Source organism: Streptomyces albus subsp. albus, assembly GCF_000719865.1.
Taxonomy (GTDB): domain Bacteria; phylum Actinomycetota; class Actinomycetes; order Streptomycetales; family Streptomycetaceae; genus Streptomyces; species Streptomyces albus_E.
The window spans coordinates 57,672-110,506 of record NZ_JOID01000021.1 but is presented as its reverse complement, the minus strand read 5'-3'; the positions used below and the strand labels follow the sequence as shown (position 1 = coordinate 110,506).

Here is a 52,835-nt window from a genome sequence, read left to right as displayed (position 1 = left end):
CACCAACGCCGTGATCTTGTTCGCGGCCGTGCGCTCCGCCTCCCAGAACGCCGCGACCGTGGCCGTCACCTCGGACTGGAGCGCGTTGTGCTCATCGATTTTGTCGCCGTCGTACTTCCACTCGTCATCACCCTCCACACTCGCCACGAACGCGGCAGCCTCGGTCTTGAGCCGCTGCAGCTTCGCCGCGAGAGGACGCACCTCGGCGGCATACTCGTCCAGCGCCGACTTGACCTTCTCCAAGTCGTCCGCGAACTCATCCGCCCTGTCCTGCACGGGCTTGGTGGAGGCGAACAGCGCCTCCGCCTCCGGAGCGGTATAGAACGCCGACAGGCCCTGGAACTGGGTGTGGACACCCTTACCCGTCTCGCGGATGTTGTCCGCGTCATTCCCCAGACCGGTGGTGTCCTTCTCCAACTGCTCCAGATTTCCGGTGAACTGGGGTATCGCCTCAGGCTTGATCATGTCCGCTCTCCCCCGTCATGCCCTGGCCGACCCGCGTGCCGCCGTCCGCCTGAACGACCGTGGCGGCGACCGCGATCCGCCCGCGCGGCGGAGCAGCAGCCGGCCTCCCGGCCGTCCGCCACGCACAACACGCTCCCCCGCGCCTGACTTACGTTCAGGTATACCAACCGGCTCGTCGCAAGCCAACGTCATGTCAGACGCCTTTCGAGCCATGACCGGTTCCCGGAGCCCGGACAGGCGAGGAGAGGCCACCCCCTCGCCCTTCACCCTCAACGAGCAGGGCTCAGCCCGTCCCCACAGCCAGTGAGGCGGCGGCCCCGAGGCTGAGTTCGCCGACGCGGACCGCCGTCCCCGTGCGGAGGGAGCGGTTGGCGGCCGGGCCCCGGGCTGCCGGTCGACCCGAGCCGTCGGCACGGGCGACGCTCCCGGCGGCAATCGGTTGACCGAGGACACCGCAGGCGAGCTGGGCCGCATCCTGCGGTACTGGGCCGGGAACCTCCACCACTACGCCCTGCGGCCCGGCGACGGCTCGCCGGTCTACGACTCCGAGTACCGGGAGGTCGGGCAGTGGCGCATGGTCGCGCCGGCCCAGGAGCGAACCGTCGGGCCGGGCTCCCCGGGCGGGCCGCTTGAGCCCGCCGGGGCCGACCGCTCAACCGAGGGCGGCGAGACCCCGGCGAACCGCGGTCGCCGTCTCGTCGAGCAGCCGGCGTTCGCGCACCTGCCAGTCCGCCTCGATACGGAACGGATCTCCCGCGAAGCGGGGAAAGACGTGCAGATGGACGTGGAAGACCTCTTGGAAGGCCGCTTCCCCGTCGGCGAGGAAGAGATTGACCCCCTCGCAGCGCAGTCCGGAGAGCCGCAGCCCCCGGCCGAGGCGATGGGCCGCCCGCCATACCCGCGCGCCAACCTCTTCCGGCAGGTCCTCCAGCCCTTCGGCGTGGGACTTCGGTACGACCAGGAGATGCCCCGGGGTGACGGGCTGGAGATCCATGAAGGCCAGCACCCAGTCGTCCTCGTACACGACGCTCGCGTCGGCCCGGCCCTCCGCGATCGCGCAGAACACACACCCGTCACCCGGCACCTCGACCACCCCGCCCCGCTTCCGACGCACTCGTCCGGCCGCCCACGACATCAGACGCTCGCCTCACCGGGCCAGCGGTTTTCGCCGTCGCCCCGTGACCGGCTCCGTCTTCGGCCGGTGGACCGGACACGGACACTGAGCCCTTTCCGGCCTCACTCCGCACCGCCGACCAGGGGCGACACCCGTTGTCCCCCAGTCGGCGGGCTCCGGCAACAGCCGGAAGGAGTCTCGCTGTCGGCCCTTGCTGCTATTGATGAGCCGTGACCGCATTCCGTGACTTCAACTTCAAGCTCCTTGTCGTCGAGAAGCTCATGTACTGGGACAAGACGCTCACGCCGCCCTTCAGCATGCGGGAGCACATGCGGGCGCGCGGTGTCGAGGACCTTCATACCTACGTCGAGGAGCACGGGTTGGAGTACACCGTCCTCGACGAGGCGCGCGCCTACTTCGAGGCGCTGGAGATCCCGGCCGGGCTGCTCGCCACCGTGGAGGAGCTGACGTTCGACGGCGGCCACCAGGTCTTCATGGAGTGCGCACCGGTCTGGGACGGCGAGGACGACCTCTTCGACGTGCGCAGCCTCGACGATCTCGATCTGCTGCCCAACCTCAAGCTCTTCACCGGGGCGGAGATGCTGGAACTCATGGTCCCCGGCGGGCTGGAGATCCTGACGGCCCGGGGTATCGCCGTGCGCTAGCTGTAATGACCCATGGGCCCCCCAACCCGCGGCAGCAACAGCAGCCGCCGCGGGTTGGGTGACAACGCCTCTCAGTTCGTGGTCACGTTGCGGCGCCTGTTGTGGATCAGAAGAGCCAGTCCGCCGAGCACGAGGACTCCTCCGGCCGCGGCCGGCCACAGGGTCGCGCCGGTGTTGGCCAGACCTCCCGCGGCCGCTCGCGGCTGAGGCTGTGCCTGCTCGGACGGGGTCTCCTCGCCGCCGGTCGCTGCCCCGGCCCCTGCCTCTGCCTCTGCCTCTGCGGAGTTGGTCGCCCCCGACTTCGCTGCGACGCCGCCGGCATCGTCCGATGCCTCGGCCGCCTGCGTGGGAGTGGCCACGTCACGGGGTTCGGCCGAGGAGGGCGGGGTCTGCCGGCCGTCGGCGGCGCCGGGCCCGTCGGCCTGATCCTTGTCGGTGGACGAGTCCTCGGGAGCCGGCTCCGGTTCGTCCCGCGGCTCCTCCGGCTTCTGGGGCTCCTCCGGCTTCTGGGGCTTCTGGGGCTCCTCCGGCTCTGCCGGCTCCTCGGGCTTCTGCGGCTCCTGCGGCTGCTCAGGCTTCTGGGGCTCTTCCGGCTGCTCCGGCTTCTGGGGCTCCTGCGGCTCCACCGGCTGCTGGGGCTCCTGCGGCTGCTCGCCGGCGCTGGCGCCGCACTGCCGCCCGGCGTTGACGCAGTCGACGACCTCGTCCATCAGGTCTTCGTCCATGACGTTGATGAAGTCGTCGTGATCGGTGATCGGCTTGTGCAGCTGCTCCGGGAAGCCGTCCACCGCGTACGGATTCTTCACCCGGCCGTTCTCGACGACCGGCGCCGGTACGTCGTACACCAGGCGCATCGTCAGCTGGGGGATCGCCTTGAAGCCGTTCCGGCAGTTGCCGTCGGCGTCGGCGAAGTCCACGTGCGCGCGATGGTTGGCGCTGTCGATGTTCTGGCCGTCCCAGCAGCTCTGGAAGGCGAACGACCGGACCACGCTGCTGCCCTGCGGGCAGACCGGGTACTTGTCCGTCAGCTGCACCTTGTCCTCGAAACCGGTGCAGCTCCAGTGGGCGTTGGCGTTCGCCGTGCCGTTGGTGAAGGCCTTGGCGTCACCGGTGATGATCCGCAGGAACTTCGGCATCGCCACGACCTTGCCCGTCGGGCTGCCGACGTACTTGATCTCGGCCTGGTCGGCCGCCAGGATCCTGCCGACGTTGCCCTCCAGGCCGCCGCCCTGCTGCCCGGCGTCGAACTCCTGCGTGCCGTCCTGCACGCGCAGGACCGGCCAGTAGTACGAGGACTTGTCGTCCTGCTCCGAGCAGCTGGTGTCGGCCTTCACCAGACTGTCGTTGTCGGCGAAGGCGTCGACGTCCTGGTTGCCCACGTAGTCATGGAGGTGGTGGGCACCGTTGGCCACGCCGGGCGCGACGATCACGTTGTCGGTGTTGAACACCTTGTTCTCGTTGACGCCGCAGTCGACGGTGAACGTACCGGTCGAGGCGTCGCCGGTCTCCCGGGGCTTCGCCTGGACGTTCGGCTGGACCTTCGTGATGTCGACGAAGTCCTCGGCGACCGGCCCGGCCGCGCCGTTGCCGTTGTCGTCCGGCTGTCCGCCGGCCTGGCCGTCGTCGTCCTGTCCGGTGCCGGGGGCGGCGGTCCCGGCCTCGCCGCTGCCGTTGTCGCCGTCCTGGCCGCCGTCGTTCTCCCCCGCCTGGGCGGGGGCGATTTCGGTACAGGCGGCGAGGCCGTCCAGCGATGCCGGGGGCGTGGCGCCCGCCTGCTTCAGAGCGTTCCCGATCTCGCCGATGACCGCGGCGCGCTGTTCGCTCAAGGGCTTCAGGATCGTGTCCCGGACGTGGTTCACGTCCTGCGCCTGCTCCTGGCGGGTCGAGGTCAGCCGGTCGTACGCCTCGGTGATCTGCTGGTCGAGTTTCGCCAGCGCCTTGTCGACGTCCGCGCGCGCCGCGTCCGGCACGTCCGTGAGCTGCTGCCCGACGTCCGGGCAGGAGATCGTGGCCGCCCCCGGGTCGCCGCCGCTCTGCCCCTGGACCCGGGAGCCGCCCGAGTCGCCTCCCGTCGCGGAGGCGACGGCGTTCACGGCCACCAGCCCTCCTCCGCCCAGTATCAGCGCGAACGCTGCGAAGGTGCTGCGCCGTGCGCCCGTGGGGCGTCTGCGCTTGTTGCGTCTCACGGATGTACTCCTACGCGTCGTGACCGGCCGGCGTGATGCTGTGCTTCCTGTACGGAGCGGAGACCGGCGGTGTTCAAACGCGCGCGGATTCACGGCGGGCCTCGTACGAGACGGAGTTCGGGGGACCGCGGAGCCGGGGCCGGGGCGGGCTTCCGGCAAGCGACGGGGGCGGAAGGTGCCCGGGCCAGGTCGCTCCCGGGCAACATCCGGAGTCCGCCGCACCCGGTGGCCCGGGTCCGCTCTTGCGCCCGGGGCCCGATGAGGCACCTCACCGGGCCCCCGACGGGGCAGCGCTCAGGCCGTGGAGCGGGCGGGCCCGAACTCGCCGGTCCGGACGGGCGTTCCGGTCATGCGCGTGTGGCGCGCGCGGTGGAGGTTCTCGTCGACGATGGAGCGGTCGGCCGGTCCCTCACGCGTCAGAGCGGGGCGAGGCGGGCCTTGAGGAGGCAGAACGCGTTGCCCTCCGGGTCGGCCAGGACGTGCCAGCCCTCGTCCCCCGTCTGGCCGACGTCGGCCGGGCGCGCACCGAGCTTCAGCAGGCGTTCGAGTTCGGCGTCCTGGTCGCGGTCGGTGGCGTTGACGTCGATGTGCAGCCGGGGCGTGCCGTTCTCCGGCTCGTCCCTGCGGCTGAGGATGATCGTCGGCTGCGGGCCGCCGAACCCCTCGCGCGGCCCGATCTCCAGCATCTCGTTGCCCTCACGGTCGAGCACGACGAAATCCAGGACCTCGCACCAGAACCGCGCCAGCGCCTCCGGATCGCGGCATTCGAGCACGAGTTCACTGATACGGCATGCCATGAACGAAACCCACTCTCGGCTCGGGGAAACCGCCGGGCAGACCGCACGTGACCGCAGGGGCTGCCGGCAGGCGGACAACCCGGCGACCGTACCGAACGAGGCGAGCACGGGCGACGTGATTTTCGCGGTTCGGCCTCCGCACCGGCGGCCAACCCACTCCCCTGTGCGGCCGTTCCTGCACGCCTTCTTTCGAAGGCCGGTCGCGATGGTGCGGTCGGGCCCGGTGGCGACGAACGGGTTGAGGGCCGGCGAAGGCCGGGCACGGGCACGAAGGGCTTCCTGTCCCCGCCGCGTCACGATGGGCCGGCGCGAACTCCGGTCTCCTTCCTGTTCCGCCGAGCCGGTTACTCCTTCTCCTTCTCGCCCTTGCGGTCCGTGCGCCGGCCAGGAGCCGGACCGGAGGTGAGGAGCCTGGTGACGGCGCCGTTGCCGGCCGAGCTCTGCAGGGAACGCATCCGCGCGACGACCGCGTCACCGGCCGACCGCTGCACGGCCGAGTCCGATGCCGTCCCGCTGCTCCGGCCACCGACGGACGGGGCTGTTTCGGCTCCCGCCGCGAACGCGGCGCCATCGGCCGCCGCCGTCCGTTCGGAGCCCTGGTCCGGACTGGTCACGGTGACCCCGGCGCCGTTGTCGTTCCCCGTCTCGCGCACGCCTCTCAGATTCTTGTCGACGTGCCCGAGTTCGTGACCGATGACCTCCCTGTCGGCGGCCGCCCCCGGGCCCAGGAAGACCTGGGTCCCCACCGTCATCGCCCGGGCGCCCAGTGCTTCGGTCGCGCGCTGCGCGACAGGGTCGTCATGGATGCGGGCCGCGGAGAAGTTGTTCTGGTAGAAGGCGTCCGCCTCGGCCTGCAGTGCCCCGGGAAGCGGCCGGCCCGGCGAGGAGGACACGGCGGACTGCAACAGAGCGCTCTGCGTGGCCGGATCGGCGCCACCGACGCCTTCGTGGCCGCAGCCGGCGCCGTGAGTGTGCTGGTCCTGGTCCTCGGCGCGGGCGACGGCCCCGGGACCCGCCAAGCGCTGGATCAGCGTGATCTCCGCGGAGGTCAGCGGGCCGCGCGCCGGCGTGCCGCGGCCGGGGGGTGCTTGACGTGGACTCCGCGCGCCGGCGGCGTCCCTGTCCGACTGGTCCGACCGCGAGCGCATGCGTTCCACCTTCGTTCGCCGGGATGAAGCTGTTGCACCCTTCATCACGGCACACGCGGTGCCGCGGCGCAAGAGACGGCCGCGTGCGCACACGGGCAGATCCGGATGCCCCGAAGGGCGGTGCGGTGAGCCCCGGCCGGGTTCCGCGCTTCCGCCGTCGCACCGCCGGCGCGGTATCCCGGTCATGTACCCGGCGGGCGGCTTCGGGCCGGCGAGCGCGCCGGGGCGCCTCGTTGCTCCGCGTCAGGACGGGGCGAGGACGCAGAACGCGTGGCCTTCCGGGTCGGCCAGGCACGTCCACGGAACGTCGCCCTGGCCGAGGTCGAGGTCGGTGGCGCCGAGGGCCCGGAGCCGGGCCACGTCCGCCTCCTTGTCGTCACCGGGGTACGGCTGCAGGTCGAGATGGACCCGGTCCGGCACGGTCTTCGCGCCGGGCGTGCGGAGGAACTCCAGGTACGGGCCGACGCCCTTGGCGGAGCGGAACACCGCCTGATCGCCGGTCACCTCGCACAGGGTCCAGTCCGTCGCCTCACCCCAGAACCGGGCCATGGCCGGCGGGTCCGCGCAGTCGACCACGACCGCGGCGACCGGCCCGGTGTCCCGGTAGACCTCCCGGGGCTCCAGCACGCAGAACTCGTTGCCCTCCGGGTCGGTGAGGACCGTCCACGGCACGTCGCCCTGGCCGACGTCGGCGGGCGTCGCCCCGAGCGCCTTGAGCCGCTCGACCAACTCGGCCTGGTGGGCGGCGGAGGTGGTGGCGAGATCGAGGTGCAGGCGGTTCTTCGCCGTCGTCTTGGGTTCCGGGACGGGAACGACGTCGATGCCGAGGGCGGCCGGGTCCGGCCAGGCGAGGCCGTCGACGGATCCGTCACCGGGTTGGCCGGCGGGTCCGACGTAGGTGGTCACGCCGGGGCTGTGAGCGGTCCAGCCGAGCGCCTCCGCCCAGAACCGGCCGACCGCCGGGGCGTCAACCGCCTTGATGTTCACCTGCACGGGTCGCAGTGCCATGCCGGCGATCCTAGGCGCGCGCTCGGCCATCGCGTCCGCAGCCGAAGGCCCGGGGGCGCCGATCCGGTCGCGCCCTGCCCGTCGCACTACCGCTTGTCCCCCTCGGCGACTCGGTACGGTGTGCGGGTCGCACCGATCGGAACGGTGCGGCGGTGCTCAAGGGAGGGGGCCGGGCAACGATGGAGGCGGCGGACGTCCCGCGTGCGGTCGGCGCGGCCAGGTCGATCGCCTCGTCTCTCGGTCTGACGACCGACGACGCGATCGTTCTTCACGACTCCAACAAGCTCACGCTGCGTCTGCTGCCCTGCGACGTCCTGGCCCGGGTGGCACCCGCGGCGCGGCAGGTCGCCCGGTTCGAGATCGATCTCGCCCAGCGGCTCGCCGCATCCGGATGCCCTGTGGCTGTTCCCGATCCACGGGTGGAGCCCCGCGTCCACGAGCGTGACGGCTTCGTGGTCACACTCTGGTCCTACTACGAGCCCGTGACACCTCATGAGATCTCACCAGCCGCCTACGCCACGGCACTTGAGCGGCTGCACGCCGGTATGCGCGGGCTCGATGTGCCGGCGCCGCACTACACGGATCGAGTCGAGCAGGCTCAGCGGCTCGTGGCGGACCGGAACCGGACTCCGGCGCTCGCCGACGCGGACCGGGAGCTGCTCGGCGACACGCTCCGGCGCCTGAGACGGGTGATCGTCGAGCGTGGCGGCGCCGAGCAGTTGCTGCACGGCGAGCCGCACCCGGGCAACGTCCTCACCACGGAGAACGGGCTGCTGTTCGTCGACTTCGAGACGTGTTGCCGTGGCCCCGTCGCATTCGACCTCGCCCATGCGCCCGAGGAAGTCGGCGAGCACTATCCGGGTGTGGACCAGGACATGCTGCGCGAGTGCCGGATCCTCGTACTGACGATGATCACGGCGTGGCGCTGGGACCGGGACGACCAGCTCCCGGACGGGAGCCGGCTGGGCACGGAGTGGCTCGGCAGGATCCGGGCGGCACTCGATCGCGACGGCCCGGATGTGTTTGGCTGATGGCCTGCGTTCACGGCCGCGGCCGACCCGCTGTTCGTCGTGTCGGCGGAGCCGGCCACGTCGGCGACCGACGGGTGGACGGGCCCGCGACGCCTCTGATGGAGGCGGTTCCCCGGGTCGAGAACGTGGCTGCCAGGAGATTCGTCCGCCTGTCGGCTCACCCGCCCTGTCGCTTGCCGGGCCGGAGGGGCAGGCGGGCCACATGGAGGAGTCGAGTCGAGTTGTTGCGTTGTGAAGCGGTCGGCAAGCGTTACGGCGGAGGACTGTGGGTCCTCCGCGACGTGGACCTGCAGGTCCCGCCCGGCGACGTCCTCGCGGTGGTGGGCCACAACGGTTCGGGGAAGTCGACCCTGCTGAGAATCCTCGCGGGGCTGTCCCGGCCGACCTCCGGGAGCGTGTCGGGCCGGCCACCGCGCATCGGTTACGTCCCGGACCGCTTCACCGCCCACGACCGCATCCCGGCGATCTCCTATCTCACCCACATGGGGCGTGTCCGGGGCATGTCGGCACCAGCCGCCAGCGCCCGCGGCCGTCACCTGCTGGAGCGGCTGCACCTGGTGGGCGGGCGGAACGCGCCGCTGCGCACCCTGTCGAAGGGCAACGCGCAGAAGGTGGCGCTCGCCCAGGCCCTGCTCGTCCAGCCCGACTTGCTGGTCCTCGACGAACCCTGGTCGGGTCTCGACGCCTCGGCCCACGGCGTTCTCACCGAGGTCATCGGTGAAGTGGCCGCACAGGGCGGGGCGGTGGTGTTCACCGACCACCGCGAGGCGATCACGGAGTCGCACGCCGACGGCGTCTACGTCATCAGCGACGGCCGGGTCACCCGGCGCGACGGCCGGCAGACCGGAAGCCGTGCCCCGATGGTGGAGGTGGTCCTGACCGCGCCGCCCACCGGCGTCATGCCGGACGAGGTGGACTGGTCCGCGTTGCCGGGTGTGGTGGACACCTCCCGGAGCGGCGGGGAGGTCGTGCTGCGGGTCGCGCGGGAGCACTCGGACGCCGTCCTGCTGACGGCGCTGCGGCACCGGTGGTCGGTGGTCGGCCTGGCCGGGGCCGCGGACGGTCCCGGTTCCCGGGTCGACGCGAAGAGGACCGCGCTGTGATCGCCCTGGTCCGCTACCAGTCCACGGTGCTGCTGCTCTCCCAGCGCTACCTCGCGCCGCTGCTCCTGTTCCTGGGCTTGGTCACCGTGCTGACCAGCAACGACACCGGCCCGCTCACCGCGACCTACGCCGCCGTGGCCGTGGCCGTGTTGCTGTGCTCGGCCTGGCTGACCATGGCCCTGATCGCTCTCGAGGACCAGCCGCACCGCTCGATCGTCGTCGTCAGCGCCGGCAGCCATCTGCGCGTCCTGCTCGCGACGGTCGCGACAGCCGCGGTGTGGTGCCTGCTGCTCACGGCTGCCGGGCTGGTGCTGCCGCTGCTGCTCGGGACCCACACCGCCGGCCCCGAGGACCTGCTGCTGGGGACCATGGCCCAACTCACCTGCGCCTTCACCGGTACGGCCATCGGTCTGGTCTGCTCACGGCTGGTCTTCCACCGCCAGGGCTACGCGCTTGTCCTCGCCCTGGTGCTCCTGCTGTCGGTTCTGCTGGGCAAGGGCGTCTCCCCGGTCAACATCATGCTCACCCATCTGCAGAACGCGCCGGACTCGGCCGCCGCCGTGGCGCCCACGGGCGTCCTGCTCGCCGTCGCCGCGGGCTTGCTGGCGACCGCGGTCGCTGCCACCCGGGCGATCACCCGCAGAAGGGCCTGAGCCCCCGCGGGTGTGCCGGCGCCGGCCGGCCCGAGCGGCCCGCCTCGTCCCGAGTCGCCTCCGTGTCGTCTCCCGCACGGCCGGCCGGTCAGCCGGGGATCCGCCAGAGCTGGGCGCTGTTGCCCGAGGCGCAATCGGTGAGGGTGGGCCGGCGGCCGGCCCCGTGGCTGGTCAGGCAGTCCAGGCCGCCCTTGATCCGGTACATGCCGGAGGACGCGCTCTCCACGGACCAGTAGGGCGAGCCGTTGAGCGTGCCGTACGAGAGGACGACGCCCCCGCTGCTCGTCCGCGCCAGCATGTGGCCCTCGGTGTTGCACGGCTGGAAGGTGTCGTGCGCCTTGCTGATGCGTACCCAGCCGTACCTGGTCACTCCGCCCATGGTCATCCCGGTGCCGGGCTCCAGGCTGTCCTCGGCCAGGCCGAGCTTCTGACCGTCACCGGCGTTGACGACGGACCCCCAGCCGGCGCCCCCGCAGTCCGACGGCCTGCCCGTGTCCGCTCCCCCGTCCGGGGCTCCGCTCCCGGAACCCGCCCCGCCGTCCGGAGACCCGCCCGGCCCGCCCGAACCGTCGGAGCCGTCCGAGCCGTCGGTGGAGCCGCGCGCATCACCGACGCTCTCCCCACCGCCGCCGCTCCTCCCGTCCGGCGCCTCCCGCCCGGCGGCGACCGCTCCCGCCGCCGCGGCCCCGGCTCCGTCCGGCTTCTCCCCGTCGCGGCCGTCGGCGGGGCCGTCACCGCGGGTACCGTCCTCGCGACCGGAGCCGGCCGGTTCACTCGCGCCGGCCGACTCCGGCGTGTTGGACGGCCCGGTGACGGACGGCCTTCCGCCGGATTCACTCGCTTCCGGCTTTCCGTCCGGCGGCGCGAGCCACAGCAGCACCGGAGTGCCGACGGTGACCACCAGCACCATGCCGAAGAAGGCGAGGGCCGGACGACGCCGCGCGGGTGCCGTTTCGTTTTCGGTCTTCTCCTGCTTCCGCTTCTCGCCCTTCCCCCGCTTCTCGCCCTCCCCGGCCTTCTTCTGCCCTTCCTTCCCGGAACCCGGCTCATCGTCGCCGGTACCGGCGGCGCTCACAGGAGGCTTCGCGGTCTCCCCGCGCGCCGCGGCGCGGGCAGCGGCCGCCATCGCCGCCCCGTTCACGAACCGGTCCTCCGGCCGCTTCGCCAGCGCTCTGGTCACGAACGCGCGCACCGGCTCCGGAACGGAGGCGGGCAGGTCGGGCGCCGGCTCACGGATGTGCTTCAGGAGCACCTCGACGGCGGAGTCACCGGTGAAAGGCAGTTCCCCGGTGAGCAGCTGGTAGCACACGACACCGGCCGAGTAGAGGTCGGACGCGGGGATCGCGCCCAGGCCCTCCGCCTGCTCGGGCGCCATGTAGAGCGCGGTACCGAGCACGGAGTGCGCGCCGGTCAGTTTGGTGCCCGCGGGCATCCGGGCGATGCCGAAGTCGGTGACCGCGACCCGGCCGTCCTTGCGGAGCATCAGGTTCGACGGCTTGATGTCACGGTGGACGACTTTCCGCAGGTGGGCGACGTGCAGCGCGTCCAGAACCTGCGCGATCAGCTCCAGCGCCCGCTCGGGCGGCATCGGCCCCTCTTCGAGACGCACGTCCTCCAGCGAGCGTCCCTCGATGTGTTCCATGACGATGTACGCCATACGGCCACGGGAGGAGGAGTCCTCCCCGCCGGCACGGTGCTCCCCGCCGGCACAGTCCTTTCCCCTGGCGCGGTCCTCCTCGTCTCGCCGCGCCGTCGGCCGCCTCTCCTCCGACCTCTCCTGCGAGCTCTCGCCGTAGTCGTGGATCCGTACGATGCCGGGGGCGTCGAGCGCGGCCAGTGCCTTGGCCTCGCGCCGGAACCGCTGCACGAACGCGGAGTCCGACATCAGCTCGTGCCGCAGGACCTTCACCGCGACCGGGCGGGAGAGGACGGTGTCCTCGGCGCGCCATACGTCCCCCATCGCGCCGCCGCCGATCGGCTCGATCAGCGCATAGCGCCCGCCCAGCACCGTGCCGCGCCGCATCATGTCCACCCCCGTGGCCCACAGGCCGTCGGCCGTCCAGATCGAGGGGCAGTCTGCCAGAGCAACTTCCCCATCCCGTAACGGAGTTGATATGACGAGACGACTGTCTGTACTGGGCGGTGGGTGCCGGAACCGCTCGGCCACCGGGCCCGGTCGCTGCCCCCTATCCTGAACCGTGTGCTGCTGAACGGGGATCTCGAGGGCGAGGCACCGAGCAGGCGTGTCCCTGCCCCCGCGACCGGGTCCGGCGCGGCGGTGCCGCGGTTACCCGGCGGCCGGGGCTGAGCCGGCCATGACGACCACGGGGGACGGCGGCCCGCGGCCACGCGGCACGTGGTGGCGGGAGGGAGCGGTCACGGCGACGGCGTTCGCGCTCTGTCTGCTCGGCGGTATGGCGCGGGCCGACGGCACACTGTCGGCGCCGCCCGCCGCCGCCTACGTCATCGCCGTGGTGTCCTGTGCCGCGTTACCGATACGGCACCGGGCGCCCCTGGCCGTCCTGGCGGCCACGACCGTGGCCGGTGTGCTCGTGCAGCCCCTGGGTCTCCTGATGAGCCCGGTCATCGTGGCCCCCGCCGTGATCAGCGCCTACTCGTACGCGCTCGCCGCGGGCACCGAACGGCGCGCCGCGAGCGCGGTGTCGATCGGCTCCGCGGTGCTGCTGCTCACCTCCGTCCCCTGGTCCGGCGGCCTTTCCTGGCAGGACGCGAGCAGGACGGGAGCGGTGGCGGCGTTCCCGCTGGTGGCCGGCGTGCTCGGCCGCTCGGTGCGGAACCGGCGGGCCTACCTGGCGGCCGTGGAGGAGCGGGCCCGGCGGGCCGAGGAGGAGCGGGACCACGAGGCGCGCCGGAGAGTGGCCGGGGAACGGGTGCGCATCGCCCGAGAACTGCACGACCTCGTGGCCCATCAGATCACCCTGGCCAACGCGCAGGCCAGGGTCGCCGCCCACTTCTTCGACACCCGCCCGGAGCAGACCCGCAGGAGTCTGGGGGAGCTCGTCGAGACCACCGGTCAGGCGCTCGACGAACTGCGGGCCACGGTCGGCCTGCTGCGTCAGTCCGGCGACGCGCCCGGGGACGGGTCCGGGGACGCGTCCGGACCTGCCGAACCGGCGCCCGGGCTGTCCCGGCTTCCGGCGCTCCTCGAGTCCTTCCGCCGCGCGGGTCTGGAGGTGTCGGTGCACCAGAAGGGCATGGTCACACCGCTGCCGCCGGGCGTGGACCTCACGGCCTACCGCATCGTCCAGGAGGCCCTGACCAACGTGACCAAGCACGCCCGTACCGGCAGCGCCCGGGTGCGCCTCCGCTGGAACCGCGATCGCGTGACCATCGCCATCGCCGACGACGGCGGGGGCGCCGGTACGGGGCCGGCCGACTCCACGGGGCCGGCCGCCTCCACCCCACCGACCGCGTCCACGGGGCGGGACAGTCCCCCCGGATACGGCCTGATCGGGATGCGGGAACGTGCCACCGCGGTCGGAGGACACCTCTCCGCGGGGAGGCGCCCGGAGGGCGGCTTCCTCGTCTCCGCCGAGCTGCCCCTCCCCTCCGCCAGGGACGCGGCGTGGCGGACTGACGGAGCGACAACCATTGAGGAGGAACGGATGGCCGTCGGGACGGCGGACGGCACGCGGTCGGGCGACGTGCGGGCGGGCGGCGGAGAGGCCGGGGACGCGCCGTGACGCTCCGGGTGCTGCTCGCCGACGATCAGGCGCTGCTGCGCGGCGCGTTCCGGTTGCTTCTCGACACCGCCGACGACATCACCGTGGTCGGCGAGGCCGGCGACGGCAGGGAGGCGGTGCGACTCACCCGGGAGCTGCGTCCGGACGTCGTGATCATGGATATCCGCATGCCCGGGGTGGACGGGCTCACCGCCACCTCGGAGATCTGCGCGGACCCGGAACTGGGTGCCACCCGCATCCTGATCCTCACCACCTACGAGACCGACGAGTACGTCGCCCAGGCGCTGCGCGCGGGGGCCGGCGGCTTCATCGGCAAGGGCATCGGGGCCGGGGAACTGGCGGACGCGGTACGGACGATCGCCGACGGCGACACCCTTCTGTCCCCCGCCGCCACCCGTTCCCTCGTCGCCCGTTTCCTGGCCACACCGGACCCGAGCACCGCCCCGTCGGGCCACTCCGAAGAGCTCGCCGCGCTCACCCCGCGCGAACGCGAGATGGTGGCCCTGGTCGCGACCGGCCTGTCCAACCAGGAGATCGCCGAGCGGCTGTTCCTCAGCCCGTTCACCGTCCGCGCCCATGTGCAGCGCGCCATGACCAAGCTGGGGGCCCGCGACCGGGCCCAACTCGTCGTCATCGCCTACCGGACAGGCCTGGCCCACGCGGGCCCGGACGGCGGCCCCGGCACCGGCCGGTAGGCGGGTAAACCGGTAGGCGGGCACCGGAGCCCTCCAGCAGGGCCCCGCGGCCGGCCGCGCGCTCACCTCCGCGACCGGCTCACGAGTGCTCACGTCACCTCACGGCACGTCAGGGCACGGGGGCGAACTCCGGCAGCACGAGCGCCGAGTGGGCCGGCGGCGCCGGTGCGGCGGGCAGGGTGACGAGGTCGCGCAGCATGGCGTTGCGCTGCTCCAGGTCCCGCGCCGTGACGGGGAAGAGCGTGGCCGCGCCCTTGCCGACCAGTGCCTGGTTCAGGGCGACGAACTCGCGGACGCCGCGTTCGTAGGCCGTGAACGCCGCCGTGTGGTCCCGGTGCGTGGCCAGGGCGTGGGCGAGCATGTAGGCGCCGGCCAGCGCGAGGCTCGTGCCCTGCCCGGTGAGGAACGAGGGCGCGTACGCGGCGTCGCCGACCAGCACGACGCGGCCGCTGGACCAACGGGGCATCCAGATCTGGGCGGCCGTGTCGCAGAACAGGTCGTCCGCGTCGCGCAGGGCCTTGACCATTCCGGGGACCTCCCATCCCGCGCCCGCATAGACCCTGGCGACCAGTTCCCGTTGGGCGCTCGGGTCGCGGAGTGCTCCGAGCGGCGCTTCCGGCTGGTGGAAGTTCAGGAAGGCGTGCAGTTCCTCGTCGTCGTCCCCGGCGGCGTAGAGGGCCGCGGCCTTCCCGGGGGTGTTCCACATCACGAGTTCGCGGGAGAGACCGAAGGTGTTCGGCATGGTGAAGACGGCGAAGCAGTAGCCGAGGTAGCGGTGGAACCGTTCCTCGGGGCCGAAGACGGACTCCCGGGTCTGCGAGTGCATACCGTCGGCCCCGACCACCAGGTCGAACGTGCGCTGCCGACCGCTGCGGAACGTCACGTCGAGCCCTTGTCCGTGCTGGTCGAGGGTGTCGACGGAGTCGTCGAACAGGAATTCCACGTCGTCGCGCACCAAGGCGTGGAGAAGGGCGGCCAGATCTCCGCGGCGCACCTCCAGGTCCTGTCCCCCGGCACCGCCGGCGAGGGCGCGCGGGTCGACCGAGGCGACTTCACCGCCGTCGGCGTCGAGGAAGGTGAAGCGGCGCGAGGCGATGTGCGCGTCCCGAAGTCGCGGCAGGATCCCCATCCGCCGGACCACCTCCGTCGCGGTACCGCGGATGTCGATCGGGTAGCCGCCGTGGCGCGGTGCTCCCGCCTTCTCCACCACGGTCACCGCGCATCCGGACCGGTGCAGCCAGTAGGCCAGCGCGGGTCCGGAGATACCGGCCCCGGAGACCAGAACCCTGCGCTTCCCGGACGTCCCAGCATCCATCGTCAGCCCCGTACGCGTCGTCATGCCCGGGCCCCCTTCCTGGTGATACGGACAACGAGCAGGGACAGTGCGGCGACGAGGCCGGCGGTGAGGAACCCCGTGACGAAGGCCGGTTCGCCCGGCAGACCCGTCACCGGGTCGGTCCCGGCGGCGAGTATCGCGCCGCCGATCTGGACGCCCAGGGCGAAGCCGATCACGCGGGTCACCACGAGCAGGCCGGTGACGACGCCGGTGTGCCCGGCCTCGACGGCGGTGGCGGTGCCGGCGAGCAGCGCCGTCGTGGCGGCGCCCGCGGCGAACGCGGTCAGCGTCTTGGCGAGGACGAGCTGCCAGGCCGCGCTGTGCAGCGATGCCAGGGCGAGCAGCGTGCCCGCCGTGACGACGGTGCCCGCGACGACCACGGCGCGCGGACCGAAGCGCCGCGCCGCGAGACCGCCGACCGAATCGCTGACGGCCCCGGCGATGGCGCCGGGCAGCAGGAACAGCCCGATCTCGGTCGTGCCGGCTCCGAAGCCGTACCCGTCGGCCGGTGCCGCGAACAGTTGCGGAAGCAGGAGGAGCACCATCCCGGCACTGGTGGTGATGACGAGGGTGAACACGCACGCACTCCACATCGCCGGCCTCGCCAGCATGCGCAGATCGACCATCGGCGAGGCCGCCCGGCGCTCGACGACGACCCACCCGGCCGCGAGGCCCGCCACGACCGCCCCGATACCGGCGAGCGCGAGCGGCGGCAGGCCGGCGCTCGTCACCGTCACGAGCCCGAGCATCAACGCGAGGAGCGTGCCGCTCAGCAGCACCGCGCCGGCCCAGTCGATCCCGTCCTCGTCCGGCCGGACCGGCGGGTCGTGCGGCATCAGCCGCGCCACAGCGAGCGTCGACGCGACGATCGCGATCGTCGGCAGCACGAACATCCCGTGCCAGGACAGGCTTTCCGCGATCGGCCCGGCAACCAGCGTGCCCACGATGCTGCCGCCCGAGAACAGCGCGAGGACCACCCCGATCGCCACCTGCGACTCTCTCACCGTGAGGTGCTTGCGCACCAGGATGAAGGAGAGGGGCAGCACGCCCACCATGACGCCCTGCAGCACCTGACCGAGCAGCAGCACCGGCAGGTTCGGCGCCAGACCGGCCAGCAGGCCACCGGCCGAGACCACGGCCATCAGCCGGACCAGCACCCGCCGTCCGCCGTAACGGTCGCCGAGTTTGCCGGCGAGGGGCGTGACGACCGCACCGGTGACGAGTAACGCGTTGCCGACCAGGGCCCCTTCGGCGGGACTGACCCCCAGCTCGCGTTGCAGCAGCGGAAGAGCGGGCTCCACCACGGACTGCAGGGTGCCGAGGGCGAGCGCCAGGACGCCGAGAGCGGCGATCGCCGGTCTGCCGACGCGGACGGGGGAAGAGGAATGGGATGGGGAAGAGGAAAGGGTTAACGCCACGTGTCGGTCACTCCAGACACCGTTGGGGCAGTGGGGAATGCGCGAGACCCGCGCACCACCCACACTCCCCTCCGGCGCCCCCGCCGGACATCGTCCCCCGGCGCCGTCCTCCCCTGGTGCGCCGGGACCAGCCACGCACGCGTCCTGGTGCGTGCGCACTACGGGCCGAGCCTCTGCCGGGCTCGTCGGCGCGCGGCGTGTCACCGCCCCTCTTTGACTCGCTGTGACCTGCGGAGAGAGGGTGCCGCGCGGCTTCTCAGAGTCCGCGGATTTTCCGTCCGGTCTCCGTGGCCGGGTAGAGGATCGCGTCGGCCACGCGGCCGCCGGAGTCCTTGACGCCGCCGCTGAAGTTGAGGCGGCCGGAGGCGCCGGTCTTGGCGGCGACGCCGTCCCAGTACGCCGCCTCCCGCTCCCAGCGGATGCCGCCGAGCAGGCGGTCCAGGTCTTCGGGGCCGATGCGGGAGGCCGCCTCGCTCCACGGCGTGGTGTGGTGGGCGGCGATCCCCACCCCGGCGAGAACGGCCGGGGCGGTGAGCGCGCTGCGGCTCGCGAAAGCGGGGAAGCGCTCGGAGATCAACCGCGCCAGCAGCGGCACGACGAAGCCCTCGACCTCCTCGGGCCGGGCACCGGCGGGCAGTTCGTCCTCATGCACCGACTCGGCGGAGCGAGTGAGGCCGCTCCGCCCGTAGACGGCGGTGACGACGAGGGCGCGCAGCGCGGAGAGCGTGACGACCTCGCGGTCACCAGCCGCGGTCTGCCGCTTGCTGGAGTTGACCAGCCGCCCGAAGGGCACCGGCTGCCCGTCGATGTCGACCTTGACGGAGTCGGCGACCCGGTGCGCGAGCCGGGTGCCGAAGTCCCGCTGGTCCATCGACATGGCCAGGTTCTTGGCGACGGCAACGCCCCGCACGTTGCGGTCGTAGAAGATCTGCCGCGCGTCGGCCGGGGCGAGGTCGGCGTAGAGCTCGAACGCGACACGCACGCGGGCGAGTTCGGGGTACGTCAGGCCGTACGGCTCGGGGTCGTCGTAGAGGTCGTGCCAGGCGGCGGTCTGCGTCTCGCCGTCGATGGCCACGACCATGGTGCCGGGCGCGATGGTGAGGGTGCGCAGGCCGCTGCCCGGCACGAGTTCGTCGCTGATGGCGGCGAGCGGCCCGGCGTGCCACAGGGTGATGGGCGGTGTGGACCAGGCGGCGCCGAGTTCGCCCTTGAGCCCGGCGGCGATGTACTCGGCGTACGGCCGGACGTTCCTGCCCTTCTGGGACGACTTCAGCGTCCGCTGCACGGTCGCCCGCAGTTCGGCGTGGCGGCGCACCAGGCCGGAGGCGGTCTTCAGCCTCCTGGGGTCCTCCTCGGTGCGCGGCGACGGCACGAGCTGGACGAGCGCGGGCACGGACATCGTCCCGACGACGGCGTCGTCACGGAACGGCATGACGGTGAGCTGGGTTCCCTCGACGACGCCGGTCAGCATGGTCGGGCTCATGGCGAATCCCCCCGGAGTGCGGTGAGCGGGCACGGGCGGTGCCCGCGGTGATGCCCCGGCGTGCCGGTCGCGGCCACGGCGGGGGTGTCACTCCCACCCGTCGAGAGCGGAAGCATTCACAGGTAAGCATGTCAGTGAAAGCATCGTCAAACGGTTTGACAGATTTGACGAGTGCTATAGGTTGTTGACGTTCCCTCCCGAGAGGCCCAGGACTCCGCCCATGCCCCCGCCATCCGCCCAGGTGACCGCCGCCGAGATCTCCCGCATCGCGGGGGTCACGCGCGCCACGGTCAGCAACTGGCGCCGCCGGCACGACGATTTCCCGGCGCCGTCCGGCGGCACGGACAGCAGCCCGCTGTACGACCTGGAGTCCGTGCGCGCCTGGCTGGCCGCGCGCGGCCACGCCTCGGCGGCGAGCCCGTCCGAGGAACTCCGTACGGCCCTCCGCCTCCGCCCGCCGGCCGGCGGCGGCACGCCGGACCTCCTGCTCCTCGTCCTCGCCGCGGCCGGCTGCTCACCGGACGAACTGACCGCCGCGACACGGCTGCCGGACGCGGATCTCGCCACCCGCGCGCAGCACGACGCGGCTTCGCCGGCCGGGGAAGCCGTGCCGACCGCCGGCGCCCCGGTCCGCTTCGCGCCGGGCGACGCGGCGGTGCTGCGCGCCCTGTACACCTGCGTACGCGACGAGGGCGGCCAGGCCGCCCTGGCCGTGCTCGCCGAGCGGGAGTTGGAGGACAGCGCCGCCTCCGGCGCCTACCGCACCCCCGAACCGCTCGCCGACCTGCTGGCCCGCCTGCTCCCCGGCACCCCGGCCCGCGTCCTCGACCCGGCCTGCGGCAGCGGTACCCTCCTCGCCGCCGCCGCCCGCCAAGGCGCCCGCGAGCTGTACGGCCAGGACGCGCTGCCCGTGCAGGCCCGGCGCAGTGCCGTGAGCCTGCGGCTGACGGCACCGGAGGCCGAGGTCACCGTGCGCGCCGCCGACAGCCTCCGCGCCGACGCCTTCCCCGGCCTCACCGCCGACGCGGTGCTCTGCAACCCGCCGTACGGCGACCGGGACTGGGGCCACGACGAGCTGGCGTACGACCCGCGCTGGGCGTACGGCGTGCCGCCCCGCGCCGAGCCGGAGCTGGCCTGGGTGCAGCACGCGCTCGCCCACCTGGCGCCCGGCGGCCACGCCGTCCTGCTCCTCCCGCCCGCCGTGGCCGGCCGCGCCTCGGGCCGCCGCGTACGGGCCGAGCTGGTGCGGAGCGGGGCGCTGCGCGCGGTGATCGCGCTGCCGCCCGGGGCGTCGGTGCCGCTGCACATCGGCCTCCAGATCTGGGTGCTGCAACCGCCCGAACCGGGCGGTCCGGAGCGCAAGTCGGTGCTGTTCGTGGACACGGCGGCCGGCGCCGTGACGGGCACGGGCACAGGCACGGCGGTGGGTATGACCACCGGCACGGCACCCGGCACCGCCACGGCGGCCGGACGCGGCGGCCCGGCGCCGTCCTCACGCACGCGGGGCGGGAGCCGCTCCGCCACCGTGGACTGGGCCCGGATCACGGAGCGGGCCCTCGGCGCCTGGCGGGCGTTCACGGAGAGCCCGGACACCTTCGAGGGCGAACCCGGCGTCGCGCACGCGGCCGGCGTGGTGGACCTCCTGGACGACGTGGTCGACCTGACCCCGGCCCGGCTCGTCCGGGCGTCACGGTCCGAGGCCGATCCGGCGGCCCTGTCGGCGGAGACCGACGCCGCGCGCCGCCACCTCGTCCAGGCCGCCAAGTCCCTTGCGCGGACGGCCGGCCGAGAGGACTGGAGCGCCGCGGACGCCACGGCCCGCGAGTGGCGGACGGCGACGGCGTCCGACCTCGCCCGCGGCGGCGCGCTCACCCTCCTCCGCACCGCACCGGACACCGCACGGGGCCGCGCGGACAACGGAACCGACAGCAACGGCGGCAGCGGCGAGCCGGAAACCCGCCCGGTCCTCACCGGCGCGGACATCGCGACCGGCTCCGGCCCCACCGGCGACCCGGCGGAGCTGCGCGGCAGCGGCATGGCCCCCGTGATCGCCGCCGGGGACGTCCTCGTACGAGCCGTCGCGGGCGGGGGCGGCCCAATGGCCAGGGTCGCGGGCGAGGAGGACGCCGGGGCGCTGCTCGGCCCCCACGTCCACCTCTTCCGGCCGGACCCGGCCCGCCTGGACGCCTGGTTCCTCGCCGGGTTCCTCGGCGCGGAGGAGAACATCGCGGGCGCGTCGACGGGCAGCACCGTCCTGACGGTCAGCCCGGGCCGGCTGCGCGTGCCGCTGCTGCCGCTGGAGGAGCAGCGGCGGTACGGGGAGGCGTTCCGGCACGTCCACGAACTCCGGGCGGAGGCACGGCGGGCGAACCTGCTCGCGGAGGAGACGGCACGGCTGCTGGCGGGCGGCCTGACCGGTGGGCAACTGCTCCCGAACGGGGGCGCGAGCCGGGACCGGGACACCACGACGGGCGACGGCCCGGGCGGGGCGCGCTCGCGGGGCGGCCAATCCTCCCGTTAGCCATACGGACCTTCGTCCGCATAGACCACACTTGTCGGCATCCGCGCCGGCCGGCCACCCGGCGGCGCGGTGGGGCGGGACAGCGGGACAGAACATTCGGGAAGGAACTCGGGATCCAGGTGAACAGCAGTAAGCACACGGAGATGGCGAACCACGCGTGGTCCGTCGCGGACCTCCTGCGGGGGGACTACAAGCAGTCCGACTACGGCAAGGTCATCCTGCCGTTCACGGTGCTGCGGCGCCTGGAGTGCGTGCTGGAGCCCACGCGCGAGAAGGTCGCGGAGCTGGCGGAGCAGTACAAGGACACCGACATCGACCCGGACCGCTTCCTGCGCCGGGCCGCTGGCCACTCCTTCTACAACAAGTCCGGCCTCACCCTGAAGAAGATCGCCGCCGACCCGCAGAACGCGGCGAAGAACCTCCAGGTGTACGTGGCGGAGTACTCCGACAACGCGCGGGGCGTGCTGGAGCGCTTCGAGTTCGCGCAGCAGATCAAGCGGTTGGACAGCGCGGGGCTGCTCTACCAGGTCATCGGCAAGTTCACGGACCTGGACCTGCGCCCGGAGATCGTGCCCAACCACAACATGGGTTACATCTTCGAAGAGCTGATCCGCCGCTTCGCCGAGCAGTCGAACGAGACGGCCGGTGAGCACTTCACCCCGCGCGAGGTCATCCAGCTCATGGTGCGGCTACTCGTCGCCCCGGACGGCGACGGCCTCCAACTCCCCGGCGCCGTCCGCACGGTGCTCGACCCGGCCTGCGGCACGGGCGGCATGCTCTCCGCGATGGACGACCTCATCAAGGAGCTCAACCCGGACGCCACGGTGGAGGTGTACGGGCAGGAGCTCAACCCCGAGTCGTGGGCGATCTGCCGGTCCGACCTCATGATCAAGGGCCAGGACCCGGAGAACATCGCCTTCGGCAACTCCTTCTCCGACGACGGCCACAAGCGCAAGACCTTCGACTACATGCTGGCCAACCCGCCGTTCGGCGTGGAGTGGAAGAAGGTCAAGGAGGAGGTCGAGGCCGAGCACAGGTCGCTCGGCGAGGCCGGCCGCTTCGGGGCGGGGCTGCCGCGCATCAACGACGGCTCGCTGCTGTTCCTCCAGCACATGATCGACAAGATGAAGCCGGTGGACGTGAACGGCGGGGGCGGCTCGCGCCTGGCGATCGTCTTCAACGGCTCGCCGCTCTTCACGGGCGCGGCGGGCTCCGGCGAGTCGGAGATCCGCCGCTGGATCCTGGAGAACGACTGGCTGGAGGGCATCGTCGCCCTCCCGGACCAGCTCTTCTACAACACCGGCATCTCCACGTACTTCTGGATCCTGACCAACCGCAAGAGCCCGGACCACAAGGGCAAGGTCGTGCTCCTGGACGCCCGCGACCAGTGGCAGAAGATGCGCAAGTCGCTCGGCGACAAGCGCAAGCAACTGGGTAAGGACCACATCGCGACGGTGGTCAAGCTGTACGGCGAGGCCCTGGCGGTGCGGGACGACCCGGAGCACCCGCTGCACGGCAAGGTGAAGGTCTTCGCCAACGAGGACTTCGGCTACCAGCGGATCACGGTGGAACGCCCGCTGAAGCTGCGCTTCGAGGTGACGGAGGAGACGCTGACGGCGCTGGAGGCATCGAAGCCGATCCAGAAGCTGCCGCAGGCGGCGGCCCTGGCGGACGCCTTCGAGTCCCTGATGGGTACGGGCTGGAGTACGAAGCAGGAGGCTTGGCTCGCGCTGAAGGACGCGGTGGTCCAGGCCGGCGGGACGTGGCCCACGGGCGCACCGTTCAATAAGGCGCTGCGGGAGGTCATCGGCGTCCGGGACCCGGAGGGCGAGGTCCAGCTCATCAAGGGCCAGACCGAACCGGACCCGGAGCTGCGGGACTACGAGAATGTGCCGCTGGGCGAGGACGTCGAGGAGTACCTGAAGCGGGAGGTCCATCCGCACGTGCCGGACGCGTGGATCGACCACAGCAAGACGAAGATCGGGTACGAGATCCCGTTTACACGGCACTTCTATGTGTACAAGCCGCCGCGGCCGTTGGCGGAGATCGATGCGGAGTTGAAGGCACTGGAGACGGAGATTCAGGGTCTGTTGGGGGAGGTCGCGGAATGAGAATTGACCACCTCCCCTTGTGGACGATCCTCCGCAGCCGAGAAGAATTCGGAGGAAAAGACCTACCCCTTCTAACGGTGAAGTCAGATTCGGGCATCGCATTGCGGGACCTGTCCCTTGGCCGACAGCCAAGTGAGGACATGTCGACGTATCGAACCGTCCGCGTGGGCGACTTCGTCGTCAACAGACTATGGGCTAGATTTGGGGCCTACGGCACCTCGCAATACGACGGCGTAATCTCACCGGCCTACTGGGTAATGAAACTCAGCAAGGAGAGAATCCAAGCCCGATACCTGCACCATCTTCTGCGATCTGAACCATATCGGCAGGAAATTGGACGCCGCTCAAAGAACATGCCGCCCAATGGGTACGATCTCCCATGGGAACAGTTCAGAAAAATAGAAGTACCAATTCCACCACTGGAAGAACAGCGTAGAATTGCAGACTTTCTGGACACTGAGATGGAGCGCATCGACCGATTGACGAAGGCACGCCAGACCCAAGCGTCCAGACTCGCTGAGCGCGACTACGCTTCGATCTCTGAAGCTCTAATTCCTGGATCACTCACCAAGAGGGCGGACAAAGGGATCTTCCCTTGGCTCCCCCCACTACCGCAGGATCGCCCCCTGGTGAGGCTTGGGTACATCTGCCGCATCCAGAATGGTCTTACAGTCGACGGCAAGCGTGACGTAAGTGGAGATGCGGTGACACGCCCTTACCTCCGGGTCGCAAATGTGCAGGCAGGTCATGTTGCGCTTGACTCCGTAACGGAAATCACGGTGCCTCGTGCCGTTGCACGACGCAGCACACTTCGCGTCGGCGACGTACTCATGACTGAGGGTGGTGACCTCGACAAGCTAGGCAGAGGCACGGTGTGGAACGGCGAACTTCCCGACTGCCTCCACCAGAATCATGTATTCGCATTGCGTCCGGCGAATACTGTTCTCGACGGCCACTATTTGGCACTTATGACTCAAACGGTGCATGGGCGCTGCTATTTCGAGAGCACCGGCTCTAGAACCACAAACCTGGCTTCCACGAATAGCAGTAAGATCCTTGGGTTCCCCATCCCACTACCTTCTCTAGACGTCCAGCGTTCCCTCGTCAACCAGGTATACGAGAAGCTCGAAGCAACGGCAGGTGTGCGCAGACTACTCAATCGGCAGCTCGCCCTGATGGCCGAACACCGCCAAGCCCTAATCACCGCCGCCGTAACCGGCCAGTTCGACGTCTCCACCGCCAGCGGCCGCAACGTCACCGACAACCTGCCCGAGGGAGTGACCCCATGAGCCCCGTGCACGACGAGTCCGCCTTCGGGGACGCCATCGTCGCGGCCCTCTGCGAGCGCGGCTGGCGGGAGGCGAACCCCGAGGACTACCGCCCCGACCTCGGCCTCGACACCAACGAGCTGTTCACCTTCATCGGCGCGACCCAGCCCGACGAGTGGAACGAACTCCTGACGGTCTACGGCGGCAACCCCAACGAGGCCCAGCGCGGCTTCGCCCAGCGCCTCGACCGGGCCATCGCCGACGACGGCCTCCTCCACGTCCTCCGGAACGGCGTCAAGGATCGGGGCGTCCGCCTCCGCGTCGCGTACTTCAAGCCCAACCTCATCTCCGCCGACTCCGTGCTCGACGGCTACCGGGCCAACCGCCTCACCGTCGTCCGCGAGCTCCCCTACGCCACCAAGCAGGCCGACTGGGGCCACCGCCTCGACCTGGCCCTCTTCCTCAACGGAATCCCCGTCGCCACCGCCGAGTTGAAGAACCCGCTCACCGGCCAGGGCGTCGAGCAGGCCAAGGAGCAGTACCGGACCGACCGCGACCCGACCGAGCTGATCTTCACCCGCCGGGTCATCGCGAACTTCGCCGTCGACCCGGACCTCGTCTTCGTCACCACCCAACTGCGCGGCAAGAGCACCCGGTTCCTGCCGTTCAACACAGGCTCCAACGGCCCCGGCCTCCCCGGCGGGGCCGGGAACCCGGCGCCAACCGCCCACGGCACGTACGCCACCTCCTACCTCTGGGAGCAGGTCTGGCAGCGGGACAACTGGCTCGACCTCCTCCAGCGCTTCGTCCACCAGCAGAAGCACAAGACACCCGGCGGCGGCACCACCAAGTCGACGATCTTCCCGCGCTTCCACCAGTGGGACGTGGTCCGCAAGCTCACCGCCCACGCGGCCACCCACGGCGCCGGGGAGAACTACCTGGTCATGGCGTCCGCCGGCTCCGGCAAGTCGAACACCATCGGCTGGCTGGCCCACCGTCTCAGCGATCTCCACGCCGACAACGACCCGACCGCCCTCGACGCCGAGGCCGTCGCCGCCCAGCGCATCAAGGCGGGTGAGCCGGTCTTCGACAAGGTCATCGTCATCACCGACCGCCGCAACCTGGACGCCCAGCTCCGCGAAACGGTCGGCGGCTTCTCGCAGACGGACGGCCTGGTCGTCAAGGTCGACGAGAAGCACGGTGCCAAGAGCGAGCAGCTCGCCCGCGCCCTCTCCCGGGACACCGGGAAGATCGTCACCGTCACCCTGCACTCGTTCCCGGCGCTGCTCGACTACATCAAGCGCAACCCCACCGAGATCAAGGGCACCCGCTTCGCGGTCATCGTGGACGAGGCACACTCCTCCCAGTCCGGTGACGCCGCCACCGCCGTGAAGTCCGCCCTGCGCGACCTCGGCCTGGACTCCGACTCGGACGACCAGGGCGCGACCACTATCACCGTGGACGAGAAGCTGAAGTCGAAGGCGGTGGCGCGCTCCCGCGCCGCCAACCTCTCCTACTTCGCCTTCACCGCCACCCCCAAGGCGAAGACCCTCGAACTCTTCGGCACGGAGGGCGTGGAGAACGGCAAGACCGTCTACCGGCCCTTCCACACCTACTCGATGCGCCAGGCCATCGAGGAGGGCTTCATCCTCGACCCGCTGCGCAACTACGTCACGTACAACACCTACTGGAAGCTGGCGAACCTCAACCACGACGAGAAGGAGGTCGATCCCTCCAAGGCGAACAGCCTGCTCGCCCGGTTCGCGCTGATGCACGAGCACACGGTGTCGCAGCACGCCCAGGTGATCGTCGAGCACTTCGTCGCCCACACCCGCGGCCGGCTCGGCGGGCGGGCCAAGGCGATGGTGGTCACGGCCTCCCGGCAGTCCGCCGTCGAGATGGCCCGCGCCATCCGCAGCTACATCCGGGACCGCGACTACGACACCAAGTACCCGGACCTGGGCGTCCTGACGGCCTTCTCCGGCTCCCTCACCATCGACGGCGAGGAGACCACCGAGAGCAAGGAGAACGGCGGCCTGTCGGAGAGCGCGCTGCCGAAGGCGTTCGCCTACACCCGCGCCGACGACAAGGCCGCGAAGGCCGGCGGCAAGGGGCAGCAGGAATACCGCATCCTCGTCGTCGCCGAGAAGTTCCAGACCGGCTTCGACCAGCCGCTCCTCACCACGATGTACGTCAACAAGACGCTGACCGGCATCGCCGCCGTGCAGACCCTGTCCCGCCTCAACCGCACCCACGACCGCAAGTCGCAGGCCGACCTCGCCGTCCTGGACTTCGTCAACGAGGCCGAGGACATCCAGGACGCCTTCCGCCCGTACTTCGAGGAGGCGCACACCCTGCCCTCCGACCCGAACCTCCTCTACTCGGCGCAGAGCCGGGTCATGTCCGCCCCGGTCATCTCCGAGCAGGACATGGACGCGTTCGTGGCCGCGTACTTCACGGCGCAGGAGAAGGCGGCCGGCTCCCAGGCGAAGTGGGAGAAGCTGCACGCCGAGCTGTACCGGCTCCTCTCCCCCGCCGTCACCCGCTTCACGCAGCTCCTGGAGAGCGACGAGGAGGAGGACACCGAGGCGGCCGAGGACTTCCGCGCCAACCTCAACGACTACGTCCGCAAGTACGGCTTCCTCGCGCAGATCGTCCCGTACCAGGACGCCGAGCTGGAGCGCCTGTACCTCTACGGGCGCTACCTCCTCAACCGCCTCCCCCGCCTCGCGGACGGCGGCGTCGACATAGGCGAAGTGGACCTGAGCCATCTGCGGGTGGAGAAGACCGGCGAGCACGACGTGTCCCTCAACCCCGAGGGCGCGGCCGAACTCATGGGCTTCGGCGACGGGGTGGGCGGTGCCAAGGACGCCGAGAAGTCACTGCTGTCCGAGCTGATCGACAGGTTCAACGCCAAGTTCGGCACGGAGTTCACCAAGGAGGACGTCCTCCCGGCCTTCAACGCCACCAAGGAGGACCCGAAGGTCCGGGCCGCCGCCCTCGTCAACGACGAGCAGAACTTCGGCATCGTCTTCGACAAGAAGTTCGAGGAGAACATGATGGACCACGTCTCCACCATCGACACCCTCGGCAAGCGCTACTTCGGCACCGACCGGGACTTCAAGTCCACCCTCGACCGCAGCGCCCGCCGCGCGGCCTGGCGCATGATCCGCCGCGAGGAGGGCTTGGACGAGATCTGACGGGCGGCGCCTGGCCCGGGCCACGTAGCGCCGGGCGCCGTCCTCAAGTCGTCCCGGCAGGTCCGCCCCACGATCGACGGATTTCCGTGATTCGGCCACCAGGCCAACAGCAGTGTCATTACCGTGTGTATTCGATCCATCACGAGCCACAGACTCCGCCGTGCCCGCAAGGAATCGGGCCGGTCGGCGCCTGTGGGCTCGGAAGACCGAGTACGGGCACGAAGGGCTTCCGGGGTGGTCGGGGACGGCCGGTCCGGGGCGCCGGAGGGGAGTCACCTTGCCGCAGCGACGCCTTGTCACGGGCCGCAGCCGGGAACCGCGCCAGCGATTCGCCGAGGAATTACGGCAGTTGCGGGCAGGCAAGGGCGTCAGTCTCCGGCAGCTCGGCGAACGGCTGGGCTGGGACTGGTCCCTGTTCGGCAAGATGGAGAAAGGCGAGACGCTGGGCGGGCCCGAGGTCGTCCAAGCGCTCGACACCTACTTCGGCACCCCTGGCATGCTCCTCGCCCTGTGGGAACTGGCTCGCGCGGATCACACCCAGTTCCGCGAGCAATACCGCCGTTACATGGAACTGGAAGCGGAAGCCACCAGCCTCTGGCACTTCGCCGTCAGTGTCCTGCCGGGGCTGTTGCAGACACCGGGATATGCGCGCGAGGTTCTGGCCGTGGGCGGCAGCAAGGGTGCCGAGCTCGATCAACAGGTCGAGGCGCGGATGAGCCGCCGGGAACTGCTGGAGGGGGACGACGCGCCGCCCTTCCGGTCACTCCTCTCGGAAGCGGTACTGGGCACACCTGTACGCGATCGGGGAGCGTGGCGGGCTCAGTTGGAGTTTCTGGCCGAACTTTCGGAGCGCGACAACGTGACGATTCAGGTGCTGCCCATGAGCGCGGGGCCCCATGGGCTGGTGAGCGCCGCCGTGATGTTCCTGCGGCTGATGGATGCGCGCACGGTGGTGTATGCCGAGAATGCGTTCTCCGGTGAACTCATCGAAGACTACGGCACGGTTGAACGCCTTCAGCGCGCCTACGATGCGGTACGCGACTTGGCTCTGTCACCCGCCGAGTCACGGAAGTTCATCCTGCGCACCCTGGAGGAAGTACCGTGCGACCCCTCAACCTCGGCGTTGTGAGCTGGCGCAAGAGTTCCTACAGCAATCCGGACGGCGGTGAGTGCGTCGAGGTCGCTGACGGCTTCGCCGTCGCCGTTCCCGTACGCGACAGCAAGAACCCGCACGGACCCGTGATCACGTTCCCGGCAGACGGCTGGGACACGTTCATAGCGGCCGTGAAGCACGGCGACCTGGGCGCCTGATCCGAGCATCGCGGGCAAGCGTCGAACCGCGATCGACGGCCCCTGGCCCACCTATCAGGTGGACGAGGGGCCGTCGCCCTGCTCGGCCGGTTCGGGTCCAGGGCTGAGGATGATCGTCGGCTGAGGACCGCCGAACCCCTCGCGCGGCCCGATCTCCGCCATGTCCTCGACCGGAGCGCCCGCCGCGCGGCCCGGAGCTTGATCCGCCGCGCGGAGGGCCCTGGACGAGATCTCACGGCGGCTCCCGGCTCCCGGTTGGGGGACGCGGCGCCGGCGGCGCCCCTACTCGTCCCGTCCCGGCAGCAAGCGCCCCACGACCGACGTATTCGGAGTTCGGCCATCGCGCTGACATCGACTTGGTCACCATGTGCAGTTGATCCATTACGCCCCAGAATTCGCCGTGCCGCTACGCCGGGACCAGCTCGGGACGGACAACCGTACGGGCCCGCTCATACAAAGTTTGCGCGTCATGGTTGCGGACGTGCGGCCGGATCAGGTTAAACATGTCCGTCATGCGCTTGTCGATACGGCCCGAGTTGACCAAGGGGTAATCGTCCAGCGCGAGCCCCCACGTCCGGCACGCGGCTTCGAGGTGCCCTACGGATAGTTGCCGCTCGGCGAGGATCGCCCGTTCTTTGACGCGCGTCCGTCGATAGATGCTGTACCGAAGCCGGTCCGATTCCTGCATGGCAGCTACGGCCCCGCGCACGTCGCCCATTTCGAAGCGCACTTGGCTGGTGTGGTAGTTGAGCGATGCGGGGTCGTACGAGCCGAACACCTTCCCGCGAGACTCCGCCTTGTCCATGGACACTTCGGCTTCCTGCAAGTACATGAGCGCGGACCGCCGGTCCCCGATCTGCGCGGCGGCGTGTGCTTGCTGACCGGCGAGAAAGGCGCGCATCCGCGGACCGGCCTGCGGCGAGGATGCAGCGGCAGCATCGGCGAGTCGCTGGGCCATCGGCCCCTGGCCCAGGTCTACGGCCTGCACGCTCATGCCGCGGAGCGTGGTGCAGTACGTCAGGTGGTCTTCCGACGCTCCCGCGAGCTCCAGCGCTTTGAGGTAGTAGCGCTGTGCGAGACCGTGCAAGCCCTCGTCAACAGCCATGTACCCGGTGAGATAGCAGAGATCGGAGGCCGCGGACATCATGGCTTTCCGTACGTCCTCGGGACCGTCCGTCCGCAGGAACGGGACGACGGTGTTAACGAGAAAGGTTGCGGCGAGTGGACGAGCGGTGCGGCCCCCGAACTGGTCGTCCATGGAGGAGAGCTGTTCCGTCATGGCAGAGACCGTGTGCACGTCGGACATACCGATACGGGTTCGCGTGCCTTTCTGTGCAGCCTCCATCCGCCCCACCACATCCGGCCACTCGGGGACAGTCAGCGCGACGGAGAAGAGAGCGACACCCAGGACGCTACGGCGAGAAGGGTCCATGTCCAGCCTTCCAAGATCGGTGATCCCGTCCACCGCGCTGGATGGTGTCGCCTCCGTCCGGCTGTCAGGGGCCGGGAAGTCAACCTCCGCGTACGTGACGGGTCGTCCAAGTCGTCGGGCGAACGCTTCCAAGATCAGCGACCGGGCATCCTCGCGCGGAACGCTCCCGCTCAACCACTGGTGAACGGAAGGTGCACGGTACTGCTTCGGGGTGCCGCGCTCGGTTCCAACCCGGTTGACCGCCTGCGCGCACTGCCGCAGCGTCCACCCGGTCTCGCGGAAGAGACGCTCTAACGCTGTGTTCGGCTCGCTGGTGCCCACGGTCGTCAACTCCCCATGCGCGACTGCGCCAATCGCTTAACGCTCTTAATCCTTGAGCCCTTCCCAACAGTACCGCCGAGCGTGACCAGACGGTTACCTGGAGCGAGAAGCTGAGATCGCAGCGGAAGGGGACGGGCAAGTGAGTGCAGAGCTGGTACCGCCCTCCATGGGAGTGCTGATGATGGACACGAGCTGTGACCGTGTCGGGGAATTCCGCGGGGTCGCCGGCCCGTATTGGTCACTGCGCCCCATCGGTGGCGGAACCGAGTGGGAAGCGGAGCCCGAGCAAGTGCGTCCCGTGGACCCGATAGAGCGTCTGCACGCGGAGACCGCCCGCGCGAACGCCCGGAGTCGGGGTGAGTGGCTGTGACCACCACGGCCCGTCACACGCTCGTGTTCGTCGACTGGACGTTACGGCCCGATCAGGACGACGACGGACTGCACGTACGCCCTGTCCGTCTGGCCCGTCCGACTTCCCGTCGATGAGCCCGGCCAGGCGACGTCCGAGCCGATAGCCCACCGAATCGGCTGACTGTCGCACCCCCTGTACGTCCCCGCTACGGACCCGTGGACGTAGCGCGCTGATACTCCCGCTCTCGCCACACAGGACCCGGAACAGGACAGCACGGGTCCGCGACTCGCTCTGTGGCAGGGGGCGGGACTCAACCCCGGTCGGCCGTCGTGCCTGACGGTCTGGCTGCCGACCGGCCCGGCAAGTCCCGAACACCCGTCAACCGAAAGGAAGTTTCACCGTGACCGCCATTCTCGAACCGCCCACCGCAAGCCCGCTCGCTGGTATCCGCTCGCTGGAGCTGGAGATCACCGGTAAGTGTCAGCTCACGTGTACGCACTGCCTGTCCGAGTCCAGTCCGCAAGCGAGCCACGGCACCATGACGCCCGCGGACTGGCGCACGGTCATCACGGATGCTGCCGCGCTCGGCATCCGCACCGTTCAGCTCATCGGAGGTGAGCCGACCGTTCACCCGTACTGGCGTGAGTTCACGGAACTCGCGCTCTCCCTCGGGCTGCACGTGGAGGTCTACAGCAACCTGTTTCACGTCGCCCCCGACTGGTGGGACGTGTTCACCCGCGAGGGCGTGACCCTCGGAACGAGCTACTACAGCGACGACCCCGCCGAACACGACAAGATCACCGGGCGGGAGGGCAGCTACGCCCGCACCCGATGCCACATCCGCGAGGCAGTCAGCCGCGGGGTCACGGTCAGGGCTGGACTCGTGGACATCCTGCCGGGGCAGCGCGTTGCCGAAGCCCGCGCTGAGCTGGAATCCATGGGAGTGAGGCACATCAACACGGACCGAGTGCGTGCGGTCGGGCGTGCCGCTCTGCCGGGGCAGTCGCCGACGCTGGACGAAATGTGCGGGCGATGCACCCGCGGACGCGCCGCCATCCTGCCGAACGGGGACTTGGCCGGCTGCGTGCTCTCGCGCGACTTCCCGGCGGGCAACGTGCGGGAAACCCCGCTCGCCGACCTGTTCGGCGGAGCAGCATGGGCGGAACTGGCCGCGAGTGTGCCCCCGCTGCGTGCCAACGCGTGCCCGCCCGACGATTCGGGCGACTGTGACCCCGCCAACACGGAAGCCTGTGACCCCGCTTACTGACCTGAAAGGCTCGCCACCATGGATTGGGAGAGCAAGGCAAGCACCCTCGCGGACCAGGTGACCGACCCGGATTCACGGTGGCTCGCCCCTGTGGCACGTGTCGCCCGTCACGAGCTGGTGCCCCGCTGGTGGGACGTGGACGACTCGGGCCGGTGGGTACTGCGCGACGGACGGAGCGACCCGGAAGCGTGGATGGACGCCGCGTATGCGGACCGGTCCCTGATCACCAGGGTTGGCACGCTGCACGCCGACCACGCTGAATCCGGAGACCAGCCCGAGGGTCTGCCCACGTCATCCGCGACCATGCCGAGCCTGGTGGTGCGGATGCTGAGACACGGGCGCCTCGGGGACGGGCTGTCCCTGCTGGACTTGGGCACCGGAGCCGGCGGGCTCACCGCCTACGCCTGTCACCGACTCGGGGACAACCACGTGACGAGTCTGGACGTGGACCCGTACCTGGTCAGTGCAGCCCGGGACCGGCTCGCCGACATGGGGTACCGCCCGAAGATGATCTCGTCGGACGCCATCAAGAACGTGCCCGGCTCGTATGACCGCATCGTGTGCACGGTCGCCCTAGCGCCCGGTCCGGGACTCCGCGCGGTGCTCGCCGCGCTGGAACCCGGCGGACGCATTGCGACGACCCTGGCGCGCACGTCCCTGATCATCACCGGGTGGAAAGACCGGAACGGGGACGTGGTGGGCACGGTCGCGCGGGACATGGCGGGCTTCATGCTCAGCCGGTCCGGCGACGACTACCCGCCCGCCCTGGCCGAGCTGTTCGCCCTCGCCCGTGAGGCAGACGGGGATGAGACCAGCACGGGCCGCTATCCCGTAGTGGACGTGGCGAACGCATGGGAACTCCGGTCCATGCTGGAAATCACGGCACCGGGTACGGAACTCGGATACGAGACCAGCGGGCGGACGCGAACCGCCTACCTGGTGCACCCGGACGGATCATGGGCACGCGCGTCCGCCGAGTGGACCGACCCGCCGACCGTGCACCAGGGCGGACCGCAGCAGCTCTGGTCCGCGCTCGAACGCATCCGCAACCGGCTGAACGCGGAAGGCTCGTTGCCGTTGCTCGGTGCGCGCGTGCGCATCACGCCCGATGGGGTGTGCCACCTGTCCCGGGGACGGTGGCGCGCATCCATGGGGGCGCGATAGCCCCGCGGTACCGCGGACCCTCCTAGCACTTCCACGTGCCGGTCCCGGCACCCGATCCGACTCCGCTACCCCCGAAGCGGTGAGGGTGCCACCCCGGCCCCGTCCATGTGCTGCCTCTGTGGCCCATGGGCGGGGCTCGGACGGCGGTGAGTGCGTCAAGGTCGCTGACGGCTTCGCCGGCGCCCGCGCGGTATCCGCCCGTGACCTCACCGGGATCGGCTGTCCTCGCCGAGCCGCGAGCACCCACTTCGAGGAGGCTCTGCATCTGCGCAAGTCCGGCTTCGACCGCGTGAAAGTCGTGGACCGCGTCGGCCTCGCCGCCGCACTGTTCAACGCGGGCGAGCCGGATCGGGCTGCCGCCGCAGCCCACCAAGCGCTCGACGATGCGGCCCGTATCGACTCCACGCTCATCGCCTCCCGGCTCAACACGCTGCTGGACGCGGCCCGCCCGTACACGACCGCTGCGGTCGATGACGTACGGACCCGCGCGAAGGACCTCACCGCCGCCAGACCGACCACGATCGCGGCCTGAGAGCATCAAGGCATGGGCAAGCACAGCCGACCCGGGCCGTCGAACCAGCCGTCGCGCGCCGTCCCGCGCGTGGACGCCGACAACCCGTTCGCCGCGTACGACAAGCGGCGCCGCCCGCCGATGGACATCTACCGGCGCCACCGGCCGGTGCACGGCGGCGCCGGTCACCTCCGACCCGACGAGCCGCGCGTCCTGGAGGAGTGGAGCGGGTTCGCATACGAGCCGGTCGGCACCGCTCCCAACCTCGCGGCCGCCCAAGAATGGGAGAACGAGCTGCGGCTCGGCAACGACCCCACAGCATGAGGACCCCATAGCGAAAGGCATCCCGGTCCACAGCCGGTGCAATAACTCATCGAGTCGAGGCGCTGAGGGCTTCACCGTCGCTGTGCCCGTACGCGACCATAGCGGCCGTGAAGCGCGGCGAGTTGAGCGCCTGATCCGAGCACTGCACGCGCCGAAACATGAACGCGCCCCTCGCTTACCGAACATTCAGGCGCGGGGCCATCGTCGTGCTCGGCAGTCCCGGGGCTGGCGCTACTTCTTGGCGGCGCGGCGTCCACGGCCGGCGGTGGGCTGGTCACGACTAGGCGAACCACAAACGCGCCGAGTCGATCCAGGAGACCCAAGCACAACGAGGCCGCACGTCAGGCCGAGCGAGGCCGACGCCACCCACTCAGCGATACCTCGGGGCCGTCAGAAAGATACCGATGCAGTGCGCTGGCGGTAGTGTCCACGAACTCCTCGGGGATGGCGTCGGCGTCGACCCAGCGGACCTGGGCGTGCTTGCGCGGTTCGCGGTTCTCGGGTTCGCCCGTCCACTCATGTGCGGCGAAGACGACGGTGAGGAAGCCGTTGGGGGCTTCGACGCCCCATGCGCCGTGAATGATGTGCGCAACCTTGAGGGACTCGTGCTTCACGGTCAGGCCGGTCTCCTCATACAGCTCGCGCACGGCGGTTTCGGTGATGGGCTCACCGGCTTCGCTCTTGCCGACAGGAAGGTCCCACATGCCCTGGGCGAACTTGGCGTTCTGGCTGCGCTGGAGGAGGACGACACGGTTGGCGGCCAAGTCGTGGACGATGACGGCGGCTACCAGCAAGGTCATGGATTCCAGTGCGGGCTGGAGGGCTTCGGGCTGGTTGTCGGTTGTCCGCTGGTTCACAACTGGGTCCCTTCGTCGTCCGGCTGGTGAGGTTCTTCGGGGTGCCGACCCGGCTTTTCGACCTGCCGTAAGAGCCCGGTCACGACCTGCTCGGCACCAGCCCCACTCTCGGTTCCATCCGCGTCCTGCGCGAACTTGACGGCCTCCGGCGCCTTCTGGAGCGCCACAAGGCGTACGGGCCGGTGCGTGAGTACCTGGTGCGCTTCGATGACGCACAACGCGCCAGAATGCTTCTGCTGGCCGACATCATTCCGTCGTCACCGGGAGGCACCCCCGCATGACGCCCGCCGCAGACACTCCCACACCTGCCGACCCGGAAGCCTGGAACGCCTACCTTGCAGAAGGCAACGCCAAGCAGGCCCGCAAGCGGGTTGCCGCGGACATCCTGCTGCGCGACCCGTCCGGGCACGTCCTGCTGGTGAACCCCACCTACAAACCGGACTGGGACCTGCCCGGAGGGATGGCGGAGGACAACGAGCCACCGGAACGGACAGTTGAGCGGGAGCTGATGGAAGAGCTCGGCCTGCGGGTGACCGTGCGCGGACTGCTGGTGGTGGACTGGGTTGCGCCGCACGGACCTTGGGACGACCAGATCGCGTTCATCTTCGACGGCGGCACGATCAGTCCGGAGCAGGCCGGCCGGCTGAGACCCCAGGACGGAGAGCTCTCGGAGATCGCCTTCGTCCCTCCTGCTCAGACTCCGAGGCTGCTGGGAGCCCGCACGGGCCGCCGCCTCACCGCCGCGCTGGACGCCCTCGCTGCCGGCCGGGCCGGGTACCTGCGGGACGGGATGCCGGTGGCCTAGAGCCCGGCCCCGCTGCTCCGATACCCCGGTGCCCGGCCCCCGGCTGGACGCCCCGGGCCCGTACCCCTGAAACTGATGAGCCATCACGTACAGAGACGACTGCGAACGCCCGGCGGGGCGGGGCGGGAGCCAGGTGCCGGAGCCACAGCCACGGCGGATCGCGGGGCGCTACGAGCTGCTGGAGCGGTTCGGGCACGGCGGCATGGGGGACGTGTGGCGGGGCTATGACGCCGTCCTCGACCGGCCGGTCGCCGTGAAGCTCATCCGGCCGCAGGCCGTGGCCTCGCCCTCGGTGGCGGAGGAGTTCGAGAAGCGGTTCCGGCGCGAGGCGCGGATCACCGCGCGCATCCAGCACCCGGGCGTGCCGCAGGTGTACGACGCGGTGCTCGACGAGTCATACGAGCAGCTGTTCCTGGTGATGGAACTGGTCGACGGCGTGCCGCTGACCGCGTACGTCCACCCGCACCGTCCGCTCCCCGTCAGCTGGGCGGTGGCCGTGGCGGCGCAGGTGGCGACCGTGCTGTCGTACGCCCACGACGTGCCGGTCGTGCACCGCGACCTGAAGCCGAGCAACATCCTCGTCGCGCGCGACGGCACGGTGAAGGTGCTGGACTTCGGCATCGCGGCGATCCTGCGGACGGACGTCACCAAGCTGACCGCGACCGGCAGCCCCGTCGGCACCCACCAGTACATGGCACCGGAACAGGTGCGCGGCGCGCGGGTCACACCGAGCACCGACCTCTACGCGCTCGGCTGCGTGCTCCACGAACTGCTCTGCGGCTGGCCGCTGTTCAACGGGGACAGCGAGTGGCAGCTGATGACGCAGCACGTCAACGCGGCACCGATCCCCCTGCGGGAACTGCGTGAGGACGTGCCGGCGGAACTGGAGGAGCTGGTCCTGCACCTGCTCCGCAAGGCGCCCGAGGCGCGCCCCGCGGACGTGCAGGAGGTGTACGAGCGGCTGCGGCCCTTCCTGCCGCCACCCGGGGAGCCCGGGGAGGAGTCCGCGCCGGAGGAGGCGGGGCCCGCCGGGACGCCCGACCCGACCGGGATCTTCCGGCGCCCCTACGCGCCCCGGGCCCGTACCGGCACCGGCACCGGCACCGGTACCGGCACCGGTACGGGCGGCGCCCGGCCGGCCGCGCCCGCCGCCGGGCCGGACGTGTCACCCGCGCTACCCGCGGCCGAGCGGGAGGCGCTGCGGGAGCGGATCCGCGAGGTCCACGCGCACTACGCCGCCCTGATGGAGGAGGAGCGGTACGCGCAGGCCGCCGAGGTGGTGGGCGAGATGGTCGAGCCGGCCGCGCGTGCCCTGGGCGCGGAGAGCAAGGCGGTGCTCGGGCTGCGCAGGCGCCGGGCGTTCAGCCGGCAGCTGGCGGGCGACTACCGGGCCGCGCTGCCCGAGTTCGAAGCGCTGGCCGACGCTTACGGGCGCGTGAGCGGTCCGGGCAGCGAGGACGCGCTGGACAGCCGGGCGCAGGCGGCGCGCTGCCGTGGTGAGCTCGGTCAGGTCACGGAGGCACTGGCCGGGCTGCGCGGCGTCCTCGACGCCGTCCGCGCCGTCGACGGCGACGTGAGCGAGACCGCCGTGGAGCTGCGCCGCGACATCGGCATGCTGCTCCTCGCGCAGGGGCGGGCGACCGACGCCCTGGGCGTCCTGGAGCCGCTGCACGCGGACCTGTGCGTGGTCTTCGGCCCGGACGACGAACTCACCGCCGAGGTGGCCGAGACCCTGGCCGTGATCCGGCTGGATCTCGACGGCAGCGCTCCCGGCGCCCCTTCCTGACCTGTCCGTTCGCCCGCGTCGCAGCCCGCCCCGCCCCTAGGATCCCTGCATGCCGCAGCTCGCCTTCGACATCGGCTTCTTCGCCGAACTCCCCAAACTCCAACCGCCCGTGCGGAAGGGCGTCCTCGACGCCTGGGAGAAGTTCGGCCGGCTCACCCTCGACCAGCTCTTCAGAGACCAGGGGCTGAAGCTGGAGAGCCTGACGCACGCGAAGGACCAGCAGATCCGGACGATCCGCATCGACCAGTTCTGGCGCGGTGTCGTCCTCGCCCCGCCCTCCGGTGACACCTTCGTGCTGCTGCGGGTCATGCAGCACGACAAGGCCATCGCGTGGGCGAAGAAGCAGAAGTCCAGCATCAACGAGGTGACACGGGCCGTCGAGATCCGGGACGCGGCCACCCTGGACGAGATCACCCCGGCCTACGAGCGGGTGGCGGAAGCCTCGCCGAAGCAGCGGCTGTTCGCGAAGTTCTCGGACGGGGACCTGACCGCGCTCGGCATCGACGCCGAGACGCTGCGGCAGGCCCGGACGCTCGTCGACAAGGAGCAGCTGGAGGTCTTCGCACCGCTGCTGCCGCAGGACCAGCGCGAGGTGCTGCAGTACCTCGCGGCGGGCTGCACGGTCGAGGAGGTGTGGCAGGACATCGTGGCGCCCGCGCTGCAGGCCCAGGCGTCAGTGCCGCCGGACGGCACCGGGGACTACGAGACCGCGATCCGGCACAGCGGGGCCCGTATCGCGCTCGTCACGGCCTCCGAGGAGCTGCGGGAGATCCTCGACAAGCCCTTCGCGGCCTGGCGGGTGTTCCTGCACCCCTCACAGCGGAAGGTGGCCTACCGGGCCTCGTACTCGGGGCCCGCGCAGGTCAGTGGCGGCCCGGGGACCGGCAAGACCGTCGTGGCGCTGCACCGCGTCAAGCACCTCCTCGGGTATCTGCGCGACGGCGACCGCATCCTGCTCACCACCTACACCAACGCGCTGGTCAACGCGCTCCGTTCCGGCCTGGAGTCCCTCGTGGAGGACCCGGAGCTGCGGGAGCGCGTGGACATCTCGACGGTCGACGGCTTCGCCAGCCGTGTCGTCGCCGAGGAGACGGGCGCGGTGGCGCTGCGGCCGCTGACGCACCAGGAGGAGGAGAGCCGCTGGGGCGAGGCCGCCGAGGCGACGGGCTTCGCCGGCAGCGCGCAGTTCCTCGCCCAGGAGTACCGGCACGTCGTCCTGGCCCAGGACATCAGGACCCTGCCCGACTACGAGGCGGCGGACCGGCGCGGCCGCGGGAGCCGGCTGACGGCGGCCGAGCGGCCCCTGGTGTGGGAGACGGTGGAGCGGTTCACAGCCGGCCTGGCCTCGGACGGGGCCCGCACCTGGCTGCAGACGTGCGCGGAGGCGGCACGGCTGCTGGAGGAGACGGGGCCGCGGTACCGGCATGTGGTGGTGGACGAGGCGCAGGATCTGCACCCCGCGCAGTGGCGCCTGCTGCGCGCGGCCGTCCCCGCCCGTCCGGACGACCTGTTCATCGCGGGCGATCCGCACCAGCGCATCTACGACGCGAAGGTGTCCCTGAAGTCGCTCGGCATCAAGGTGACCGGGCGGTCGGTGAAGCTGCGCAAGAACTACCGCAGTACGCAGGAGATCCTGCGCTGGTCCACGGCGCTGCTCGTGGGCCGTCCGATCGCCGAGCTGGAGGACGAGAACCGCCCCGACACGCTGCTCGGCTACCGCTCCGCCCTGCACGGCGATGGGCCCGCCCTGCACGCGGCGGCGGACGAAGAGGCCGAACTGGACGCGCTGGTAACTCGGGTGCGGGCGTGGCTGGAGGCGGGCGTCGGCGCCGGGGAGATCGGGGTGAGCACGCGCTTCAACAAGACGTGCGCGAAGGCGGTGGCGCGACTGAAGGCCGCCGGCATCCCCGCCGCACCCCTGCGGGCCGCCGACACTGCGGGCGAGGCAACGACCGTCCGGGTCGGAACGATGCACTCGTTCAAGGGACTCGAGTTCCGCTGTGTCGCGGTGATCGGCGTGAACGACGGCGCACTGCCCTTCCCGAAGGCGGTCACCCCGCCCGGGGTGGACGCCAAGCAGCACGAGACGGACCTGATGGCGGAGCGCTGCCTCCTGTTCGTCGCCTGCACCAGGGCCCGCGACAGCCTGTACGTCTCCTGGTCTGGCGAGCCGAGCCCGTTCCTGGTGGAGGCGGGCGTGTGACGTCAGGGGGACGAGGCCATGGCCCACGCACAGCGACGCATGCCGCTCTACGCCGTCTTCGGTCCCGCCGGACCCACAGGCTCCCGGAGGGACACACGTACGTCAGGCCCACACGATCGGTGCGCCAAGGAGTCCTGAGTTCGCGGCTCCGGCCCAGCCGCTATCGAATGCTCTGCAGGAGATTCCCCGTGGCAGTGACGGTCCAGAAGGACCAGCCGTCGCGAGCCGGATTAACGTGCGGGTTGAGGGCTCGCACCACTGCTGCCGCCGATCCGCTGGGAGTCCCGTACCGGCCGTACGGCGTCAAGGCCTCGTGCGGCGTTGGTGGAGGTCCACAGCCGCGTCGAGGACGCGGTCGATGCCGGTGGCGATGCCGGTGTCCGTGTTGTTCAGGTACCGCACGATCGCCGCGCCCGCTCCCGACACGGCTGGGGGAGGCACGGTGACGGTCCGGAAGAGCGGCGGCACTCCGTAGATCTGGCGGAGGACCTCCTCGACGACGAACTCGTTGACTGGACGCCGCTCGCTGCGGTGCGTGGCGGCGACCTCGGCGCTGAACTCCGCGAGCTCCTCGACGCGGCACCGGTCGCCCAGCCGCGGAGCGAGGAGCACGGCGACCACCGAGACGAGGAAATCGTTGAAGGCGATCCTGTCGCCCGGTGAGAGGGCTTCGTCGAGCGCCTTCGCCCTGCGGTCCTTGAGGACGAGGCATCTGATCTGGTCGCGGAATCGTGGCTCGACACGCATGCCGGCACCTCCTACTCGACGTGGGTGAAACTCATGAGGACGGCGAGCACGGCGTCCTCGAACGACTCGTGCCGGCCGACCTCGTCGGAGCGGAAGAGCCCGTGGGGTCGCACGACGGCGAAGGCACACCACAGTCCCAGGTGGTGGTCCACATGGCCGGCGTGGAACGTCTCCTCACCGTTGTCGAGGACGACGTGGACGGTCTCCTCGCCGGGGCGCACGTCGGGCTGCGGCCGGAGCGAGAACCGGTGGCGTTCGAGGGACTGCCGGAGTGCCGTGCCGACTTCCGGGATCGCCATGCCGCACTCCTTGTGTGTGGGGTGGTGTGGTGGTGTGGTGGTGGTTCCGTTCGGATCACTTCGCCCGGCGACGGAGCGCGGCAGCGTGATCGCGGAGGTTCCCCGGGCCGACGGCCTCGTAGTACCGGCGCGCCGCGCGCGCGAGCTCCGCCCTGGGGGGCAGCTGTGCGGCGAAGTCGGCGAGGACACGTCCGCGTTCCGCCTCGTCGAGGGCCGCCCACTCGCCGTAGGGCCCGCCGCAGGCGTCGGTGAGGACGTCGAGGCAATCGGCGAACGCCAGCGACTCCATGCCGTCCCAGTCGGCAAGCCAGCGTTCGCGCAGTACCTCGAAGGCGAGACCGACGACGTTGTTGCCGGTCGCCGACGGCGGACGCGCCGGTTCCGACTGCTCGTCGCCCTCGTCCCCGGGCTGCCGGGGCGCGTCGATCCCGAGGCGGACGCGCTGCTCCAGTCCCGTCAGCCGTTCCTGTGCCGCGCTGTTGCCCCGGCGCACGGCGAGGGCATACCAGTGCAACGCCCGGTCCTGGTCCTTGTACTGCTCCTCGTAGAGCTGTCCGAGATGCAGCGGGCCGACAGGGTCGCCGGCTTCGGAGGCTTTCGTGTACCACTGCGTCGCCTCCAGGAGCGCCGCGCCGTCGACGGGCCCCGGCTCGATGCCCTGCATCCTGGCCTGGACCCGGCCCTCGGCGATCTGCCCGAGCCGGTTCATCGACGGCGTGTGTCCGGCCGCGGCCGCGGCACGGTACATCGCAGCGATCACCGGCAGCCGCTCGACTCCCTCCTTGGTCTCACGGCGGTACGCCTCGCGGTAGACGGTGTCCGGGTCGGCGCCGGGTTCCGGTGGGGCGTCGGGGGCGTTGTTGGAGGCGAACACCCAGCCGGCGGCGTGATCCTCGACGCGGCGGCCCGGCTCGGGTCTGCCGTTCCCGACGAGCTGGTCGGCGACCACGCCGAAGATGTGATCGAACGTGAGGCCGGCCGGCCCGCCGGGGACGCCCTCGTGCACGGTGTCCACGAGGGCCTTGGTGAAGTACGTCTGCGCGTCGGCGACGGCCTCCAGTTCGTACCAGGAGGTCTCGTACGCGCTGCTGCTCATCATCAGGTACGCGCCGGTCGCCGGGAGCAAGCGGTCGGCGGAGAGGCGGCCGTACTCCTCCGTGGCGAGGCCCGCGTAGCAGCAGTCGAGCACCGCGATCTTGACCGCGGCCGGGCTGGAGCGGAACGCGTCCCGCACCGCCTCGAAGGACAGCCCCGTGGCGGCCGTGTAGTGCGCATCGGTCCTGGTGTCGCCCACGGTGAGGCACAGCCGCTCGCGGTGATCGTAGATCCCGTGTCCGACGTAGTAGAAGAACGCGACATCCGTGGCCTCGCGGAACGCGTCGATGAGCTCGACATGGGTCCTGCCGAGCGTGGGGCGGTTCTCGAACCGCACGATGGACTCCTCGGGCCACGGGCCGCACACCGGGTCCAGGAGCAGGTCCCGCATCCGGTTGAAGCTGCGTTCGACCGCGCGGACGTCCTGGAAGTCCGTGTACTCCCAGGTACCCATGAGGACCGCGCGCGAACGGGAGTAATCCCGGCGTGCCGGGTCAGTCATGGCCGAGCAGGCGGTCGGTGATGTCCAGGATCTTCTGCGGGTCGTCGAGGTTCTCACCGGTGAGGGTCACGGACCGGTCGTCCCGGGTGATCGTCACGGTCACGGACGAGCGCCGGGACTTGATGAACACCGGCAGCGTCCGGATCGCGACGGCGAGGACGGCCGAGGACGGCACGAGCAACTGCAGCACCTCGGTGACGCCGAGCTCGCCGCCACCCGGGCCGGATCGCCTTCGGGTGACGGTCGCGCCCGGGACGGCACGCAGACGGCGGAACAACGGACCGACGTCGGCCGGCTCGGAGACCGTCAAGCCGAGTTCGAGCGGTCCCCCGGCAGCGTTCGCGGGAATCTCGGGTTCCTGTGAAGTGTTCGGTCCAGGCATCGGGGCCTCCCCAGCCGATGGTGTGCTCCGTCCAAGCGCGGTGTTCTCCGCGGCGTTCAGCTCATGGGTGTCCTCGGCGTCCCGGTCCCGGCGTTTCACGGCCTGTGCTTCGCGGTACCGAAGGCGCACCCGTTTCCCCGGCCACGCCCTCGATCCACCGCCTCCACACACCGGGGGCAGGACGCCCGCTCAAACCTCCACCCGCCGGTCCCGGTTGTAGTAGAGCGCGACATCCTCCGGAGCGTGCAGGCGGATGTCCTCGCCGTCGGCGCTCACCATGGAGACCCAGCCGGGAGGAGCGGAATCGGGTGGTGTGAGGATGAACGGGCCGTCCCCGTTTATCGCATACACCGTGCTGCCGAAGCCCACCGTGTGCCCGTCTTTCGTGCGATAGCTCGCCATGGAGCAGTCGTACCACTGCTTCTATTCGCCCCGTGGCCCTTTCACGGAACTCCAACAACCTGTGGAGAGGGGCCGCCCGAAGGATGGTGTTTCCCGGCTCGCGGCGCCGGGACCGCTCGCGCCGGCGGCCGATCCGCTCACCGGCAAGGTCGCCCTGACGGACCGCTGACGACGGCGGCCGGGTGGGCAGGGACGACTCCCCTGCCCGCCCGGCCGCTCGCACCGGTCCTCAGAGCCCGCCGGCTGTGGCTCCCGGCGCGGAACGCCGTTCGCCCGCGCCGTCCGGAGCGCGGTCCGGCTCGTCGCCGCCTCTGTTGAGCCAGGCCTCGATCGCGCCGTTGCGGGCGATCCTGACCCAGTCGGCCCGGCCGTCGCCGTCGAGCTCGGGCAGGGCCACGACGCCGCCGGTGCCTGTCGCGATCTGACCCCGCTCGGTCCACCGGCTGCCGCCGGTGTTGAACCAGGCCCTGGGCACGCCGTCGGGATCGATGGCGATGTAGTCGGCCCTGCGGTCGCAGTTGAGGTCGGCGAACTCGATCTGCTGGTTGGCACGCGGCGGGAGGTTGGTCAGGATGGCGCCGCCGCTCTCCCAGCCGTTGCGGTCGGGTGTGTCGCCGCCGCGGTTGTACCAGACGTCGATCGTGGTGCTGAAGTCGATCAGACGGATGTAGTCCGCCCGTCCGTCACCGTTCACGTCGGCGAATCGGATGCGGTCGACGGGGGTGTCGGTGCCCCGGCCGTAGTCGAGGTGCGGATCGAACCTGGCGCGCCAGCCGTCCTCGTCGGAGGTGTCGCCCCCGCGGTTGTAGTAGGCGTCGATGGCGTTGTCCGGCCGGATGACGATGTAGTCGTCGCGGCGGTCGTTGTCAAGGTCGGCGAAGAAGACCCGGTCGGGCCCCAGGCCCGTACCCGCGGCGATCTCACCGCGGTAGACCCAGGTGATCTCCCCGTCGGCATCCCGGTTGAGCCAGGCGGTCGCGGCGCCGCTGGGAGAGATCCACACGATGTCGTCCCGGCCGTCGCCGTCGAGATCGGCGTACTTCATCGAACGGGCGGCGTCGGGGTTGCCGGGAAGCCCCTCCCAGATCAGCCCCCTCCCTTCGTATCCCCGGCGTGCGGTGCACTGCTCGGGGGGCTGCTCGACTCGGGCGGGCTCCGTGACCCAGCCGTTGGCGAGCGCCGTCCGGGTGCCCGCGTAGAACGCGTCGGCGATCTTCTCGTATCCCGCGTCGTTGGGGTGGACCACATCGTCCAGATCGGCCTCGGTGACGGCGCTCAGGTCCACCCGGACCAGGTGGTCCCCGTCGGCGATGCGCCCGCCCAGCATCGTCCAAACGGATGCGTTGTAGGCGTCGATCCGGTTCTGGATGGTGTCGTCCCGCGACGGGGGCAGTGTGCCGACCACGACGGCTACCCCGGGCGACCAGGCGTAGATGTCGTCGATCAGCCCGCTGAGCCTGTTCGGGGCGTTGCCCACGTCGACGTCGCGGACCATGTCGTTGGTGCCGGCCAGCAGCGTCACGACGTTGGGCCGCCTGGCCGCGACGGATTCGCCGACCGTGTCCCGGATCCGGTCGATGGTGTACCCGGCCCAGCCTTCGTGGTCGTCGTCGGGGATGCCCTCACCATGCTCGAGTTGGCCCACCAGGTCCAGGTTGTCCAGGGACTCGTAGAGCAGCGAATCGTCCGGAGTGCCCAGGAGTTCGCCCACTCTCACCTGGCCGAGGGATTCCTGGATCTCGTCACGCGCGCCGGAGTTGTCGCTGCTGCCCCACCCTTCCGTGATGGAGTCGCCGATCGGCATGAGGCGGATGTCGGAAGGGAGGTCCGGGGGTTCCGCGCCGGCATGGAGCCGTCCGAGGCCGACCGGCCGGTGGTCGCCGGGCGGCTGGCGCTCGTGGAGCCAGGCATCTCCCAACGTGATCGCGGTATTGATGTCGTCGGTGACGAAGTAGTCGAGGCGGCGGCCGCTGTTGTGGGTCGGAGTGTCCGCGTCGGTGCTCACGACGCGGGCGACCGGAAATCTGTCGCGCTCCGCCTGGAGGACATTCGGTTCCACGTTGAAGTCCCCACCGACGACCCAGCGGTACGGGAGGGGTTGACCAAGCGACCACTCCTCCACCGCGTCGTCGATCGCGTCCAGCAGCCCCGCCGAGTCGCCGCCTCCTCCGGACAGCGCGTGCACGGTGAAGTACCAGTACACGCCGTACCGCACGCCGAGCGCGGTACGGCCCGCGTCGAGCGGGTTCGCCACAACGTTGATCTCGTCGGGTTCCTCCGTGACGATGAGGGCCAGATTGACCCGCCGCTCTCCTGCCTGCGTCTGCATGAAGTAGATGTCCCGGAAGCCCGTGCTCTGGTCCGCCGTCTCCGGCTGCCAGCGGTGGTGATTGATCGTGTGGGTACGGGGGACACCCGTGCTGTCGTGGGTGACGCGGGTCAGGTCTCTCAGGTGAGGGGCGCTGGCGACCGCCGAGGGACCCGCTTCCTGCAGCATGATGATGGGGAATTGCCGTGAGTACTCCGGCAGATAGTTGTTCCACTTGCTTTCGCCCTGGTCGGTGGCGCCCTGCATGTTCCAGGTCAGGAGCGGCGTGCTCGACAGCGGCCGGTCGACCGCGGCGGCCGGGGCGGCGGGCAGGGCCACGAGCAGGCCAGACACCAGCGCGGCGACGACCGCCAGAGCTCCGCCCCTCCGCAGTCGGCGCCACAGGTGGGTGAGACGGCTCATGCCGAGTCACCCCCGTCGTTCCGGTACCCCACGACAGTTCCGTCGCCGGCCATGACCAGGTAGTCGACCCTGCCGTCACCGTTCAGTTCGGCGAGCCTGATCCGGTCGGCCGGATCGCCGGTGCCCCGGGCCAGGACGACCCTGCGCCCCACCCAGAAAACACTGTCGACGATGCCGAGGTTCACATCGGCAAGCAGGACGCTGCTCCCCCTCAGGCCCGTGCGGTCGTCCCGGCCGTCGCAGTCGACATCGGCCAACTCCCAGCGGAGGTCCGTATCGCTGTCCGTGCTCAGCAGGTGCGCCCAGAAGGCCCAGCCGACATGCCCCGGCCGGTCTCCGCCGTCGTTGCGCCAGGACGTCATCAGCCCTGTGGAGGACTGGCTCACGTAGTCGTCGTCCCCGTCACCGTCGAGGTCTCCGAAGTAGATCCGGTCGGGGGAGGAGCCGGTGCCCCTCGCGATCTGTCCCACCCCGCGCCAGCCGGGGGTGACCCCGTCCGGACCGGTCAGGTCACCCCCCTCGTTGATCCAGGCGTCGAGTGCGCCGTCGTCCTTCACGACGAGGTAGTCGTCCCTGCCGTCACCGTCCAGGTCGGCGAACTTGACTCGCTCCGGCGGGTATCCGGTGCCCGCGGCCACGCGCCCCCGGTACGACCATCGCCCGTCCCGGTCGTTGCGCCACTGCCGGACGCCCCCGATCTCGTCCAGCAGCAGGCGGTCGTCGTCCCCGTCTCCGTCGAGGTCGGCGAAGCGGACGAGTTCGAAGTCGGTGACGCCGGGTACGGCCGGGGCCACCTGCCCCAGAGGGGTCCATCCGCCGCCCAGTGCGCACCGTTCGGCGGCTTCGGCCTCGGGGCCGGTCATGGTGAAGGTCGTCCCTGCCGCGAGCAGGGACAGCGCGAGAAGGCAGCATCTGAGTCGCCGCGATGGAGTCGTGTCATCACGCGCCACGACGGCCTCGGGTAAGGACATGGACGGTCTCCTGAGAAGTGAGGGAACGTGTGTTCCGGACGGTGGTGGTGGGCCCGGCCCGGCGGCGGAGGTGCCGGCGCCGGGCCGGGCCCGGTTCGTCAGCCGTGACCGCCGCAGTACGGCGAGCTCCTTCCCGCCCGCCGCGTCCGTCCGTCAGTCCGTACGAAGACCGCCCCGCCGGCGCCGTGTGTTCCGCGCCGGTGACGACGGCGAACCGCGCGGTTGCCGGACGGGGAACGGGGACGGGACGGTCCGTGGCCATGTCCTCCACGGTGCACGGCACCGGCGGGCGGAACCAGGGGATGTCATCCCCTGGCTCGGCGGCCGGGCCGGTCCCCGTCACGGTCCGGTGGCGGATCCCGTCAGGCGGCGCCAGGCGAGCAGTGAACACAGGGCGAACCCCAGGGCGTTGCCCACGCCGTGGGTGGCGGCCGTCCAGGTCAGGGAGAGGTGGGGGAGGCCGGTGGCCTCGCCCAGGGCCCAGCTCAGGGCGAGCGCCATGGTCGCGACGAGCACCGCCGCCGAGACGGTGAGCAGCACACGGGTCGTGCGGTCGGCGCTGCCGGCCCGTGGCCCGCGCCAGACGGCGTACCCCACCAGCCACATCCCGGCGGTGAGCACGGCGGCCCCGAGGAGTTCGGCCCAGTCGCCGAGGAAGTAGCCGACGAGGACGAGCAGGGTGCCGACCGGCACGCTCCATGCGGCGGCCCGGGCCGCGCGGCCGCCGTCGGTCCGGCAGACCAGGCCGGCGACCAGCGCGGCGGCGAACCCGGCGAAGTGGAAGTGCGGCACGGTCAGCGCCAGGATTTCCAGTTCGAAGCCGAACAGTTCGTACCCCGCGCGTTCGGCGACCAGCGCCACCCCGGCGACGGACGGCGCCGCCAGCGCGGTCAGGACGGCGACCTCGGCGGGCGCCAGGGACCGGGTGCGGGCCAGCCGGAGCGGGGCCTGCGCGGCGAGGGCGACGGTGGCCAGTGCGTACAGCACGGCCAGCGCGGTGGCGGGACCACCGCGCGGCAGCCACAGGGCCAGTGCCCCGGGGGCGGCACCCAGCAGCCACCACGGGCGCGCCCGGACCGCTTCGGGGCCGCCGACGAGCGCCAGCCCCATCGGCACGACGGCGAACATGCCCAGCATGACGACGAGGTTCACCAGCACGGTCAGAGCGGTCATGACGGAGCCCCCCAGCAGCCGACTGCCACCGAGCCCAGACCTCGTCCGGGCCGCCATTCCCCCCGGGGCCGCCGGAGTGCCTGGCCCTCCGGAGCCTCAACTCCCGTCGGCGCAGGGCCCGTCGACCCGCGCCGCCCCCGGAGTGCTCCCGACCGCCGGAGCGCTGTCACCAGCGACGGCGGGGTGGATGGACCGCGCGGCCGAGCCGGACGCCGAGCGACAGGTCGTACAGCAGTGCCTGGCCGTTCAGGCCGCGCACCGTGGTGACGCCGTTGGCGAAGAACAGTTGGGGTTCTGTCTCTTCCTGGCCGCTGCCGTGCGCGTGGGAGTCGATGAAGCCGCTGACTACGAACTCGCCGCGCCCGTCAACCACTTCAGCGCCCGCAGGTACTCGGCCCGGCGCGCGCTGCCGATGGCGGCGATCCGTTCGCCGCGCACCAGCACCGTGACATGGCGCTGCGGCCCGGCTCCGGTCGCGCCGATCACCGCGGTTCCGGTGAGCGCGACGGCCGGGACACACCTGGCTGGACGCGGGCCTTGGCGGCTGCGGTCGGCCGGCTGCTGAGGCAGGGGTCAGGGCGAGCAGTCGGCCTTGCCGGGGCGCATGAGCCGCTCCATCGCGTCGAGGGCCCGATTCCACGGAAAGGCCCGGGCGTCCCCCGTCTTCGGCGGATGCGGCTCGTACCCGTCCTCCCCCAGCAGGACCCGCACCCCCTGCGACCGAAGTGCCTCAACGCTCCGCGGCACCGCGGGCTGCGCGGCCTGCGCCTGGTTGAAGAACGGCATCACCGCCACGGGCACACCCATGTGGACCGCTTCCGACGGGATGCCCAGCGCCACTGTGTCCGCGATGCCCGCACCCCACTTGTTCAAGCTGGTGCACGAGAGGGGAGCGACCAGCATGGCGTCCGCCTTCGGCAACGCGTCCTTCTCCCACGGCAGCTTGTACCGGAACCGCACGGGGTGGCCGGTGAGTCGCTCCAGTTCTCCCATCCGTGGCTCCCACCAGGCGGCAGCCGAGGGGGTGAGGATGACGCACACCTCCCAGCCGCGCCCCTGGGCAAGTCGTACGGCCCGGTCGAGGTACTGCGCAGGGCCGGCCGCGCAGGCGATCAGGTAGAGCACTCGGGTCATACACGGAGTCCACACCGCCGGGCGAGGCCGGTCAACTCCGGGCGCGGGGTGGGCACGAGTTCCACGAGTTCACCGACCAGTCCCGTGACGGATGGCCGCCGGACTTCCTCAGGAGCAAGCCGTTCGGCCTCCAGCAGATCGCGGACAGCGCCGTCGCGGTTTCTGGTCAGAGCCGCAGCGCCTGCGGTGGTCACCAGATGCCGTGCCTGCCGTTCCCTGCCCAATCCGGCCAGCGCCGCCGCGTCGATCCGCTGTGCCGCCTCGACAGCGGACCACGCGTCGTCAAGCCGGAGCAGCACATCCACCTCGTAGAGTCGCACGTTGGTGGGGCCGAAGTCAGTGAAGTCCGCCCCGCGCTCGCCCTGTTGGGCGGCCACCTCTCCGGCTTCGCCGAGCTGCTCCGCCGCGGTGGCCACAGCCTGGCGGGACCGGCCTGCCCCGGTCGCGCCGATTGCGGCCACCAGATGCAGCATTCCCAGAGTGGACAGCCCGGCTGAGCCGGACCGCTCCAGGTCGGGGCGGAGGGTGGTGGCGGTCGTGCCGGCGTAGTCGGTCGCGGCGGCGTGCCGCTGCTGGTGGATGAGGCCGCGTGTCACCCGCCGGGCGGCTGCGCCGATGGCCACGGGGTCGCCGGAGGTCTCGGCAGCCGCCAGTGCCCGGTCGGCGGCGAGCACGGCCGGTGTACGGGCAAGCGCTCCGTACTTGAAGAGAAGCGACGCGGTGAGCTGGTAGGCGCGGGACAGCAGGACAGCGGCCTCGCTGCTTGCGACGGCGGTGCGGTGCGCGTCGGCGAGGACCTCTGGAAGGTCGCGTGCAGCGGCGGCGTAGTGGCACGAGGCCCATGCCTGGCAGCAGAAGGTGACGCGTCGCCGCAGGTGGCCGAGGTCAACGACGCGACCTCGCGATGCGAGGGCATGAAGGGAATCAGCGAGAGCCGCCACTTCCACGGGTAATGCCGCGGAGGATCCAGGCCGCGGCACGGGGTGGTCGGTCATGAGGCGTTCCAGGGGGATGCGAAGGACATCGGCCGCCCGTTGGAGCACCGACAGACGCGGGTCGGTCTGCCGGTGCCCGCCTTCGAGGTCTTGTACCCAGCGCCGGGACTTGCCCATGAGACGTCCGAAGTCGCCTTGGGTGTAACCCCGCCGTTCCCGAAAGCAGGCGATGCGCCGGCCGATGCGTTCAGTGTCCACGACAGCCCCCGGAGCCAAGGCACGCACTGTGCGTACTCGCCAGGGTTCTATCTCGCTCTACGTTGCAATACAACAGCTTCCCGTCATCAGACGACCAGTCTGACCTGGGCTGCCGCCATCGCAACTCCCAACAGAAATAGGTAATTCGGATGACTGCTGTTGACGGCTCGACCGTTCGTGATCCCGATACGCTGCGTGCGGACATGGTCCGTGCTCTCCGTGACCGGAAAGCGATCGCTTCCGAGCCTGTCGCCGCTGCCTTCGCTGCGCTGCCCCGACACCGGTTCGCACCCGACGCGCCCCTGGACCTCGCCTACGACATCCACCGCACCGTGCCGGTCAAGAGGGACGAGCAGGGGCTGGAGACGAGTGTGATGTCCGCGGCTCACCTCCAGGCCGTGATGCTGGAACAGGCCGCCGTCGAGCCCGGCATGCGAGTCTTGGAGATCGGCTCGGGCGGCTACAACGCCGCGCTCATCCAGGAACTCGTGGGCTGTGACGGAGCGGTCACCACAGTCGACATCGACCGTGACATCGTCGACCGTGCCCGCAGGTGTCTGGACGACACCGGATACGACCGGGTGAGGACGGTGCTCGCCGACGGAGAGGCCGGTGTTCCCGATGGAGCGCCGTATGACCGCATCATCGTCACTGCGGCCGCGTGGGACATTCCCCCGGCGTGGATCGGCCAGCTCACGGAGAAAGGCCGGCTCGTCGTTCCGTTGACCTTGTGCGGGACCACCCGTTCGGTCGCCTTCGACCGCGATGGCGAGGGTCTGCGGAGCCGCTCCTACTGCCTGGCCCGCTTCGTGCCCATCCAGGGCGAAGGCGCAGCCGAAGAACGCAAGGTGGCTCTGCGCGACGGCATCGCCCTGCAGACGGACGACAAGCGCGTCGCCCTCGAGCCCACAGCTCTGGACCAGGCGTTCGACACTCCTCGGTTGGCACGCTGGTCGGGGGCGGCCTACGACCTGCCGGACGAGTTGGAGCTGTACCTGACGCTCAGTCTGTCGCGGCCGGCCCGGCTGCACGCGGCTGAATACCTCGTCGAGCAGGGGCTCGTGGACGCGTCGGCTCTGCTCGGCGTGCCCGCCTTGGTCGCGGACGGCAGCATCGCCTATCGCACCCGCCGCGAGAACGAGAACACCGGCGGTTTCGAGAGCGGCGTCATCGCCCACGGGAACCGGGCCGAAACGCTCGCGGACGAGTACGTGGCCCTGCTGCGTCGCTGGGCCCGGGATCACCGTCGGCAAGGGGCCGCGACCTTCCGGTATCTGCCGGGGAACGTCCCCTCTCCCCTCCCCCAGGGCGCCGTGCAGAAGCGCCACGGCATTGTCACGGTGACCTGGAACTGAGACTCCCGGCCCGCCCTCGGGCCCGGGGGACACCACACCATCAGCCAACTGCCCCGAGGAGGAATGCATGACCATGCAACTGGAAGGCCCGGTCGCGTCCGCACAGCCGGCCGTCGAATTGCGGGAGTCCGACGACTTCGACCTGGACGTCACCATCGCCGAAGGCGGCCCGGCTGCGGACCAGCTCATCCGCCTGACGAACGACGGCTGCAACTCCACCTGCGCGACCGCCTGTGTGAGTTGCCCGTAACAGAGCCGAACCGCGTTCACTGCGGTGTCCGGCCACGCCCCGTCCACGGGTGCGACCGGACACCGCGCGGCCACAGGAGAGGTCTTGTATCGCTACGTTGACGCAGCAATGGTCCGGGCGGCCGCGTGGAGCGATGACCGTCCGGTTGTCTGGCCGGATCTGACCGGCCCGTCCGCAAACGCGGCTTCGTCGCGAGAGTGGCTGCAACACACGTGGCGCGCGGTCGGCTTCGCGGTCGCTGTCAGAGCCGCCAGCCCTGACCTCGCAAGCCGGGTGGACGAGATCTGTGCCGGCCGATCGCTGCCGGACCCAGCCGTACGCCGTGCGGTGCTCTCCGTACTGCGCTACCTGCTGCGTGCCCG

General features: G+C 70.8%; 46 protein-coding genes and 1 pseudogene (1 of these 47 only partly in view). 23 read left to right on the top strand and 24 right to left on the bottom strand.

Going from position 1 to position 52,835, the window contains the following annotated elements:
• Positions 1–465: pseudogene (locus tag IF83_RS0121955) on the bottom strand (hypothetical protein); the annotation flags it as partial.
• A 652-nt stretch (positions 466–1,117) separates the two neighbouring features.
• Positions 1,118–1,549, bottom strand: coding sequence for an HIT family protein (locus IF83_RS0121950; protein ID WP_030546759.1), 432 nt, complete (start codon positions 1,547–1,549; stop codon positions 1,118–1,120).
• Between the two features lie 260 nt (positions 1,550–1,809).
• Here IF83_RS0121950 and IF83_RS0121945 point away from each other — a divergent pair, with 260 nt between their 5' ends.
• Positions 1,810–2,244: a DUF6892 domain-containing protein gene (locus IF83_RS0121945; RefSeq protein WP_030546757.1), complete on the top strand. Its 435-nt coding sequence runs from the start codon at positions 1,810–1,812 to the stop codon at positions 2,242–2,244.
• Positions 2,245–2,315: 71 nt separating this feature from the next.
• On the opposite strand, the gene IF83_RS30545 is transcribed toward IF83_RS0121945, so the two are convergent.
• The 4 genes from IF83_RS30545 to IF83_RS0121925 all read right to left on the bottom strand — a co-directional run bounded on the left by IF83_RS30545 (position 2,316) and on the right by IF83_RS0121925 (position 7,383).
• A complete protein-coding gene (locus tag IF83_RS30545; RefSeq protein ID WP_037680772.1) occupies positions 2,316–4,430 on the bottom strand; it encodes a DUF1996 domain-containing protein in 2,115 nt (704 codons plus the stop codon).
• 416 nt (positions 4,431–4,846) lie between these two features.
• Positions 4,847–5,227, bottom strand: coding sequence for a VOC family protein (locus IF83_RS0121935; RefSeq protein WP_030546754.1), 381 nt, complete (start codon positions 5,225–5,227; stop codon positions 4,847–4,849).
• 344 nt (positions 5,228–5,571) lie between these two features.
• Complete coding sequence (locus tag IF83_RS0121930) at positions 5,572–6,375, bottom strand: eCIS core domain-containing protein (RefSeq protein WP_078843723.1); 804 nt, start codon at positions 6,373–6,375, stop codon at positions 5,572–5,574.
• Between the two features lie 243 nt (positions 6,376–6,618).
• Complete coding sequence (locus IF83_RS0121925; RefSeq protein ID WP_030546750.1) at positions 6,619–7,383, bottom strand: VOC family protein; 765 nt, start codon at positions 7,381–7,383, stop codon at positions 6,619–6,621.
• 179 nt (positions 7,384–7,562) lie between these two features.
• On the opposite strand from IF83_RS0121925, the gene IF83_RS0121920 reads away from it, so the two are divergent.
• The 3 genes from IF83_RS0121920 (at position 7,563) to IF83_RS0121910 (ending at position 10,170) form a co-directional block, all read left to right on the top strand.
• Positions 7,563–8,414: a phosphotransferase enzyme family protein gene (locus IF83_RS0121920; protein WP_030546748.1), complete on the top strand. Its 852-nt coding sequence runs from the start codon at positions 7,563–7,565 to the stop codon at positions 8,412–8,414.
• A 224-nt stretch (positions 8,415–8,638) separates the two neighbouring features.
• On the top strand, positions 8,639–9,517 hold the full coding sequence (locus IF83_RS0121915; protein WP_051723096.1) for an ABC transporter ATP-binding protein: 879 nt from the start codon (positions 8,639–8,641) through the stop codon (positions 9,515–9,517).
• Positions 9,514–10,170 (top strand): hypothetical protein, encoded by a 657-nt coding sequence (locus IF83_RS0121910; RefSeq protein ID WP_030546745.1) that lies wholly within the window; start codon positions 9,514–9,516, stop codon positions 10,168–10,170. The genes IF83_RS0121915 and IF83_RS0121910 overlap by 4 nt, the downstream gene beginning before the upstream one ends.
• Positions 10,171–10,258: 88 nt before the next feature.
• On the opposite strand, the gene IF83_RS31330 is transcribed toward IF83_RS0121910, so the two are convergent.
• Positions 10,259–12,193 (bottom strand): serine/threonine-protein kinase, encoded by a 1,935-nt coding sequence (locus tag IF83_RS31330; protein ID WP_158711093.1) that lies wholly within the window; start codon positions 12,191–12,193, stop codon positions 10,259–10,261.
• Between the two features lie 292 nt (positions 12,194–12,485).
• On the opposite strand from IF83_RS31330, the gene IF83_RS0121900 reads away from it, so the two are divergent.
• Positions 12,486–13,874 carry a sensor histidine kinase gene (locus tag IF83_RS0121900; RefSeq protein WP_030546741.1) on the top strand — a complete coding sequence of 463 codons (1,389 nt, stop codon included), beginning with the start codon at positions 12,486–12,488 and terminating at the stop codon, positions 13,872–13,874.
• Complete coding sequence (locus IF83_RS0121895; RefSeq protein WP_030546739.1) at positions 13,871–14,569, top strand: response regulator transcription factor; 699 nt, start codon at positions 13,871–13,873, stop codon at positions 14,567–14,569. Before IF83_RS0121900 ends, IF83_RS0121895 begins: the two co-directional genes overlap by 4 nt.
• A 109-nt stretch (positions 14,570–14,678) precedes the next feature.
• On the opposite strand, the gene IF83_RS0121890 is transcribed toward IF83_RS0121895, so the two are convergent.
• The 3 genes from IF83_RS0121890 to IF83_RS30540 form a co-directional block, all read right to left on the bottom strand.
• Entirely contained in the window at positions 14,679–15,908 is a 1,230-nt protein-coding gene (locus IF83_RS0121890; RefSeq protein ID WP_030546736.1) for an FAD-dependent monooxygenase, read from the bottom strand.
• Positions 15,905–17,323 carry an MFS transporter gene (locus tag IF83_RS0121885; protein WP_030546734.1) on the bottom strand — a complete coding sequence of 473 codons (1,419 nt, stop codon included), beginning with the start codon at positions 17,321–17,323 and terminating at the stop codon, positions 15,905–15,907. The genes IF83_RS0121890 and IF83_RS0121885 overlap by 4 nt, the downstream gene beginning before the upstream one ends.
• Positions 17,324–17,579: 256 nt before the next feature.
• A complete protein-coding gene (locus IF83_RS30540) occupies positions 17,580–18,806 on the bottom strand; it encodes a ParB N-terminal domain-containing protein (RefSeq protein WP_030546732.1) in 1,227 nt (408 codons plus the stop codon).
• Between the two features lie 220 nt (positions 18,807–19,026).
• On the opposite strand from IF83_RS30540, the gene IF83_RS0121875 reads away from it, so the two are divergent.
• The 6 genes from IF83_RS0121875 to IF83_RS0121855 all read left to right on the top strand — a co-directional run bounded on the left by IF83_RS0121875 (position 19,027) and on the right by IF83_RS0121855 (position 29,217).
• Positions 19,027–21,327 carry an N-6 DNA methylase gene (locus tag IF83_RS0121875; RefSeq protein WP_208605924.1) on the top strand — a complete coding sequence of 767 codons (2,301 nt, stop codon included), beginning with the start codon at positions 19,027–19,029 and terminating at the stop codon, positions 21,325–21,327.
• Between the two features lie 119 nt (positions 21,328–21,446).
• Positions 21,447–23,438 carry a type I restriction-modification system subunit M gene (locus IF83_RS0121870; RefSeq protein ID WP_030546728.1) on the top strand — a complete coding sequence of 664 codons (1,992 nt, stop codon included), beginning with the start codon at positions 21,447–21,449 and terminating at the stop codon, positions 23,436–23,438.
• Positions 23,435–24,727 carry a restriction endonuclease subunit S gene (locus IF83_RS32440; protein ID WP_078843722.1) on the top strand — a complete coding sequence of 431 codons (1,293 nt, stop codon included), beginning with the start codon at positions 23,435–23,437 and terminating at the stop codon, positions 24,725–24,727. Before IF83_RS0121870 ends, IF83_RS32440 begins: the two co-directional genes overlap by 4 nt.
• Positions 24,724–27,906, top strand: coding sequence for a type I restriction endonuclease subunit R (locus IF83_RS0121865; protein ID WP_030546726.1), 3,183 nt, complete (start codon positions 24,724–24,726; stop codon positions 27,904–27,906). The genes IF83_RS32440 and IF83_RS0121865 overlap by 4 nt, the downstream gene beginning before the upstream one ends.
• 277 nt (positions 27,907–28,183) lie before the next feature.
• A complete protein-coding gene (locus tag IF83_RS0121860) occupies positions 28,184–29,035 on the top strand; it encodes a helix-turn-helix domain-containing protein (protein ID WP_030546724.1) in 852 nt (283 codons plus the stop codon).
• Complete coding sequence (locus IF83_RS0121855) at positions 29,032–29,217, top strand: DUF397 domain-containing protein (protein WP_394297361.1); 186 nt, start codon at positions 29,032–29,034, stop codon at positions 29,215–29,217. Before IF83_RS0121860 ends, IF83_RS0121855 begins: the two co-directional genes overlap by 4 nt.
• 406 nt (positions 29,218–29,623) lie before the next feature.
• Here the strand turns inward: IF83_RS0121855 and IF83_RS0121850 are convergent, their stop codons facing one another.
• Positions 29,624–30,970 (bottom strand): hypothetical protein, encoded by a 1,347-nt coding sequence (locus tag IF83_RS0121850; protein ID WP_030546719.1) that lies wholly within the window; start codon positions 30,968–30,970, stop codon positions 29,624–29,626.
• Positions 30,971–31,136: 166 nt separating this feature from the next.
• On the opposite strand from IF83_RS0121850, the gene IF83_RS34950 reads away from it, so the two are divergent.
• The 5 genes from IF83_RS34950 (at position 31,137) to IF83_RS0121830 (ending at position 34,588) form a co-directional block, all read left to right on the top strand.
• Positions 31,137–31,340 (top strand): hypothetical protein, encoded by a 204-nt coding sequence (locus IF83_RS34950; RefSeq protein WP_078843727.1) that lies wholly within the window; start codon positions 31,137–31,139, stop codon positions 31,338–31,340.
• Positions 31,341–31,722: 382 nt separating this feature from the next.
• Positions 31,723–32,589 carry a radical SAM/SPASM domain-containing protein gene (locus IF83_RS0121845; RefSeq protein WP_030546717.1) on the top strand — a complete coding sequence of 289 codons (867 nt, stop codon included), beginning with the start codon at positions 31,723–31,725 and terminating at the stop codon, positions 32,587–32,589.
• 18 nt (positions 32,590–32,607) lie between these two features.
• On the top strand, positions 32,608–33,753 hold the full coding sequence (locus IF83_RS0121840; protein WP_030546715.1) for a methyltransferase domain-containing protein: 1,146 nt from the start codon (positions 32,608–32,610) through the stop codon (positions 33,751–33,753).
• A gap of 118 nt (positions 33,754–33,871) precedes the next feature.
• A complete protein-coding gene (locus tag IF83_RS0121835) occupies positions 33,872–34,285 on the top strand; it encodes a hypothetical protein (RefSeq protein ID WP_030546714.1) in 414 nt (137 codons plus the stop codon).
• Positions 34,286–34,297: 12 nt separating this feature from the next.
• Positions 34,298–34,588 carry a DUF6087 family protein gene (locus IF83_RS0121830; protein ID WP_030546712.1) on the top strand — a complete coding sequence of 97 codons (291 nt, stop codon included), beginning with the start codon at positions 34,298–34,300 and terminating at the stop codon, positions 34,586–34,588.
• Between the two features lie 341 nt (positions 34,589–34,929).
• Here IF83_RS0121830 and IF83_RS0121825 read toward each other — a convergent pair whose 3' ends face one another.
• Complete coding sequence (locus IF83_RS0121825; protein WP_030546710.1) at positions 34,930–35,445, bottom strand: NUDIX domain-containing protein; 516 nt, start codon at positions 35,443–35,445, stop codon at positions 34,930–34,932.
• 277 nt (positions 35,446–35,722) lie between these two features.
• Here IF83_RS0121825 and IF83_RS0121815 point away from each other — a divergent pair, with 277 nt between their 5' ends.
• From IF83_RS0121815 to IF83_RS0121805, 3 genes are all read left to right on the top strand, one after another.
• A complete protein-coding gene (locus IF83_RS0121815) occupies positions 35,723–36,250 on the top strand; it encodes an NUDIX domain-containing protein (RefSeq protein WP_030546706.1) in 528 nt (175 codons plus the stop codon).
• Positions 36,251–36,452: 202 nt separating this feature from the next.
• Positions 36,453–38,036: a serine/threonine-protein kinase gene (locus tag IF83_RS0121810; protein WP_244177164.1), complete on the top strand. Its 1,584-nt coding sequence runs from the start codon at positions 36,453–36,455 to the stop codon at positions 38,034–38,036.
• Between the two features lie 49 nt (positions 38,037–38,085).
• Positions 38,086–40,239: a UvrD-helicase domain-containing protein gene (locus IF83_RS0121805; protein ID WP_030546702.1), complete on the top strand. Its 2,154-nt coding sequence runs from the start codon at positions 38,086–38,088 to the stop codon at positions 40,237–40,239.
• A gap of 303 nt (positions 40,240–40,542) precedes the next feature.
• On the opposite strand, the gene IF83_RS0121800 is transcribed toward IF83_RS0121805, so the two are convergent.
• From IF83_RS0121800 to IF83_RS0121740, 12 genes are all read right to left on the bottom strand, one after another.
• On the bottom strand, positions 40,543–40,986 hold the full coding sequence (locus IF83_RS0121800) for a hypothetical protein (protein ID WP_030546700.1): 444 nt from the start codon (positions 40,984–40,986) through the stop codon (positions 40,543–40,545).
• 11 nt (positions 40,987–40,997) lie between these two features.
• Positions 40,998–41,285 (bottom strand): hypothetical protein, encoded by a 288-nt coding sequence (locus tag IF83_RS0121795; RefSeq protein ID WP_030546698.1) that lies wholly within the window; start codon positions 41,283–41,285, stop codon positions 40,998–41,000.
• 55 nt (positions 41,286–41,340) lie between these two features.
• Entirely contained in the window at positions 41,341–42,882 is a 1,542-nt protein-coding gene (locus IF83_RS0121790; RefSeq protein WP_037680767.1) for a caspase, EACC1-associated type, read from the bottom strand.
• Positions 42,875–43,264, bottom strand: a complete 390-nt coding sequence (locus tag IF83_RS0121785; RefSeq protein ID WP_051723090.1) for an effector-associated constant component EACC1 — start codon at positions 43,262–43,264, stop codon at positions 42,875–42,877. Before IF83_RS0121785 ends, IF83_RS0121790 begins: the two co-directional genes overlap by 8 nt.
• A 189-nt stretch (positions 43,265–43,453) precedes the next feature.
• Entirely contained in the window at positions 43,454–43,666 is a 213-nt protein-coding gene (locus tag IF83_RS0121780) for a hypothetical protein (protein WP_030546692.1), read from the bottom strand.
• A gap of 229 nt (positions 43,667–43,895) precedes the next feature.
• Positions 43,896–46,397, bottom strand: a complete 2,502-nt coding sequence (locus IF83_RS0121770) for an FG-GAP-like repeat-containing protein (RefSeq protein WP_030546690.1) — start codon at positions 46,395–46,397, stop codon at positions 43,896–43,898.
• Complete coding sequence (locus IF83_RS31325) at positions 46,394–47,368, bottom strand: FG-GAP repeat domain-containing protein (protein ID WP_078843721.1); 975 nt, start codon at positions 47,366–47,368, stop codon at positions 46,394–46,396. The genes IF83_RS0121770 and IF83_RS31325 overlap by 4 nt, the downstream gene beginning before the upstream one ends.
• Positions 47,369–47,707: 339 nt before the next feature.
• Positions 47,708–48,532, bottom strand: coding sequence for a YndJ family protein (locus IF83_RS0121760; RefSeq protein WP_030546686.1), 825 nt, complete (start codon positions 48,530–48,532; stop codon positions 47,708–47,710).
• Positions 48,533–48,707: 175 nt separating this feature from the next.
• Complete coding sequence (locus IF83_RS0121755) at positions 48,708–48,914, bottom strand: hypothetical protein (RefSeq protein WP_030546684.1); 207 nt, start codon at positions 48,912–48,914, stop codon at positions 48,708–48,710.
• Positions 48,887–49,027, bottom strand: a complete 141-nt coding sequence (locus IF83_RS33850; protein ID WP_158711092.1) for a hypothetical protein — start codon at positions 49,025–49,027, stop codon at positions 48,887–48,889. Before IF83_RS33850 ends, IF83_RS0121755 begins: the two co-directional genes overlap by 28 nt.
• 87 nt (positions 49,028–49,114) lie before the next feature.
• The gene (locus IF83_RS0121745; RefSeq protein ID WP_030546683.1) at positions 49,115–49,675 is read right to left on the bottom strand and encodes a flavoprotein; all 561 of its coding nucleotides are present in this window, start codon (positions 49,673–49,675) and stop codon (positions 49,115–49,117) included.
• On the bottom strand, positions 49,672–50,868 hold the full coding sequence (locus tag IF83_RS0121740) for a helix-turn-helix transcriptional regulator (RefSeq protein ID WP_030546681.1): 1,197 nt from the start codon (positions 50,866–50,868) through the stop codon (positions 49,672–49,674). Before IF83_RS0121740 ends, IF83_RS0121745 begins: the two co-directional genes overlap by 4 nt.
• 149 nt (positions 50,869–51,017) lie before the next feature.
• Here IF83_RS0121740 and fxlM point away from each other — a divergent pair, with 149 nt between their 5' ends.
• From fxlM to IF83_RS0121725, 3 genes are all read left to right on the top strand, one after another.
• Positions 51,018–52,223, top strand: coding sequence for a methyltransferase, FxLD system (fxlM, locus tag IF83_RS0121735; protein WP_030546679.1), 1,206 nt, complete (start codon positions 51,018–51,020; stop codon positions 52,221–52,223).
• 67 nt (positions 52,224–52,290) lie between these two features.
• Positions 52,291–52,473 (top strand): FxLD family lanthipeptide, encoded by a 183-nt coding sequence (locus IF83_RS0121730; protein ID WP_030546676.1) that lies wholly within the window; start codon positions 52,291–52,293, stop codon positions 52,471–52,473.
• Positions 52,474–52,557: 84 nt separating this feature from the next.
• On the top strand, positions 52,558–52,835 hold the 5' end (the start) of the coding sequence (locus IF83_RS0121725) for a lantibiotic dehydratase (RefSeq protein ID WP_030546674.1). The gene runs 2,626 nt beyond the window's last position; the window shows 278 of its 2,904 coding nt (coding positions 1–278); the start codon lies at positions 52,558–52,560; the stop codon falls past the right edge of the window.

Coding starts and splice junctions, on each gene's coding strand:
- IF83_RS0121780 (WP_030546692.1), bottom strand. CDS start 43,666: ATGGCGAGCTATCGCACGAAAGACGGGCACACGGTGGGCTTCGGCAGC.
- IF83_RS0121865 (WP_030546726.1), top strand. CDS start 24,724: ATGAGCCCCGTGCACGACGAGTCCGCCTTCGGGGACGCCATCGTCGCG.
- IF83_RS0121920 (WP_030546748.1), top strand. CDS start 7,563: ATGGAGGCGGCGGACGTCCCGCGTGCGGTCGGCGCGGCCAGGTCGATC.
- fxlM (WP_030546679.1), top strand. CDS start 51,018: ATGACTGCTGTTGACGGCTCGACCGTTCGTGATCCCGATACGCTGCGT.
- IF83_RS0121790 (WP_037680767.1), bottom strand. CDS start 42,882: ATGACTGACCCGGCACGCCGGGATTACTCCCGTTCGCGCGCGGTCCTC.
- IF83_RS0121830 (WP_030546712.1), top strand. CDS start 34,298: ATGGGCAAGCACAGCCGACCCGGGCCGTCGAACCAGCCGTCGCGCGCC.
- IF83_RS0121875 (WP_208605924.1), top strand. CDS start 19,027: ATGCCCCCGCCATCCGCCCAGGTGACCGCCGCCGAGATCTCCCGCATC.
- IF83_RS0121805 (WP_030546702.1), top strand. CDS start 38,086: ATGCCGCAGCTCGCCTTCGACATCGGCTTCTTCGCCGAACTCCCCAAA.
- IF83_RS0121900 (WP_030546741.1), top strand. CDS start 12,486: ATGACGACCACGGGGGACGGCGGCCCGCGGCCACGCGGCACGTGGTGG.
- IF83_RS0121785 (WP_051723090.1), bottom strand. CDS start 43,264: ATGCCTGGACCGAACACTTCACAGGAACCCGAGATTCCCGCGAACGCT.
- IF83_RS0121930 (WP_078843723.1), bottom strand. CDS start 6,375: ATGCGCTCGCGGTCGGACCAGTCGGACAGGGACGCCGCCGGCGCGCGG.
- IF83_RS0121890 (WP_030546736.1), bottom strand. CDS start 15,908: ATGACGACGCGTACGGGGCTGACGATGGATGCTGGGACGTCCGGGAAG.
- IF83_RS0121935 (WP_030546754.1), bottom strand. CDS start 5,227: ATGGCATGCCGTATCAGTGAACTCGTGCTCGAATGCCGCGATCCGGAG.
- IF83_RS31330 (WP_158711093.1), bottom strand. CDS start 12,193: ATGCGGCGCGGCACGGTGCTGGGCGGGCGCTATGCGCTGATCGAGCCG.
- IF83_RS0121800 (WP_030546700.1), bottom strand. CDS start 40,986: ATGCGTGTCGAGCCACGATTCCGCGACCAGATCAGATGCCTCGTCCTC.
- IF83_RS34950 (WP_078843727.1), top strand. CDS start 31,137: ATGGGAGTGCTGATGATGGACACGAGCTGTGACCGTGTCGGGGAATTC.
- IF83_RS0121840 (WP_030546715.1), top strand. CDS start 32,608: ATGGATTGGGAGAGCAAGGCAAGCACCCTCGCGGACCAGGTGACCGAC.
- IF83_RS0121925 (WP_030546750.1), bottom strand. CDS start 7,383: ATGGCACTGCGACCCGTGCAGGTGAACATCAAGGCGGTTGACGCCCCG.
- IF83_RS0121770 (WP_030546690.1), bottom strand. CDS start 46,397: ATGAGCCGTCTCACCCACCTGTGGCGCCGACTGCGGAGGGGCGGAGCT.
- IF83_RS0121730 (WP_030546676.1), top strand. CDS start 52,291: ATGACCATGCAACTGGAAGGCCCGGTCGCGTCCGCACAGCCGGCCGTC.
- IF83_RS30540 (WP_030546732.1), bottom strand. CDS start 18,806: ATGAGCCCGACCATGCTGACCGGCGTCGTCGAGGGAACCCAGCTCACC.
- IF83_RS32440 (WP_078843722.1), top strand. CDS start 23,435: ATGAGAATTGACCACCTCCCCTTGTGGACGATCCTCCGCAGCCGAGAA.
- IF83_RS0121810 (WP_244177164.1), top strand. CDS start 36,453: ATGGGGGACGTGTGGCGGGGCTATGACGCCGTCCTCGACCGGCCGGTC.
- IF83_RS0121745 (WP_030546683.1), bottom strand. CDS start 49,675: ATGACCCGAGTGCTCTACCTGATCGCCTGCGCGGCCGGCCCTGCGCAG.
- IF83_RS0121815 (WP_030546706.1), top strand. CDS start 35,723: ATGACGCCCGCCGCAGACACTCCCACACCTGCCGACCCGGAAGCCTGG.
- IF83_RS31325 (WP_078843721.1), bottom strand. CDS start 47,368: ATGTCCTTACCCGAGGCCGTCGTGGCGCGTGATGACACGACTCCATCG.
- IF83_RS0121795 (WP_030546698.1), bottom strand. CDS start 41,285: ATGGCGATCCCGGAAGTCGGCACGGCACTCCGGCAGTCCCTCGAACGC.